Annotated in this window: 49 protein-coding genes (2 of these 49 only partly in view); 26 read left to right on the top strand and 23 right to left on the bottom strand. The window is 73.1% G+C overall.

Annotated features, from left to right (window positions below):
• The 3 genes from ACVW07_RS11830 to ACVW07_RS11820 form a co-directional block, all read left to right on the top strand.
• Positions 1-559, top strand: partial view of a PadR family transcriptional regulator gene (locus ACVW07_RS11830; protein ID WP_456819440.1) — the 3' portion only. It extends 122 nt beyond the left edge of the window; only the last 559 of its 681 coding nucleotides appear in the window; its start codon lies beyond the left edge, outside the window; the stop codon is at positions 557-559.
• Between the two features lie 157 nt (positions 560-716).
• Positions 717-1,766: an ATP-binding cassette domain-containing protein gene (locus ACVW07_RS11825; RefSeq protein ID WP_456819439.1), complete on the top strand. Its 1,050-nt coding sequence runs from the start codon at positions 717-719 to the stop codon at positions 1,764-1,766.
• Positions 1,763-2,566, top strand: coding sequence for an ABC transporter permease (locus tag ACVW07_RS11820; RefSeq protein ID WP_456819438.1), 804 nt, complete (start codon positions 1,763-1,765; stop codon positions 2,564-2,566). Before ACVW07_RS11825 ends, ACVW07_RS11820 begins: the two co-directional genes overlap by 4 nt.
• Before the next feature lie 118 nt (positions 2,567-2,684).
• Here ACVW07_RS11820 and map read toward each other — a convergent pair whose 3' ends face one another.
• The 3 genes from map to ACVW07_RS11805 form a co-directional block, all read right to left on the bottom strand.
• Positions 2,685-3,449 carry a type I methionyl aminopeptidase gene (gene map / locus ACVW07_RS11815; protein WP_456819437.1) on the bottom strand — a complete coding sequence of 255 codons (765 nt, stop codon included), beginning with the start codon at positions 3,447-3,449 and terminating at the stop codon, positions 2,685-2,687.
• A gap of 360 nt (positions 3,450-3,809) precedes the next feature.
• A complete protein-coding gene (locus tag ACVW07_RS11810; RefSeq protein WP_456819436.1) occupies positions 3,810-4,598 on the bottom strand; it encodes an SDR family oxidoreductase in 789 nt (262 codons plus the stop codon).
• Positions 4,599-4,709: 111 nt separating this feature from the next.
• The gene (locus ACVW07_RS11805; RefSeq protein WP_456819435.1) at positions 4,710-5,978 is read right to left on the bottom strand and encodes a hypothetical protein; all 1,269 of its coding nucleotides are present in this window, start codon (positions 5,976-5,978) and stop codon (positions 4,710-4,712) included.
• A 380-nt stretch (positions 5,979-6,358) separates the two neighbouring features.
• On the opposite strand from ACVW07_RS11805, the gene ACVW07_RS11800 reads away from it, so the two are divergent.
• Genes ACVW07_RS11800 through ACVW07_RS11790 form a run of 3 tightly spaced genes read left to right on the top strand, consistent with a single transcriptional unit; the run spans position 6,359 to position 8,815 of the window.
• Positions 6,359-6,688: a FeoA domain-containing protein gene (locus tag ACVW07_RS11800; RefSeq protein ID WP_456819434.1), complete on the top strand. Its 330-nt coding sequence runs from the start codon at positions 6,359-6,361 to the stop codon at positions 6,686-6,688.
• Entirely contained in the window at positions 6,685-8,577 is a 1,893-nt protein-coding gene (gene feoB / locus ACVW07_RS11795) for a ferrous iron transport protein B (RefSeq protein ID WP_456819433.1), read from the top strand. The genes ACVW07_RS11800 and feoB overlap by 4 nt, the downstream gene beginning before the upstream one ends.
• A 22-nt stretch (positions 8,578-8,599) precedes the next feature.
• Positions 8,600-8,815 (top strand): hypothetical protein, encoded by a 216-nt coding sequence (locus tag ACVW07_RS11790; RefSeq protein ID WP_456819432.1) that lies wholly within the window; start codon positions 8,600-8,602, stop codon positions 8,813-8,815.
• Positions 8,816-8,820: 5 nt separating this feature from the next.
• On the opposite strand, the gene ACVW07_RS11785 is transcribed toward ACVW07_RS11790, so the two are convergent.
• The 4 genes from ACVW07_RS11785 to ACVW07_RS11770 all read right to left on the bottom strand — a co-directional run bounded on the left by ACVW07_RS11785 (position 8,821) and on the right by ACVW07_RS11770 (position 14,982).
• Positions 8,821-9,483 carry a hypothetical protein gene (locus ACVW07_RS11785; protein WP_456819431.1) on the bottom strand — a complete coding sequence of 221 codons (663 nt, stop codon included), beginning with the start codon at positions 9,481-9,483 and terminating at the stop codon, positions 8,821-8,823.
• Positions 9,484-9,916: 433 nt separating this feature from the next.
• The gene (locus tag ACVW07_RS11780) at positions 9,917-10,411 is read right to left on the bottom strand and encodes a GNAT family N-acetyltransferase (RefSeq protein ID WP_456819430.1); all 495 of its coding nucleotides are present in this window, start codon (positions 10,409-10,411) and stop codon (positions 9,917-9,919) included.
• Between the two features lie 22 nt (positions 10,412-10,433).
• A complete protein-coding gene (locus ACVW07_RS11775; RefSeq protein WP_456819429.1) occupies positions 10,434-11,000 on the bottom strand; it encodes a hypothetical protein in 567 nt (188 codons plus the stop codon).
• Between the two features lie 76 nt (positions 11,001-11,076).
• Complete coding sequence (locus tag ACVW07_RS11770; protein WP_456819428.1) at positions 11,077-14,982, bottom strand: Ig-like domain-containing protein; 3,906 nt, start codon at positions 14,980-14,982, stop codon at positions 11,077-11,079.
• A gap of 296 nt (positions 14,983-15,278) precedes the next feature.
• Here ACVW07_RS11770 and ACVW07_RS11765 point away from each other — a divergent pair, with 296 nt between their 5' ends.
• The 4 genes from ACVW07_RS11765 to ACVW07_RS11750 all read left to right on the top strand — a co-directional run bounded on the left by ACVW07_RS11765 (position 15,279) and on the right by ACVW07_RS11750 (position 20,350).
• Entirely contained in the window at positions 15,279-15,836 is a 558-nt protein-coding gene (locus ACVW07_RS11765; protein ID WP_456819427.1) for a hypothetical protein, read from the top strand.
• 109 nt (positions 15,837-15,945) lie between these two features.
• The gene (locus tag ACVW07_RS11760; RefSeq protein WP_456819426.1) at positions 15,946-16,656 is read left to right on the top strand and encodes a LysE family translocator; all 711 of its coding nucleotides are present in this window, start codon (positions 15,946-15,948) and stop codon (positions 16,654-16,656) included.
• A 40-nt stretch (positions 16,657-16,696) separates the two neighbouring features.
• A complete protein-coding gene (locus ACVW07_RS11755) occupies positions 16,697-18,271 on the top strand; it encodes a class I SAM-dependent methyltransferase (RefSeq protein WP_456819425.1) in 1,575 nt (524 codons plus the stop codon).
• Positions 18,272-18,340: 69 nt separating this feature from the next.
• On the top strand, positions 18,341-20,350 hold the full coding sequence (locus ACVW07_RS11750) for a DHA2 family efflux MFS transporter permease subunit (RefSeq protein ID WP_456819424.1): 2,010 nt from the start codon (positions 18,341-18,343) through the stop codon (positions 20,348-20,350).
• Positions 20,351-20,353: 3 nt separating this feature from the next.
• Here the strand turns inward: ACVW07_RS11750 and ACVW07_RS11745 are convergent, their stop codons facing one another.
• Complete coding sequence (locus ACVW07_RS11745) at positions 20,354-20,752, bottom strand: DUF2510 domain-containing protein (RefSeq protein ID WP_456819423.1); 399 nt, start codon at positions 20,750-20,752, stop codon at positions 20,354-20,356.
• 115 nt (positions 20,753-20,867) lie between these two features.
• On the opposite strand from ACVW07_RS11745, the gene ACVW07_RS11740 reads away from it, so the two are divergent.
• Positions 20,868-21,467, top strand: a complete 600-nt coding sequence (locus ACVW07_RS11740; RefSeq protein WP_456819422.1) for a MarR family transcriptional regulator — start codon at positions 20,868-20,870, stop codon at positions 21,465-21,467.
• Between the two features lie 145 nt (positions 21,468-21,612).
• Here ACVW07_RS11740 and ACVW07_RS11735 read toward each other — a convergent pair whose 3' ends face one another.
• Complete coding sequence (locus tag ACVW07_RS11735) at positions 21,613-22,242, bottom strand: hypothetical protein (protein WP_456819421.1); 630 nt, start codon at positions 22,240-22,242, stop codon at positions 21,613-21,615.
• Positions 22,243-22,517: 275 nt separating this feature from the next.
• A complete protein-coding gene (locus ACVW07_RS11730) occupies positions 22,518-23,255 on the bottom strand; it encodes a hypothetical protein (RefSeq protein WP_456819420.1) in 738 nt (245 codons plus the stop codon).
• 238 nt (positions 23,256-23,493) lie between these two features.
• On the opposite strand from ACVW07_RS11730, the gene ACVW07_RS11725 reads away from it, so the two are divergent.
• The 4 genes from ACVW07_RS11725 to ACVW07_RS11710 all read left to right on the top strand — a co-directional run bounded on the left by ACVW07_RS11725 (position 23,494) and on the right by ACVW07_RS11710 (position 26,306).
• Positions 23,494-24,597, top strand: a complete 1,104-nt coding sequence (locus tag ACVW07_RS11725) for an alpha/beta hydrolase (RefSeq protein WP_456819419.1) — start codon at positions 23,494-23,496, stop codon at positions 24,595-24,597.
• Positions 24,598-24,837: 240 nt separating this feature from the next.
• Positions 24,838-25,425: a TetR/AcrR family transcriptional regulator gene (locus tag ACVW07_RS11720; protein WP_456819418.1), complete on the top strand. Its 588-nt coding sequence runs from the start codon at positions 24,838-24,840 to the stop codon at positions 25,423-25,425.
• Between the two features lie 2 nt (positions 25,426-25,427).
• Entirely contained in the window at positions 25,428-25,796 is a 369-nt protein-coding gene (locus ACVW07_RS11715; RefSeq protein ID WP_456819417.1) for a DoxX family protein, read from the top strand.
• An 81-nt stretch (positions 25,797-25,877) separates the two neighbouring features.
• On the top strand, positions 25,878-26,306 hold the full coding sequence (locus tag ACVW07_RS11710; protein ID WP_456819416.1) for a double zinc ribbon domain-containing protein: 429 nt from the start codon (positions 25,878-25,880) through the stop codon (positions 26,304-26,306).
• A gap of 46 nt (positions 26,307-26,352) precedes the next feature.
• Here ACVW07_RS11710 and ACVW07_RS11705 read toward each other — a convergent pair whose 3' ends face one another.
• The 13 genes from ACVW07_RS11705 to ACVW07_RS11645 all read right to left on the bottom strand — a co-directional run bounded on the left by ACVW07_RS11705 (position 26,353) and on the right by ACVW07_RS11645 (position 43,274).
• Complete coding sequence (locus ACVW07_RS11705) at positions 26,353-27,018, bottom strand: response regulator (RefSeq protein WP_456819415.1); 666 nt, start codon at positions 27,016-27,018, stop codon at positions 26,353-26,355.
• Positions 27,015-28,271, bottom strand: a complete 1,257-nt coding sequence (locus ACVW07_RS11700) for a sensor histidine kinase (protein ID WP_456819414.1) — start codon at positions 28,269-28,271, stop codon at positions 27,015-27,017. The genes ACVW07_RS11705 and ACVW07_RS11700 overlap by 4 nt, the downstream gene beginning before the upstream one ends.
• Before the next feature lie 26 nt (positions 28,272-28,297).
• A complete protein-coding gene (locus ACVW07_RS11695; protein WP_456819413.1) occupies positions 28,298-30,289 on the bottom strand; it encodes a serine hydrolase domain-containing protein in 1,992 nt (663 codons plus the stop codon).
• A 147-nt stretch (positions 30,290-30,436) separates the two neighbouring features.
• On the bottom strand, positions 30,437-31,117 hold the full coding sequence (locus ACVW07_RS11690) for an MFS transporter (RefSeq protein ID WP_456819412.1): 681 nt from the start codon (positions 31,115-31,117) through the stop codon (positions 30,437-30,439).
• The gene (locus ACVW07_RS11685) at positions 31,072-31,932 is read right to left on the bottom strand and encodes an MFS transporter (RefSeq protein ID WP_456819411.1); all 861 of its coding nucleotides are present in this window, start codon (positions 31,930-31,932) and stop codon (positions 31,072-31,074) included. The genes ACVW07_RS11690 and ACVW07_RS11685 overlap by 46 nt, the downstream gene beginning before the upstream one ends.
• A gap of 280 nt (positions 31,933-32,212) precedes the next feature.
• Positions 32,213-33,046, bottom strand: coding sequence for a hypothetical protein (locus tag ACVW07_RS11680; protein WP_456819410.1), 834 nt, complete (start codon positions 33,044-33,046; stop codon positions 32,213-32,215).
• Between the two features lie 88 nt (positions 33,047-33,134).
• Positions 33,135-35,402 carry an aminodeoxychorismate synthase component I gene (gene pabB / locus ACVW07_RS11675; protein ID WP_456819409.1) on the bottom strand — a complete coding sequence of 756 codons (2,268 nt, stop codon included), beginning with the start codon at positions 35,400-35,402 and terminating at the stop codon, positions 33,135-33,137.
• Complete coding sequence (locus tag ACVW07_RS11670; RefSeq protein WP_456819408.1) at positions 35,399-36,022, bottom strand: anthranilate synthase component II; 624 nt, start codon at positions 36,020-36,022, stop codon at positions 35,399-35,401. The genes pabB and ACVW07_RS11670 overlap by 4 nt, the downstream gene beginning before the upstream one ends.
• A gap of 43 nt (positions 36,023-36,065) precedes the next feature.
• The gene (locus ACVW07_RS11665) at positions 36,066-37,796 is read right to left on the bottom strand and encodes an SDR family oxidoreductase (RefSeq protein WP_456821070.1); all 1,731 of its coding nucleotides are present in this window, start codon (positions 37,794-37,796) and stop codon (positions 36,066-36,068) included.
• Positions 37,783-40,077 (bottom strand): non-ribosomal peptide synthetase, encoded by a 2,295-nt coding sequence (locus ACVW07_RS11660; RefSeq protein ID WP_456819407.1) that lies wholly within the window; start codon positions 40,075-40,077, stop codon positions 37,783-37,785. The genes ACVW07_RS11665 and ACVW07_RS11660 overlap by 14 nt, the downstream gene beginning before the upstream one ends.
• A gap of 775 nt (positions 40,078-40,852) precedes the next feature.
• Positions 40,853-41,545, bottom strand: a complete 693-nt coding sequence (locus tag ACVW07_RS11655) for a response regulator (protein ID WP_456819406.1) — start codon at positions 41,543-41,545, stop codon at positions 40,853-40,855.
• Positions 41,542-42,780, bottom strand: a complete 1,239-nt coding sequence (locus ACVW07_RS11650; RefSeq protein WP_456821069.1) for a sensor histidine kinase — start codon at positions 42,778-42,780, stop codon at positions 41,542-41,544. Before ACVW07_RS11650 ends, ACVW07_RS11655 begins: the two co-directional genes overlap by 4 nt.
• Positions 42,781-42,785: 5 nt before the next feature.
• Entirely contained in the window at positions 42,786-43,274 is a 489-nt protein-coding gene (locus ACVW07_RS11645; protein ID WP_456819405.1) for a hypothetical protein, read from the bottom strand.
• Between the two features lie 266 nt (positions 43,275-43,540).
• On the opposite strand from ACVW07_RS11645, the gene ACVW07_RS11640 reads away from it, so the two are divergent.
• The 11 genes from ACVW07_RS11640 to ACVW07_RS11590 form a co-directional block, all read left to right on the top strand.
• A complete protein-coding gene (locus ACVW07_RS11640; RefSeq protein WP_456819404.1) occupies positions 43,541-43,840 on the top strand; it encodes a hypothetical protein in 300 nt (99 codons plus the stop codon).
• An 85-nt stretch (positions 43,841-43,925) separates the two neighbouring features.
• Positions 43,926-49,577 carry a right-handed parallel beta-helix repeat-containing protein gene (locus ACVW07_RS11635; protein ID WP_456819403.1) on the top strand — a complete coding sequence of 1,884 codons (5,652 nt, stop codon included), beginning with the start codon at positions 43,926-43,928 and terminating at the stop codon, positions 49,575-49,577.
• Between the two features lie 93 nt (positions 49,578-49,670).
• The gene (locus tag ACVW07_RS11630; protein ID WP_456819402.1) at positions 49,671-50,429 is read left to right on the top strand and encodes a hypothetical protein; all 759 of its coding nucleotides are present in this window, start codon (positions 49,671-49,673) and stop codon (positions 50,427-50,429) included.
• Positions 50,430-50,587: 158 nt separating this feature from the next.
• The gene (locus ACVW07_RS11625) at positions 50,588-52,498 is read left to right on the top strand and encodes a hypothetical protein (RefSeq protein WP_456819401.1); all 1,911 of its coding nucleotides are present in this window, start codon (positions 50,588-50,590) and stop codon (positions 52,496-52,498) included.
• Positions 52,495-53,181 (top strand): DUF6789 family protein, encoded by a 687-nt coding sequence (locus ACVW07_RS11620; protein WP_456819400.1) that lies wholly within the window; start codon positions 52,495-52,497, stop codon positions 53,179-53,181. Before ACVW07_RS11625 ends, ACVW07_RS11620 begins: the two co-directional genes overlap by 4 nt.
• Positions 53,178-54,398: a hypothetical protein gene (locus ACVW07_RS11615; protein ID WP_456819399.1), complete on the top strand. Its 1,221-nt coding sequence runs from the start codon at positions 53,178-53,180 to the stop codon at positions 54,396-54,398. The genes ACVW07_RS11620 and ACVW07_RS11615 overlap by 4 nt, the downstream gene beginning before the upstream one ends.
• The gene (locus ACVW07_RS11610; RefSeq protein WP_456819398.1) at positions 54,395-55,477 is read left to right on the top strand and encodes a pre-toxin TG domain-containing protein; all 1,083 of its coding nucleotides are present in this window, start codon (positions 54,395-54,397) and stop codon (positions 55,475-55,477) included. The genes ACVW07_RS11615 and ACVW07_RS11610 overlap by 4 nt, the downstream gene beginning before the upstream one ends.
• Positions 55,474-56,232, top strand: coding sequence for a hypothetical protein (locus tag ACVW07_RS11605; RefSeq protein WP_456819397.1), 759 nt, complete (start codon positions 55,474-55,476; stop codon positions 56,230-56,232). Before ACVW07_RS11610 ends, ACVW07_RS11605 begins: the two co-directional genes overlap by 4 nt.
• A 1-nt stretch (position 56,233) precedes the next feature.
• The gene (locus tag ACVW07_RS11600) at positions 56,234-56,803 is read left to right on the top strand and encodes a hypothetical protein (RefSeq protein ID WP_456819396.1); all 570 of its coding nucleotides are present in this window, start codon (positions 56,234-56,236) and stop codon (positions 56,801-56,803) included.
• 382 nt (positions 56,804-57,185) lie between these two features.
• On the top strand, positions 57,186-57,596 hold the full coding sequence (locus tag ACVW07_RS11595) for a hypothetical protein (RefSeq protein WP_456819395.1): 411 nt from the start codon (positions 57,186-57,188) through the stop codon (positions 57,594-57,596).
• 3 nt (positions 57,597-57,599) lie between these two features.
• A protein-coding gene (locus ACVW07_RS11590) for a helix-turn-helix transcriptional regulator (protein WP_456819394.1) crosses the window boundary here: on the top strand, positions 57,600-57,671 show its start. Its footprint extends 135 nt past the window's final position; the window shows 72 of its 207 coding nt (coding positions 1-72); its start codon is at positions 57,600-57,602; its stop codon lies beyond the right edge, outside the window.

The raw sequence follows: 57,671 nt of genomic DNA, 5'->3' as shown, positions 1-57,671 counted from the left end.
GCGGCTCAACTTCGGGTCGCTGTACTCCGTCGTCGACTCCCTCGTGAAGCACGGGCTCATCGAGGCGGCGTCCACCGAACGCGAGGGCAACCGGCCCACCCGCACCGTCTACCGCCTCACCGACGCGGGCGGCACGGAGGCGATCGACTGGCTCAGCGACCTCGTGCGCACCCCCGTCAAGGAGTTCCCCCAGTTCGAGGCGGCGCTGTCGTTCCTGCCGATGCTCGGGCCCGACGACGTCGCGCGGCTGCTCCGGATGCGCATCACCACGCTGCAGCTCGACGTCGCGAACGTCGACGCCGCCCGCGAGCAGGCGCGCGCCCAGGGGCTGCCCGGCATCTTCGTGCTGGAGGCCGACTACGAGTCCGTGGTGCTGCACGCCGAGCTGGACTTCGTCGTGGGGCTGGAGGCGAGCATCACGGACGGGACGCTCGAGGGCGTCGCGATGTGGCGCGAGCTGCACGCACGGGCCGCCGACGGCCGGCTCGAGCCCGAGGAGCTCGCCGCAGCGATCGCGCCCTACTTCACGCAAGACGGGGAGCCGCCCCCGAGCGCGTGACCACCGACCCCCGGGGATTCCCCCGGGTACAGGTCGGCCCAGGTGCTGGCACACCCGGGCCGACCGACGACGAACCGATCGAGGCATGGCCTGTGCGATCCGCAGCAGATCAAGCATAGGCAGATCCTCGGCCGGTCCTACCGAGGAGACGATCACCATGCCATCCACACCAGCGGTCGAGGCGACCAGCCTCGTCAAGACCTATCCGGGCGGCCGCGGCCGACCCGACGTCCGGGCCCTGGACGGCCTCACGCTCACCGTCCCGGCCGGCACCGTGCACGGGCTGCTGGGGCCGAACGGCGCCGGGAAGTCGACGACCACGCGCGTGCTGACCACCCTGTCGCGGGCGTCGTCGGGCGAGGCTCGCGTGGCCGGGCACGACGTGGTCCGCCACGCCGACCGGGTCCGGCGCAGCATCGGCTACGTGTCCCAGGGGACCGGCGCGGACGTGCTGCTCACGCCACGCGAGAACCTGGCGATGACGTCCCGCCTGCGCGGCGCGTCGAGAAGCGTGTCGCTCGACAGGGCTGCCGCGCTGCTCGACCGGTTCGGGCTCCTCGACGCGGCCGACCGCCGCACCGGGGTCCTCTCCGGCGGCATGCGTCGCAAGCTCGACGTGGCGCTCGGCCTCGTCGCCGCCCCACAGGTGCTGTTCCTCGACGAGCCGACCACCGGGCTCGACCCCGAGGCACGCGCGTCGATGTGGCAGGAGATCCGGCGCCTCGCGGGCGAGGACTCGCTCACCGTCGTGCTCACCACGCACTACCTCGAGGAGGCCGACCGGCTCGCCGACGGGCTCTCGATCATCGACCGCGGCCGCGTCGTCGCGGCGGGCTCGCCCGCCGAGCTCAAGGCCGCCTTCGCCGGGGACACGCTCACCGTCGACCTCGTGGAGCCGGACGCCGTGCTCGTGCGGTCCGTCGCGTCGGGGATCGCGGGGCTGGGCGACGTCGTCGTCCACGTCGAGGGCCCCACCGGCCGGCTCGTGGCGCGCACGCCCGACGGGCCTGCCGTCGTCGGTCCGACCATCGCCGCGTTGCAGGCCGCGGGCGTGCGGCACGGGGCGGTCGGCGTCTCGCGTCCGACGCTCGACGACGTGTACCTGCGGCACGCCGGCCGGTCGTGGACCGCGGCGGAGTCCGTCAGCACGTCCGAGCCGGCCACAGCCACAGCCACGGCCACGGCCACCGCGGAGGTGGCCCGATGAGCGCGCTCACCGCGACCGGCGGCCGGGCGTCGTGGGCCGTCCAGACGGCCGAGGTGTGCCGCCGCTGGACGATCGACCTCGTGCGGCAGCCGTGGGGCCTCGGCGTCTCGGTGATCCAGCCCGTGATCTGGATCGTGCTGTTCGGCAACGTCTTCGAGTCCGTCGCGACCGTGCCGGGGTTCGGAGCGGGCGACTACCTGACGTTCCTCGTGCCGGGCATCCTCATGATGACCGTGCTCTACTCGGGCGCCTGGGCCGGCACGGGGTTCATCGAGGACATCCGCTCGGGCGTGATGGACCGGATGCTCAGCTCGCCGGTGTCCCGGTCGTCGCTGGTCGCCGGCCAGCTCGCCCAGCAGCTCCTCATGGCGACGGTCCAGGGTGTCATCGTGCTCGGGATCGGTCGGCTCGCCGGGGCCCGGTACGACGGCGGGGTGCTCGGGCTGGCCGTCGCGCTCGCCGCGTCGCTGCTGCTCGCGGCCGCGTTCTGCTCGATGTCGGCGGCGGTCGCGCTGCTCGCGCGGGACCAGACGGCGCTCATCGGCATCTCGACGGTCATCGTGCTGCCCGCGACGTTCCTGTCGACGGCACTCATGCCCGTCGCCCTGCTGCCCGGCTGGGTGGAGACGGTCGCCCGCTACAACCCGCTGACGTGGGCCACCGAGATCGGCCGGACGGCCATGTCGACGGACGTCGACTGGGGGCTCGTCGCTTCCCGCGGCGCCCTGCTGACGGTCCTCGCGGCACTCGTCGCCGCCTGGTCCGTGTCGGCCATGCGGACGTACCAGAAGTCCCTCTGACCTGCGCCTGCCCGGCTTCTTGGGTCCGCTCCGCTGACGACCTCGTCGCGCCCGCTGCGACGAGGTCTTCAGCGGGCGCCCGGGGGCCGGGCGGGCGTGCGGCCGGGATGGGCAGCTGTCAGTCGCGGGCCGTGAGGATCAGTGGGCCGTCCTGGGTGATCGCCACCGTGTGCTCCGCGTGCGCCGCGAGCGAGCCGTCGGCCGTCCGGATCGTCCAGCCGTCCTCGTCGATCACGTAGTCGTCACCACCGGCCATGAACCACGGCTCGATCGCGATGACCAGCCCGGCCTTGAGCTTCAGCCCGGTCCCCGCACGGCCGAGGTTCGCCACGTGCGGGTCCTCGTGCATGGTCCGGCCGACGCCGTGCCCGCCGAAGTCCCCGTTGATGCCGTACCCGGCGGCCCGCCCGACCGCGCCGATCGCCGCGGACACGTCGCCCATCCGGCCCCCCGGCTGCGCGGCGGCGATCCCGGCGGCGAGCGCCTGCTCGGTCGCGGCGATGAGCGCCTGCGCCTCGGGCGTCGTCGTCCCGACCTGGAACGTGACCGCGGAGTCGGCGACCCAGCCCTGCACCTGGGCAGCGAAGTCCACCGACAGCACGTCGCCGTCCTGCAGCACCCGGTCCGACGGCAGGCCGTGCAGGGCCGCGTCGTTCACCGAGGTGCACAGCACGCCGGGGTACGGGATCGCCCCGAACGACGGGTGGTACCCGAGGTACACCGAGTGCGCGCCCGCGGCGTCGATCATGCGGTGGGCGTGCGCGTCGAGGTCGTTCAGCGTCATGCCGACCCGGGCCACGTCACGCAGGGAGGACAGCACACCGGCGACGAACGTCCCGGCGGGGCGCATCTGGTCGATCTGGGCGGGGTTCTTGAGGGCCACCGGACCACCCTGCCACGCCTCACGGCTTCCCTACGCCCGACGACGCCTGCCACGCCACGGCTTCGCTACGCCCACGAGGGGACGTTCCCGGGCATGGAACAGCCCGTGGGCCGGGCCTCCGGAGAGGCCCTGCCGCGTAGGACGAGATCGCGGCATACCCACGGGCTGCGGTGACTGCCGGGATTCGCTCGCCGCCCTGCCGGATGGGCCGGCGGGCTCGCGGGCGGTTCGACAATCCGTCCGATGTTCCGGGCGACTAGCGGACAGTCACCTCACGCGTCCTGGAAGAAATCATGTTCCGGACCACCTCCTTCCCGTGTCCGAAAACCGTACGTCGCAGCCCGGCGGCTGCCAAGCCCTTTACGCCGCGGGAGAACCGGAGCGCTGCGCCCACTCGGCGAACGTGGTCCGGCCCACGGCGTGCTCCGGTGCGACGTGCCCGTTGTCGCGGTACGGCGTGGCGCGGAGCACCAGCGGCGCGGACCAGACCGGCCGGCGCCGACCGGTGGCCGCGAGGTAGGTGCGGGCGAGCTCGGCGGCGGTGAGCACCTGCGGGCCGGCGAGGTCCGGGACGCGCCCCTGCGGTGGGCGCACGGCAAGGTCGGCGAGCCGGCGGGCCACCTCGCGCACGTCCACCGGCTGGTCCAGGAGACCGCCCGGCACGACCACCACGGGGGCCTTCGCGAGGACCCGGAGCATCGCGGCCACGAGGTCGTGGAACTGGGTGGCGCGCAGGATCGTCCACGGGATCCCGGCGTTCTCGACGAGGTCCTCGACCTGCCGCTTGATCCGGTAGTACCCGACCGGTACCCGGTCCACGCCCACGATCGAGATGTAGACGAGGTGCGGCACCTGCTCGCGGCGGGCAGCGAGGAGCAGCTGGGCGGCGGCGTCCAGGTCCCGGTCGGGGTGCCTCGGGTCGCTGGCGCAGTGCACGACGGCGTCGACGCCCGAGACCGCCTCGCGGACGCCGTCACCGGTCAGGAGATCACCGATCACCCAGTCGACGGCGTGCGGGACGGCCGGTGTGGGAGGGCGGCGGCTGAGCACCCGGACGGCGCGGCCGTCGTCGAGCAGGGTGCGGACCAGGGCACGGCCCAGGGTGCCCGTGCCTCCGGTGACCAGGACGGGACGTGTGTGGTCGGACATCTGTCCATCCTGCCGTGTGCGGGGCGTGGCGCGAACCACCGTGCCGTGGACCCGGCGGACGTCCGGCCGGACGGTTCGCGGGCGGGCGGGCGGGCGGGCGTCGGGGGCCGATCAGCCGCCCGGTCTCAGCCCGCCGACGTGCCCGACGGGTCGAGCTGCGACTGCAGCGCCTCGAAGTCGGCACGGTGGGCGTCGATGCGGACACGCTCCGCGGTGCTGGCTGCCTCGGCCGCCGTGACGGCCGCCTCCCCGGGCGGGCAGCTCCACGTCGTCCCGGGCGAGCAGGTCGGCCGCCAGCCCCAGCGTCTCGTCGGCCGGCGCCATCGGCATGTCGGTGCCGTCCCACCACTGCCACGACAGCTCCAGCCGCTGGCGCCGGTCCGGCGACATGGCCGCGACCTCGGCGACCTTCGCCTGGTACTCGCTGCGGTAGTACTCCAGCGCGCCGGCGTCGGCGTCGTACTGGGCACGGGCCGTCGCGTTGGCCTCCTCGCTCGCGACGACCGCGGCGTACGCCGCCTCGATCTCGGCCCGCATCGCGTCGAGCGTCGCGAGAAACCCGGTGTGCACGGCGACGAGCGCGGCCCGGTCGGCCACGAACCGCGCGTACACGGCCTCCAGCCGGGGTGACAGGCCACCGTCCCGCCACACCTGCGTGCCGACGTACGCGAAGAGCTCGGTCGGGCGCGTCTCCGGATGGTCCCCGACCGATCCGGCGAGCTGCTCGTGCAGCGGGGCGCCGGCGTCGAGTGCGGCGACCTCGGCTTCGAGCAGCGGTGTCACCTCCGCCTGCTCCGCTGCCGTCAGCCGGGTCCACGCCGCGTGCAAGGTCTCGTGCGCGACGGTCTCGACGACGAACCCGCGCAGCCGCGGGTCCGCCGGGACGTAGGCGACGATCGTGTCGTCGCCTGGCTGGTAGCAGCCCACCGCACCGTCACCGCGGAGCCGACCGGCAGCGTGCGTCTCCTCGCACCGGCCCACGAAGCCGGCGGCGTCGAGGAGCTCCGGGCGGGCGCCGTACAGCAGCTCGCGCCCCTCGTCCGACAGGTGCGCCTCGTCGGCGAGCGCGACGACCTCCGCCGTCGGCGGCGGGACCTGTCGCAGGGCCGGCGGCACCTCGACGCCCGTCATGGAACCCACGGCGTTGACGAGGGCGCCGGGCAGCCGGGGCGTGCCGTCGTTCAGCCACCACGTGCACCCGAGCGCGACCGCGACGACGACCGCGACGGTGGGGGCGACGGACCGCCGCCGGGTGCGGGCGGGCGTGGGGGGCGGCTGCCACCCGGTCGTCCCGTCCTTGCGACGCGCGGCCTCGTCGACGACCCACGCCGGGACCCGACCGGAGGGCGGAGGTGGCAGGTCGTCAGGGGGAACGGGCACAGATGAAGCATCGGCCGGCACGAGTCTCCACTTCAGTCGTCGTCGCACGCCGGTTCGCTCCGACGCGCCGGTCACGGCATCGGCACCGGGCGGAGGTCCTGTCCGGTGACCTCGGGGTCGGCCGTTCCGCGGGCCCGACGGGAGCCCCCGAGCGCGTCGACCACGAGGAGGCGGACGGTGCACGACCCGACGTCCGGCCCCCGTCCGCACCAGGGCACGCTACGGCCTGAGGTGCCGGGTGCAAGGTGGCCGCTCCGTCCGTGGGACGAGCGCTCGTTCGCGGACAGCCTCGCCGGCACTCCCGGCCCGTCGCCGCCCACATGGCCGAGCGGGACCTTCGTCCCACGAGGTGAGGGTCACCTCACACCACGGTGTGCACTGTGAACCTCACCGAGTGCGACGCAGGAGCGCGGGTCACGATCGTCGGGCTCGAGGTGCCCGAACGAGCGGGCTTCCGGCTGCGCGAGCTGGGCCTGCGTCCCGGCGCGGTGGTCGAGGTGACGCACGACGCGGGCCCGATGGGTCGGGTGGTGGCCGTGGGGGCGGAGCGGTTCGCGCTGGACCTCCCGACGTGCTCGTCCGTCCGTGTCGAGGTCGACCGGACCGAGGCCGTCCGTGACGAGGCCGACCGGATCGAGGCGGACCGTGACGAGGCCGACCGGATCGAGGCGGACCGTGACGAGGCCGACCGGATCGAGGCCGTCCGGTGAGCTGTCACGACACGACCGCGCCGGAGGTGGCGGCCGGACTCGCCACGGTGGCGCTCGCCGGCAGCCCGAACGTCGGCAAGTCGACGCTCTTCAACTCGGTGACGGGCGCCCGCCAGCGGGTCGTGAACGCCCCCGGGACCACCGTCGAGCTCGCGTCAGGCGTGTGGCGCGGCGCCGGCGTGGCCTTGCTGGACCTGCCCGGGGCGTACTCGCTGCACGCCCAGACCCCCGACGAGGCCGTGACCGCGGACACCCTGGCGGGTCCGGGCGTCTCGCTCGTCGTCGTCCTGGTGGACGCGACGGCCGTCGCGCGCTCGCTCTACCTCGTCGGGCAGGTCGCGCGGACGGGCGTCCCGGCCGTCGTCGCGCTGACGATGCGGGACGTGGCGGCGACACGCGGGATCGTCGTCGAGCCGTCCGCGCTGTCCGAGGCGCTCGGGGTACCCGTCGTCGGCGTCGACCCGCGGACCGGTGACGGGGTGGGCGCGCTCACCGACACCGTCCGTGGGGCGCTCGCCCGGCCCGCGCACCTGCGTGGACCCGCGGTCCCGGACCAGGACCGCCTCGCAGAGGCGGAGGCGATGTTCGCCTGGGTGCAGCAGGTCATGGCGGCGGCGGGGCTCGACCGGGCGGCCGCGCCCACGGCCCGCACCTGGTCCGACCGCGTCGACGCGGTGCTGCTGCGGCCGTGGGTCGGGGTGCCGACGCTGCTGCTGGTCATGTGGGCGCTGTTCGAGCTCGTCACGGTCGCGGCGACCCCCTTGATGGAGGCCGTCGACACGGCCCTCAACGGCTGGCTCGGGGGTGGTGTCCGGGCCGCCCTCGGTTTCGCGCCGGACTGGGTGGGGTCGTTCGTCGTGGACGGGGTGCTGGCGGGCGTCGCGACTGTCCTGTCGTTCGTGCCGCTGATGGGGCTGATCTTCGTCGCGATCGCACTCCTCGAGGACTCCGGCTACCTGGCGCGCGCCGCGTTCGTCGCCGACCGGACCATGCGTGCCGTCGGGCTTGACGGGCGCGCGGTCATCCCCCTCGTCGTCGGCTTCGGCTGCAACCTGCCGGCGCTGTCCGCGACCCGGGTGCTCCCGCACGCACGCCAGCGCCTGCTGACCGGTCTGCTGGTGCCGCTCACGTCCTGCACCGCACGGCTCACGGTCTACCTGATGCTCGCGTCGGTGTTCTTCCCGCAGGACCCCGGCACGGTCGTCCTCGCCATGTACGTCGGGTCCACGCTGCTCGTGGTCGGGTTCGGGGCGCTCCTGCGGCGCACGTTCTTCCGCGACCTGGAGCGTGAGCCGTTCGTGCTCGCGCTCCCCGCCTACCAGCGGCCCCGGCTGCGGGCGATCGCCGCCTCCACCTGGGTCCGGGTGCTGTCCTTCACCACCAAGGCCGGGGCGATCATCGTCACCACCCTGTCCGTGGTGTGGGTGCTCATGGCCGTTCCCGCGGTCGCCGGTCACGCCGTGGCGGACGTGCCGGTCGAGGACAGCGTGTACGGGCGCGTCGCGGACGGGATCGCACCCGTGTTCGCCCCGGCGGGGTTCGCGGACTGGCACGCGTCGGCGGCGCTCATGACCGGGTTCGTCGCCAAGGAGGTGGTCGTCGGCTCGATGGCGCAGACCTACGCCGTCGCCGAGCCCGAGGACGCGGCCGCGCCCGGCGACCTGGGCAGCCGGCTCACCGCGACCTTCGAGCGGTCCTCCGGCGGTGCCCCTGCGGCGGCGGCGCTGGCGTTCATGGTGTTCGTCCTCGCGTACACGCCGTGCCTCGCCACGATGGCGGAGCAGGCCCGGCTCTTCGGGTGGCGGTGGACCGCGAGCGCTGTGGCCGCCCAGCTCGTGCTCGCCTGGCTGCTCGCCGTCGCGGTCTTCCAGGTCGGGCGGCTGCTGTGACGGCGCTCCTGACGGTGCTGCTGTGACGGTGCTCGCCGACGTGCTGCGGGAGACCGACCGCGGCCTCCTGCCGGCGCGGGTCGCGGAACGGCTCGGACTGCCCGTCGAGCTCGTCACGGCCGCCCTCGACCACGCGGTGACGCTCGGCCTGGTCACCCGACCCGCCGGTGGGTGCTCTGACTGCGCACCCGCGGACGAGCGGCCCCCGGCGTGCGCCGGGTGCATGTTCGCGACGTGACCCCCTCAGCGCAGGCGGAGCTCCAGCAGGGTCGCGCTGAAGGCGGGGAAGTCGGTGCGCCCGACGGCGGTGAAGCCGTAGCCCTCGTAGTAGTCCCGCAGTACCGAGTTCGTGGTGCGGCAGTCCAGCCGGAACAGACCGACGCCCGCGGCCCGGCCCTCCCGGCGAGCTGCTCGTGCAGCGGGTCGTCGGGGGCGAGCCCAGCGACCTCCGCCTCCAGCAGAGGGGTGACCTCCGCCTGCTCGGCGCTCGTCAGGCGGGTCCAGGCCGCGTGCAGGGTCTCGTGCGCGACGGCCTCGACGACGGACCCGCGCAGCCGCGCGTCCGTCGTCGACGTACACGACGATCGAGCCGTCGCCCGGCTGGTAGCAGCCGACCGCACCCTCGTGCTCGGGGGGACGGACGGCGTGCCCGCCGCCGCACCGGCCGGCGAACGCCGACGCCCCCAGCAGCTCCGGGCGGGCGCCGTAGAGCAGCTGCCGTCCCTCGTCGGTCAGATGGGCCTCGTCCGCGAGCGCGACGACCTCCGCCGTCGGGGGCGGGACGGGTCGCAGGGCCGGCGGCACGTCGACGCCCGCGACGGACTCGGCGGTGGCCACGAGCGCGGCGGGCAGCCTCGTGACGCCGTCGTCCAGCCACCATGCGCCCCCGAGCGCGACGGCGGCCACGACGGCGACGGTGGGTACGACGGGCCACCGCCTCGACCGCCGTGCGGGCACGGGCGCCGGGGGCGTGCGCCACCCGGCAGCGGCGACGTCACGACGCGCTGCCTCGTCGACGACCCACGCGGGGACGCGGCCGGAAGGCGACCGCGGGTGGTCGTCGGGGGGAAGGGGAACGGGGGGAACATCGGCCGGCACGGGCCCTCACTTCAGTTCTCGGCGACCCACGTTCGCCCGGACCGCGGGCTCCCGTGCCGGCGAAGCGGTCCAGGTACGGCGATCACATCACGACCGGGTCAGCGACGGTCGACGGTGCTCAGCCGTGCTCGGTGACGGCCGGCAACGGCCGGCAACGGCCGGCAACGGCCGGCGATGGTCGCCGACGGTCGGCGTTGCTGAGCGGTGGTGGGCGGTCGCGGTCGGTGGTGGTCGGCGGTCGTCAGTGCAAGGTCAGCTCGAGGAGCGTCGCGGAGAAGGTGGGAAAGTCGGCGCGCCCGACGACGGTGAACCCGTAGCGCTCGTAGTAGGCGCCCAGCACGGGGTTCGTGGTGCGGTGGTCCAACCGGAACAGGCCCACGCCCGCCGCCCGGCCCTGCGCCGCCGCCCAGTCGAGCAGGCCGGTCCCGAGTCCTCGGCCGGCGCACCGCCGGTCCACCATCAGGCCGTGCACGTACACCGCAGGGGGCTGCCCGGGACCCCAGAACGGCTCGTCGGACCACAGCAGCCGCAGGGCGCCGGCGATGCCCACCTCGGCGTCCCGCACCACGTGCCACTGCCCGTCCGCGATCTCGTCGACCACCTGGCGCAGAGGCATGCCACCCGGCGGCCACTGCTCCACCCCGCGTGCCACCATCCAGTCCTCGAGGGACCGTCGCAGCCGGTGGATGGCCTCGGCGTCCTCGGGGATGGCCTGCTCGACGGGCGCGGGGATCACGAGCGCGACCCTACGGCCGGTGTCAGGCGACCGATGCCGTCCGTGCCCGCCGGACGCCCTCGATCGCCGCTGCCAGCCCGATCCGCGGCGCGAGGCCGTCGACCTGGACCACGGCCGGCCCGCCGTGCGACCGGAACAGGTCGACGAGGTCGGCCAGCACGTGCGGCTCGGCGCGCGGCACGCCGACTTCGAGCAGCGTGGTCGGCCCGTCGTGCACCAGGTACGTCAGGTGGCCCATGAAGTCGTCGGCGGGCGTCACACGGAACCGCACCGTGCCGACCTGCGCCTCGACGGGCAGCGCCCGTCCGCCGACGTGCGACTGGTCGAGCAGGTCGCGGATCCGACGGGCGTCCTCGCCGCAGAGGCCTTCCGTCGCGTCGATCGCGTCGAGGTCGGCGAGGACGAAGCAGGCCTCGGTGGGCTCGACGTGCGCCGGGTGCCAGGAGCCGTCCAGCTCGACCGCCAGGAACCCGGCGTGCACCGAGAACGCCGAGCGGACGAGCGCGGCACGCTCGTCGACCGTCAGACCACGCAGCGGGTTGCGGCGGGTTGCGGACGCCGCACCGCAGGAGCAGGAGATCGTCACCATGGGCACCAGGGTGCCTCCGACCACTGACACGCACCCCACCGACGCGCGGACGGGCGGCCCGCGCGTCGGTGGCGGCTCAGACGGCGGTGCGGCGCCGGCGGAGGGCGACGAGCACCAGGCCCACCGAGACGAGCAGCAGGCCGAGGCCCATGGCGGGACCCGTGCCGGAGGCGCCCGTGGTCGCGAGCTGCTCGCCGGCGGCGGGGGTCGAGGCCGGCACCGCCGTCGCGCCGGGCCCGGGAGCAGCCGGCACCGGAGCGGTGGGCACGGGAGCGGCCGGCACCGGAGCAGTGGGCACCGGAGGCGTGGGCACGGGAGCAGTGGGCACGGGAGCGGCGGCCGCGACGTCGAGCGTCATGGTGGACGTGGTGAGGCCGCCCTGGCCGTCGACCACCGTGTAGGTGAAGGTCACCGGCCCGGACCAGCCCGGCTCCGGGGTGAACACGAGCTTGCCGTCCACGATCTCCACCGTGCCGTGCGCCGGCTGCGTGACGCCGAGGAGCGTGAGCGTGCCACCGTCGGGGTCCTGCTGGCCGGCGAGCACGTCGAGCACCGTCGGGCCCGTCGCCGCGACCTGCCGGTCGTCCGAGCGGGGTGCCACGGTGCCGTTCTGCACGGTGACCACGACGGTCACGTGCGTGGTCTCCAGACCGTCGGTCACGTCGTAGCCGAACGTCACGTCGCCCGAGAAGCCCGCGGGCGGCGTGTACGTCGCGACGCCGTCGACGACCGAGACGTGCCCGCGCGTCGTGCCGTTCGCGTCGACGGGGTCCGTGACGCTCCCCGGCACCACGCTCAGGGTGTCGGCGCCGTTCGCGTCGGACGCGTTCCCCAGCAGGTCCACGGTGATCGGGCGGCCGTAGGGCGTGGTCGTGAGCACCGGCGGCGCGAGCGGTGCGGCGTTCGTGACGGTCACCACGACGGTGCCCGTCACCGTCCCGCCGGCGCCGTCCGTGACGGTGTACGAGACGACGACGTCACCGGCGAAACCGTCGGCCGGGGTCACCGTGACCCGCCCGTCGGGGCCGACCGCCACGGTCGCGCCGTGGTCCGCGGTCGGGGTCCCGACGAGCGTGAGGACCTGGTCGGTGAGGCTGCCCACGTTCACGTCGGTGACGTTGGCGAGGACGTCGATGGTCACCGGCGTGCCGGTGGGGGTGGTGACGACGCCCGGGACCGCCACGGGGACGGCGTTCGCGACGGTCACCGTGACGGTCGCCTCGTCGGAGGCGTACCCGTCGGTGACCGTGTACGTGAACGTGTCCTGCCCGGCGTAGCCGGGGTCGGGCGTGTAGGTGACCTTGCCGTCCGGTCCGACGGACGTGGTCCCGTGGGTTCCGGGCGTGGCGCCCGTGACCGTCAGCGACGCGCTGCCCGGGTCGTTGCCGAGCACGTCGACGACCACGGCGGTGCCCGACGCGGTGGCCGAGGTGTCGTCGGCCGGCGCCACCGGGGCGTGGACGGTGATCGTCACCGTGACGGCCGGTGACGCGTCGGTCCCGTCGTGCGCCGAGTAGGTGAACGAGTCGGTCCCGAACCAGCCCGGGGCCGGCGTGTACGTGCCGGTGCCGGTGCTGTCCAGGCTCAGCGTGCCGTGCGACGGCCCGGAGACGACGTGGGCGGTGAGCGGGTCGTGCTCGGGGTCCGTGTCGTTGGCGAGCACCGACGGGAACGTCAGGGCGGTTCCCGTCGTGGTGTGCAGTGCCTCCGGCACGGCCACCGGGACGCCGTTGACCACGGTCACGGTCACGGTCGCGTCGTCGGACGCGCCGCGGCTGTCCTGGAGGACATAGGTGAAGGAGTCCGTGCCGTGGAAGTGCAGCGGCGGCGTGTAGCTCACCTTGCCCTGGTCGATCACCACGGTGCCGCCCTGCGCGGTGGGGCCGACGCTGCGGATCGTCCGCGTGTCGCCGTTGGCGTCGGAGTCGTTGGCCAGCACGTCGACCAGCGTCGTGGTGTCGCCGGGCGTGGTGGCGACGTCGTCCACCGCGACGGGGGCGGCGTTCACCACGTCGACCTGGACCAGCGCCGTCGACCGGTTGCCCGCCGCGTCCTCGATCGTGTAGGTGAACACGTCCCGGCCGGCGAAGTCGGGGCGGGGGGCGTAGGTGACGGTTCCGTCGGCGTGCGTCGTCAGCGTGCCGCCCGCGGCCTCCGTGACATCGATGAGGTCGACCGAGGGACCGGAGTAGGTGGCGTCCGCGAGCACGTCGATCGTGAGGTCGCGAGCGGTGTCGCTCGGGGAGAACGTCACGAGGTGCGGCGCGGCGACGGGCGGCTGGGCGCCGGCCACGACCGTCGCCTTGCGGACCACGCTGCGCACCGCATTGGTCGCCGACGCGTTGGCGGCCATGGTGCTGAAGCCCGTGTAGGAGAGGTGGGCCGCGTTGACGAGCTCCTGGTGGGTCGTGACGGTGTCGTCGACCTCGACGTCGAACGTCACGGTGACCGTGCGCTGCGTGGCCGACGTCCACACCGGGATCGTGCCGCCGCGCGTCGGCGTCGCGCCGTCGCCCAGGTTGATCGTCACGTACCCCTGCCCGTTGCCGTCCGCCGGCACGAACTCGCCGAGGTCGTCACCGGCGTCGTCGGACACGGCCACGTCGCGCCCGTCCACGGAGTCCGTCACGTGCAACGAGTCCGGCACGTACGTGGTGCCGGTGGGGATCGCGTCGAAGAACACGCTGTTCGCGGCGGCGTCCAGACCGATGTTCTGGACCGGGACCGTGTACCGGAGCCGGTGCTTCTGGTCCACGTCCAGGTCGGCGCCGCCGCCCGCGGGCACGGCGGCCGGGTCGAGGTCCTCGACGGTCTTGGTGCCGAGCAGCTTGGGGTCGTAGAGCTCGGTCGCGAACGACACGAGCACCGGGAAGTACTGGTCGCTGGTCGTGGTGAGCGCGATCCGCGCGCTCGTCGCACCGTTGTCGAGCGCTCCGTCGACCGTGAACTGGTCCGCGTCGAACCCGAACTGGTTCGCGTAGCTGGGGTTCCTCGTCGTCCCGGCGCTGCCACGGCTCGTGATGGAGGAGTTGAACGGGTTCGTCTTCGGGTTGAGCGAGTCGGCGACCTGCGTCGCAGGGCGCGTCGACCCGATCGACGTGAGCGACATCCCGTCGCCGGTCCGGCCTAGGTCGCCCTCGAACGTCACGGCGCCGAGCGTGGTGTGGACGTCACCGGCCGGGGGCGTCAGGAACCCGCTCACGTCGATGGTGGACGACGTGTGGCTGGTGGTGTTCACGTCGTCGAAGCCCGAGAACACGGTGAGGTTGCGCATGGGTGCCATCGGGTCGGACACGGCCACCACGAGCGCCCAGCCGCCGTACTGGTTCGCGGCCGTCGAGGTCGGCACGTTCCCTACCGTGTACGTGTGGGTGCCGGTGTGCGCCACGAGCGCGGTGACGTCGGCGTAGCCCTCGTAGGCGACGCCGATGCTCTCGGCGGCGGAGCGGTTGTCGTTCAGCTCGTCGGCCTTCACCGGCTGCCACGCGGTGGTGCTGTCCACGGCGAGCTGGACGGTGCGGCGCGGGTCCGCCGACGCGGGGCCGTTCCCGACGGACGCCGGGTTGCGGCCGCCCCACACGAGCGCGGCGAACAGGACGGAGCCGCCGTCCGGCACCTTGACGGCGGCCGAGGACGAGTTGTAGGTCGTGGCGCCGTCGCTCACGACGTCCACGAACGTGAGGTCCGTGTGCTCGTTGTTGTCGAGGTTCCCCGAGATCCCCTGCCGCGCACCGGGGCAGGTCGTCACGTTGCTGCACGTGATCAGCGTGTTGGCCGCCATGAGCACGTCGCCGTTGGTGTTCACGGAGAACCGCTTGGTGAACGGCGACGCGGCTGCCTGCGCGGGCGCGGTGGCGGCGAACGCGACGAACGGCGCGACGACCAGGGCCAGCACGGTCGCGAGCGCGGCCGTGCGGCGCCGGCTGCGCGTGCGCAGCGGACGGCCCGTCGACGGGTCGGAGGTGCCTCGGGCCAGAGCCATGTCGATGTCCCTTTCGCAGACAGCAGTGATGCCGCCCCGAGAAGGTTCGGACGGCGGCATCTGCCCTCACCATCGGCTCGGTCTGCGTCGAATGTCGTACTTGGGCGGAGTGACACGTGTCACGTCGCCCGACCAAGGCGATCCGGGACGAGTAGCGCGGCGGGCGTACCGCCGAAACGGGTGACGACGAGTCCGGCCACAGTGGGACGCCCCGGCACGCGGTCCGCCCGATCCGGTAATTTCCGCAGATCCTGGGGTCCTCCGGCTCGTGCTCGGTCATCGGATGGGGTTCACACATGCGGCGCACCCTGCGCGTCGGCGCCACGCTCGTCGTGGTCGTCGTGACCGCCGCCTGCGGCAGCGACGGCCCGGGCACCGCCGCCGCCGCGACGTCCGCCTCGCAGCCCCCGACCGTCGACCCGTCCGCCGCCCGGCAGAACGACGTCGACGACGCGACAGCCGCCCTGCTCGCGTTCAACGCCGCCGACAACCAGGTGGGCACCGGCGGCTACGCCGACCGGTCCCCGTTGGACAGGTACCTGTCCGGTGACCTCCGGCCGGCGGTCATCAGCGAGTACGAGTCCTACGCCGCGAGCGGGGTCCACCAGGTCGGGGACGTGACGATCCCCACCACGGCGCTCGTCGAGTACCAGGACAGCGTGCCAGGGCACGAGGTCGTGGTGCTCGACGCGTGCGTCGACACGTCACAGGCCGACTTCCTCGCCGCCGACGGCAGCTCGATCGCCGCGCCCGACCAGCACGCGCGCCATCTGGTCACCTACCGGATGGTCCACGAGGACGACGGCCGGTGGACCGTCGCCGGGCTCGACCCTGGCGGCGGGCGTTCCTGCTGAGGCGCCCCGGGAGCGCGCGTCGCGGGCCCGGACCGCGACGCTGGTCACGAGCCCGGACCTGGCCCTGGGGCGAGACCTGGGCGACCGGGCGCTCCGCGATGATGTGACGGTGTTCGTCCCCGAGCCCGACGTCCTCCTCGCCTTCGTCCTCGCCGCCCTCGCGCTCAACGTCACTCCCGGTGCCGACATGGTGTTCGTGCTCGGCACGTCGCTCCAGCACCGCACCCGAGCGGGGGTGCTGGCGGCGCTCGGGATCGCGGCCGGGTCGCTGTGCCACGCGGTCCTGGCGGCGGCGGGCCTGTCGGCTCTCGTCGCGGCGTCCCCGACGGCGATGGCCGTCGTCACGTCCGCGGGTGCGGCGTACCTCGTGTGGGTCGGGGTCCGGATGGTGCGCGACGACAGCCCGCTCGTCGTCCCCGCCGGGCACGCCCCCGCAGAGCCGGCCGCCCTGTCAGCAGCGGCGTCAGGCCCGTCGCACCCGGCACCGCTCGACCGCCCCGCACCACCCGGTGCGCTCCGGCTCGTCGGCCGGGGCGCCACGGTCAACCTCCTCAACGTCAAGGTCGTCCTGTTCTTCCTCTCGTTCATCCCCCTCTTCGTCCGGCCCGGCGACGGGCCGGTGTGGCAGCAGGTCCTGCTGTTCGGGCTCCTGTTCGACGTGCTCGGCACGATCGTGCTCGTGGGGGTCGCGGTGGCCGCGGGGGGCGCGTCCCGGACGCTCGCGGACCGGCCGGGCGTCGTGGTGACCGTCCGTCGCGCGTGCGGGGCGCTGCTCGTCGTCCTCGCCGTGGTGCTGGTCGTGACCCGGCTGCCGGCCTGAGCAGCGTCCCGGCGCGGGCGGATGGGTAGCCTGTGCCGCCGTGAGCACTCCGTTGACCTCCGTCCTGTTCCCCGGGCGCCACCACCTCGTCACCCGGTTCCAGGCCGACTACCTGCGGTCCCTGCTGAGCGGGCGGGAGTCCGACACAACGGGGGCGCCGCTGGTCCTCGGTCCGGACGCGGAGGTCGTCTGGGCGGTGACGTCCGCGACCCACACGGGGACCCGCCGCAACCCGCTGCCCGCCCACCGGCGCGAGGCGCTGGTCGAGCGGGTCGCGCTCGACGCCGGCCTGCCCTCCGTCGTCGCCCCGGTGTCGGACGTCCCGCCCTCGGACCGCTTCGCGACGACGGTCCTCGCCAGCGTGCAGATGTCGACCGGCCGCACGCTCACGCCCGACGACACGGTGGTCGCCTGCTCGACGCCTGCCGTCGCCGCCCTGTACGCGGCCCTCGGGTTCCGGGTCGCGGCCGTCGAGGAGTCGCGCGACCCGTCGCCGCTGCGCCCGTGGGACGTGCTCGAGCTCATGGTCGCCGGGGACCCGTCGTGGCGGGACCTCGCCCACCCGCAGACCGTCGAGCTCTACGACCGTTACCGGCTCGACGACGCCGTCCGGCTGATCCACACGGACCCCACGGTCGGCAGCGAGGGCGACCTCACCGAGACCCGCGACTACCGCACGTACACGGCGGCGTTCGACGACGCGTCCGACCGCAAGTGGGAGCAGGTCGCGCCGCACGTCGTGCCCGGGAAGATCGTGGACCTCGGCTGCGCGGCGGGCGGACTCCTGGAACGCGCCGCCCGCGACCCGCGCCTGGCCGAGTGCGACCTGTACGGCGTCGACGTGTCGCGGCACCTGGTCGCCGAGGCGGAGCACCGCCGCGCGCAGGGCGTCTTCGCGAACCCGAACGTCTTCTTCGCCCAGCGGAACCTGCTGCGCTCCTCGGTGTTCCCGCCCGCCTCGATCAACACCACGATCACCGTCGCGCTCACCCACGAGATCGCCTCGTACGGGCAGGGCCGCGCCGACCTGGAGCTGCTCGCCCGCCGCATCCACACGCACACGGCCCCCGGCGGCGTATGGGTCAACTCCGACGTGCTGGGGCCGGACGGCGGGGACGAGCCGGTGGTCCTGCGGCTCGACGGGCCGGTCGCCGCCGACCGCGCCCACGCCGCCGAGCTGACCGGACGGACCCGCCAGGAGGTGCACGACCACGTCGCCGCCCTCACCCCCGCCGAACGGTTCGTGCAGTTCGCCGCCGACTTCCCGGTGCTCGCGCACACGGACCTGCACGCCGGCCCCCTGACCCCGGTCGACCGCGACGCGCACGAGGTCACCCTCCCGCTGCGTTCCGCGATGGAGTTCCTCACCACCCGCGACTACACCGACAGCTGGCTCTCCGAGTGCCACGAGCGCTTCTGCGACATGACCTGGGACGACTGGCGCGCGCTGCTCACCGACGTCGGGTTCGAGATCGGCGTGGGCTCCGGCCCGTGGACCAACCGGTGGCTCGTCGAGAACCGGCTGTCCGTCGGGGCGTCGCTGCGGTCCGTCGACGGGGCACCGGTGGCGTGGCCGAGCACGCACCTGCTGATGGTGGCGCGCAAGCCGCACTGAGCGCGTGCCGTTCGTGTTGCGATCCCGGCGAGCGCGGGTCGACGATGCGAAGGACGCCGAGGGGGGCTCATGACGAAGCAGGAGTCGACGGAGGCGCCCGCCGTCCCGGAGCTCGACAAGCGCGCCGTCTGGGCGGTGTTCGGCGGGCTGATGCTCGCGATGCTGCTGGCGGCCCTCGACCAGACGATCGTCGCGACCGCCCTGCCGACCATCGTCCGCGACCTCGGCGGCGCCGAGCACCTGTCGTGGGTGGTCACCGCGTACATGCTCGCGTCGACCGCGACCACGCCGCTGTGGGGCAAGCTCGGCGACCTGTACGGCCGCAAGACCGTGTTCCTGGTGTGCATCGTCATCTTCCTCGCCGGCTCCGCGCTCGCCGGCACGTCGCAGACGATGGCGCAGCTCATCGCCTGGCGTGCGCTGCAAGGGGTCGGCGGCGGTGGCCTGATGGTGCTCGCCCAGGCGATCGTCGGCGACGTGGTCCCGCCCCGCGACCGTGGCCGGTACCAGGGGGCGTTCGGTGCGGTGTTCGGGCTGTCGAGCGTGGCCGGGCCGCTGCTCGGCGGCTGGTTCGTGGACCACCTGACGTGGCGGTGGGTGTTCTACGTGAACCTGCCGATCGGTCTGCTCGCACTCGTCGTCGTGTCCGCCGTGCTGCCGTCCACGAGGTCGCACCGGTCCCCGACGATCGACTACCTCGGCATCACGCTGCTCGCGACGGTCGCGACGTGCATCGTGCTCGTCACCAGCCTGGGCGGCTCGACGTGGGACTGGGGATCGCCGCAGGTCGTCGGGCTCGCGCTGCTCGCCGTCGTCTCGCTCGTCGCCTTCGGGTTCGTCGAGGCGCGCGTGCCGGAACCGGTCATGCCGCTGCGGCTGTTCCGCAACCGGGTCTTCTCGACGACGGCCGTGGTGGGGTTCGTCGTCGGCTTCGCGATGTTCGGGTCCATCACCTACCTGCCGCTGTACCTGCAGCAGGTCCAGGGCGCCAGCCCCACCGGGTCCGGCCTCCAGATGATCCCCATGATGATCGGCCTGCTGCTCACGTCGATCGGGAGCGGCCAGATCATCAGCCGCACCGGCCGGTACAAGGTGTTCCCGGTGGTCGGCTCGGCCGTCTTCACCATCGGCCTGTACCTGCTGTCCCTGATGGGCCGGGACACGGAGGCGTGGCAGTCGGGGCTGTCGATGTTCGTGCTCGGCGCCGGGCTCGGCATGGTGATGCAGGTGCTGGTCCTCGCCGTGCAGAACGCCGTCGAGTACCGGGACCTCGGGGTCGGCACCAGCGGCGCGACGTTCTTCCGGACCATCGGCAGCTGCGTCGGGGTCGCGGTGCTCGGCACGGTGTTCACGTCGAAGCTCACCGGCGTCCTCACCGCCACGGCGCCGCTCGACGCCGTCGGCCCCTGCTCCGCCGAGACGCTCACCGCGACGTCCGCCACGCTCGCGGCCTGCTCGACGACCGTGCAGGACTGGTTCCTCGACGGGTACTCCGAGGCGATCCACACGATCTTCCTGTACGCCGTCCCCGTCGGGATCCTGGCGTTCGCGCTGTCGTGGCTGATCCCCGAGGTCAGGCTCCGCACCGCCGCGCACGTCCCCGAGCAGGGCGAGGTGTACGCCCTGCCGGCGAGCCGCACGTCCTACGAGGAGCTGCGGCTGCTGCTCTGGCGGGAGGTCGGCCACCAGGACCCGCTGCGCGCGTACGCGGCCATCGTGCGGGACCTCGACGTCGACCTGACGCCGGGCCAGTGCTGGATGCTCGCCCGCGTGACGGCGACCGGGTCGCGGACCCTCGACGCGATGGTGGCCTCGTCGCACGTGGCGCCGGACCGGGTGCTCGCGACCGCCGAGGCGCTGCGGGTGCGCGGGCTGGTGCAGGTCGACGGCGGCGTGGTCAGCCCGACACCCGCCGGCCTCGCCCTCGCGGACCGCGTCCGCGCCCACGAGCGCGAGCTCCTGCGGCGCATGGTCGACGAGTGGGAGGGCAGCGACGAGCCCGCCCTCGACACGCTCGTGGAGCAGGTCACCGAGGGGCTGTGGCGCGACGACCCGTCGCCGGCGGGGCTGCGGACCTGAGCCTCAGAGCCTGTTGACCAGGAACACGAGCCCGGCCACGCACGCCAACCCTCCGGCGACCAGCGCGAACACCGCCCGGCCCGAGCCGTGACCGCCCTGCTTCGCCTTCTGGAGGGCCAGGACCCCGAACAGGACCGCCACGGGACCGACCGCCCAGAAGAACAGCGCCACGATGCCGACGTACCCGGCGACCACCGACTGCCACGACCGGCCCACAGGGACCAGCCAGTGCAGGGCGTCGCTCGGCGAGGTGCCCATGCCCGACGGCGCCGGTGCCACCTGCCACGGAGCCGCGGGCGGCGGCGACGGTGCCGTGTGCGCGGTCCAGGCACTCCCGTCGAACCATCGCACCACGCCCGGTGTGGCGCGGTCGTCGTACCAGCCGGGCGGTGTCGTCGTCATGCCGGTGCATCGGCATCCGAGGCCCTGACCTGGAGCAGCATGTGCCGACCGGTCTGCCATCCGAGGTGACTGAGGACCCTCCATGGCTCATATGCCGAGTGATATCGTGCGTCATGTGAGAACTCAGGCGCCCGCGCTCGTGCCGATCTTCCGCTCCGCACTGCAGGCCCGCCTGCTCCTGCACGTCCTGACGGCAGACAAGCCGGTCACCGCCGCGGACCTGGCCCGCCTCCTCGACGCACCGGAGCCGACCGTCTCACGCGAGGCGCGCCGGCTGCTCGACGCGGGCCTGCTCGTCGGTGAACGCATCGGCCGGGCAGTCCAGCTCCGGCCCGCGCAGGACAACCCCGCGATCGCGCCCCTGCGCCAGCTGCTCGTCGTCACCTACGGGCCCGCCCAGCTCATCGAACGGGCCCTGGCCGGCATCGACGGCATCGAGCAGGCGTACGTGCACGGATCCTGGGCAGCCAGATACCACGGTGAACCCGGCGGCCCCCCGGGCGACGTCGACGTCCTGGTCGTCGGGACCCCCTCACGGCGGCACGTCGACGCCGCCCTCGACAACCTCGAAGCGACTCTCGCACGCGAGATCAACGTCACCTACGTCACCGGGCAACGGTGGCAGGACGCGACCGACCCCTTCCTCGCGACGATCCGCTCCCGACCGCTCGTCGCACTGCACGTCGGCCGCCACGAGCAGGCTGCCGCCTCATGAGCCCGTGGGGGCAAGGCAGAGCCGCCGTCGACCGGCTCCTTGCGACCGGTGCGCCACGGTGCACGTCCAGCTCAGGTTCGCCAGAGACCGCCGTGCACCATGACGGACCGGACGCGTGCCACGCCTCGGAGGGTGCCGCCCGGGGTCAGCCGGCTCGGCGGCGCGCCCGCACGGCCAGGGGCACGCCGACCGCGAGGCCGGCGACGACGAGCCCGGCCAGCCACCACACCCAGTCCGGGGTACCGCCCGCCTCCGTGCCGGACGCGCCGCCGGCCGACGTGGAGGACGACGGCACCGGCGATGCCGAGGTGGCTGACGGGGTCGGCGCCGGGGCGGAGGTCGGCGGCACCGGCGCCGCAGTGGTCGTCTCGGTCGGGGTGTCGGACGGCTCAGGTGCAGGTTCGGGCGGCCGTACGACCGTCGGCTCGACGGTCGGCAGCGCCGTGGGCACCGGCTCGGGCGTCACGACCGGCGGCTCGCTCGGCTCCACCGGCGGCGTGAGGGTGGGCGCGGGGATCGTCAGGCTGGGCGCGGGGACCGTGACGGTCGGCGCCGGCACCGTGAGGGTCGGCGCAGGGATCGTGAGGGTGGGCGCCGGGAGCGTGACGGTCGGCGACGGCAGGGTGGCGGTCGGTGTCGGGACGGTGCGGGTGGGTGACACGAGCGGCCGGTCGATCCCGTCGCACGACGTCAGGAGCGCCGCGACGGCGAGCAGGGCCAGCAGCACACCGGCCGGTCGGGACGCCCGTCGGACGAACTTGCGCGACGCCGTCACGCCACACCTCCGGCCCGCCACGCGGTGACGCCAGGTCGTCGGAGGAACTCGGCGGGCGAGTGTCCGGCGTCGTCCTCGTGCGGTGCGGGCATGGCCCATCTTGGCGGTCCTCGCCCGGCCGGGTCCAGATCGTCGCAGGTGAGCCTGCAGATCGTGCCCGACGTCGACGGCGGCGGGACAGCCCATGGCGCGCCGTAGCGCTCGCCGTCCGCTCGACGACCAGGAGCGTCCCGACGAGCCGAACGCCGACCCCGCCGGCATCGTGAGCAGGCCGGTCAGGCCACGTCATCCGCCGCGGCGCGCTCGACGCGCGACGTGAGCGCTCGCAGTCCCGAGTCGTTCGCCAACAGGCCGAGGACCACACCGCCGACGAACGGCGCCACTGCCAGCGGCACCAGGAGCTGCTCCAGCACCCCGAAGGCATCAAGACTCGCGGCGATGATCCCGGCCCCGACCAGGCAGATGAACGCCGGGCAGATGAACCTCACGAGCGAGTTGCCCATGACGAGCATCTGCGCGACCTGGAACGCTTCCTCGGTTCCGAGATGTTCGACCACGTAGGTCAGCCTCCGGACGGCGCGCAGGCTCCACGGCCGGTGGAACGCGCGCCAGGTGAACACCGTAAAGGTGATGTAGACGCCGAACTGGCCCAGGTAGATGGTCGCCATCGCGGCCGTCTCCGTCCGGTGTCCCCCGAACGCGTTCAGCGTGAGCCAGGTCCCGTACGCCATCGCAGCGACGAGGATCAGCAGGAGGACGAGGTCCACGCCCGTGAACGGTGGGAACCGGTTGGCCGCGACCAGTAGCAGGGTCCGGCGCCGCACGTCGGCGCGGAGCTCCGCCCGGGCCGCCCCGGGCGGCAGCCGGTCGAGCATCTCGGACTCGTCCCGCAGCTCCGACCGCAGCCGCCGGGATGTCACGAACGCCGACGCGACCACCGCGCCGACCGCGCCGACCGCCAGCGGGATCAGGTACGGAAGGCCGGAGACGATGCCCGCCGATGCCCTGACCACGCTGTCGAACGTAGCGGCGGCCCGCCCTGGGACCGGAGGAGCCGCGCCGCACGGTCCCGCCGCGTCCCGTCGGTGCACGCGTCCGCGGACGGGACGCGTGCACCAGGTTGGCGAGCGCGTTGCGAAACGGTCACGAAAGTCACGCAGCCCGACGGGGGCCCCGCGCCGCCACTAGTTTCCGGTGGTGCCTACCGGCACGAATGCCCCAGGTCCCCGACGGTCGCGTCGAGCCGTCGCCGTGGCGCTGCTGGTCGTCGGCCTGGGCGCCTGCTGGTCGGGTCCCTCCGGCCCACCTGCTGCCACGCCGGCCACCCCCGAGCCGACGGAGGTCGCCGTCCGCCCGCTCAACCTGCGCGACGTCCCGGCCCCGTCGCTGGAGGGCAACCTGCTCGGCGACCCGGCCGAGCGCGAGGTGCTCGTCTACCTGCCCCCGCAGTACTTCGAGTCCGACGACGCGCTGCCTGTCGTGTACTACCTGCCCGGGTTCACCGAGGAGTGGATCACCGGCGTGCAGATGCCCGACGACCTGGACACGGCGTTCGCGACCGTCGACCCGATGATCGTGGCGGTGGTGTCCGGGGTGACCTCCGTGGGCGGGAGCTTCTTCGTGGACTCACCGGCCAACGGGGACTGGGAGACGTTCGTCACCGAGGACGTCGTCGACTACGTGGACGAGAACTTCCGCACGCTGGCGGCCGCGGAGACGCGCGGGATCACGGGCTACGGGATGGGCGGCTTCGGCGCGCTCAACCTCGGCATGCGTCACCCCGACGTGTTCGGCGCCGTGTACGCGACGACGCCCGGGCTGCTGGACGCCGACGGCGTCGCCGACATGGGCTTCTTCGACTCGGAGGCGCACGTCGCCGAGATGGTGGACACCCTGGAGCACACCGGCACCCTGGACGGTGCTGAGGTGGGCGAGACGCTGGGAGACCTGCCGTACCTCTCCCAGCTCGAGCTGGCCTACGGGCTCGCCTTCTCGCCGGCCACCGACTCGCCCTACCTCGCCTTCCCCTACGCACGGACGGGCGGCGTCGTCACCAAGGACGACGCCGTGTGGAGCGCCTGGGACGCCGGCTTCGGTGACTGGGACCAGAAGGTCCCCGAGTTCCGGGACAACCTCGCGAGCCTGTCGGGCATCGGGTTCGACTGCCCCAGCAACGACGAGTTCACGTGGATCCCGCAGGGGTGCGCCTACCTCGACGCCCAGCTCACGACGGCCGGGATCGACCACCAGTACACGGTCACGACCGGTGGCCACGAGGACGCCTCCGGGAGGCGGATCACCGAGGGCCTGCTGCCGTTCATGGCCGCTCACGTCGCCGCAGAGCCGGCCAGCTAGGGCTGGGGCGCCGGTCCGGACACGAGATCGCCGGGCTCCAGGCTGACGCACCCTGTGAGCTGCTCGGCCCGGCTCGGGCTCGTCGCGGTGCGAACCGGGCCGGGTCAGTCGGGTCTCGTCTCGACCACGGTTGACCTGACGGCGGTTTGACCCTCGCACGACAGATGGCTACTGTCCGGTTCGCCGATGAACACGTTCGGTGAACGTGTTCAGTCGACGGGGATCGGGGAGAGCCAGCCGATGACGACTCGGGACGACCTCCGGCGGAGAACTCAGGACAAGGTGCTGCGCGCCGCCGAGGAGCTCTTCGCCGCCCGTGGGTTCAAGGGCACCACGATCCGGGACATCGCTGAGCGGACCGGCCTGAGCGTCGGCGCGGTCATGTCCGTCGGCGACAAGCGCGCCCTCCTCGCGGCGAGCTTCGACCGGAGGATCGCCGCGATCCACGCCGACCGGCGCGCCCACCCGACGGCGACGGACGACACGCAGGACCACGTCGCCCGGATCATCGACCTCGTCCTGCCGTTCGTGGAGGTGTTCACCGAGCACCCCGACCTCTCCCGCGAGTACGGCGCCGTCCTCATGGGCGGCACGCACCAGTCAGCGGTGTTCGAAAACCTCGTGGACCACCTGCTCCTCGAGCTTGAGACCGCCGTCGTCGCGGCCGGTGTCGCGGGCTCCGAGGCGGCCGTCTGCGCACGAACGATCTACCTCAGCTACCTCGGGCTCATCTTCATGTGGGCCGGGCGCGGGGCCGTCGACGACGACAGCTTCGCGACGCACCTTCATGCCGTCGTGAGCTTCGCCATCCAGAGCAAGGAAAAGTAACCATGCCCTCCCACGTGTACCTCCCCGATCCGGCGTGGGCCGTCGTCGCCCTCGCCGCGCTCCTGCTCCTCGACGTAGCGCTGTCGATCAGGCCGCCGGCGTTCATCGTGGACTGCTTCGACGGCGTCCACTTTCCACGGGAGTGGTGGTGGGCGCTGATCGTCGCCAAGCTTCTCGCCATCACGGGCCTGATCGTGGGCCTCTGGGTCCCTGGCATCGCGCTGGCCGCGACCACCGGCGTCGTCGTCTACTTCCTGTGCGCCGTCGTGGCTCATGTGCGTGCGAGGTTCTTGACGCAGGCGTTCTGGGTCAACTGCCTCGGCTTCCTGAGCTCGGCCGTCCTGGTCCTCGTCGTCGCCTTCGTCGTCTGAGGGCGGGAACCGGACCACAGGACCGGACAATTCCTCTTCGGCGGCCCGCTGCGCGACCTGGGGAACGCCGCCGACGAGCTGATGCTCAACCGCGGCACCAACTCGTCCGCCAAGGACAGCGCGCTGGCGTCGGCGGTCGACGAGATCGCGGACCGGTTCACGCAGTGCCGCGGCTGCGGCGACTGGATGTGCCGCGACATCTGCTGGAACGAGGAGGTCGGCCAGTGCGCCCGGTGCGCGCCCCGGCTGCAGGACGAGATCGCCGGGCTCCAGGCCCAGGCCCGCCGGACCCAGGCGAGCGAGCGGCTCTCCACGGTGGACCTGCTCTCGGGGGTCGACGTCGCAGCGGCACCCGTGGCGAGCTGCCCGTCGTGCGGCGCCCGCGCCGGCGGCGGCAAGTTCTGCACCGACTGCGGCGGGTCGCTCAGCCCGTCGACGACGTGCCCGGGCTGCTCCGCCGAGGTGGCCGCCGGTGCGAGGTTCTGCGCGGACTGCGGCGTACGGGTCTGAGCCGTCCGGCCCGGCTCGGGCTCGTCGTCGTGCGAACCGGGCCGGGTCAGTCGGGGGCGGCCAACCCCGTGCGGTAGGCCCAGACCACCGTCTGCAGGCGGTCGCGCGTGCCGAGCTTGGTCATCGCGCGGCCCAGGTGCGACTTCACGGTCGACTGCTCGACGAACAGCGCCTGCGCGATCTCGGCGTTCGACATGCCGCGTGCGAGCAGCCGCACGATGTCCGTCTCGCGCGCGGTGAGCACCTCGGTCTCGGCGCTCGGCACGAGGACGGGCCGGCGGCGTGCGAACTCCGCGATGACCCGGCGGGTCACCGACTGGTCGAGGGTGCCGTCGCCGCGCGCGAGGCGGCGGATCGCCTCGGCGAGGTCCGCCGGGTCGCAGTCCTTGAGGACGAACCCGTCGGCACCCGCCTCCAGGGCGCCGAACACGTACTCGTCCAGGTCGAACGTCGTGACCACGAGCACGGCGGGCAGCGACGGCCGGCCGGCGTCCCGCTCCGCCACGATCTGCCGGGTCGCGGTCAGCCCGTCGCCGCCGGGCATGCGCACGTCCATGCACACGACGTCGGGCCGGGTGCGGCGCACCACCGCGACGGCCTCCGGCCCGCTGGCCGCCTCCCCGACGATCTCGAGGTCCTCCGCGTCCTCCAGCAGCACCCGGAAGCCCGCCCGCACCACCGCCTGGTCGTCGACCAGCACCACCCGGATCACGCGTCCACCGTCCCGTCGTCGTCCACCGGCACCTGCAACCGCACGCGCCACCCGCCGTCGTCCGTCGGCCCCGCGTGGAGCGTGCCGCCGACCAGCGCGGCGCGCTCCCGCATCACGGCCAGCCCGGCCCCGCCGCCTCTGCCGGGCGGTGGCGAGGCGACCCGTCCGGCCGGCCCGTTGACCACCTCGAGCAGGACCGCGCCCGGGACGCGCTCGACGCGCACCCGCACCGGGGCACCCGCGGCGTGCTGCCGCGCGTTCGTCAGGCTCTGCTGCGCGACGCGGTACAACGACACGTCCGCGAGCGGCGGCAACGGGGTGCCCGTGCCGACCTCGGCCAGCTCGACGGTGTCACCGAGGTCCCGCGCACCGCTGACCAGCGCCTCCAGGGCTGCGACCCCCGGCACCGGTGCCGTGCCGTCGGTCGCCTCGTCGCGGCGCAGCAGCCCGACCACCTGCCGCAGGTTGTCGAGCGTCTCGCGGCCCTGGTCCCGCAGCCACACGGCGCCCGCTCGCGCGGCGTCCGGGTCGCGCCCGACGAGCCGCTCGACCGCCGCCGCCTGCACGACCATGCCCGACAGGTGGTGCGCGGCCACGTCGTGCAGCTCCCGCGCCAGCCGCGCCCGCTCGTCCGCGACCGCCGACCGCACCCGGGCGTCACGTTCCCGCTCGAGCTGCTCGGCGCGCTCCCGGACGAGCCGCAGGTGGTCGCGCCGCGTCGCGAGGTACAGCCCCACCAGCACCGACGAGCCCCACACGAACAGCGCGGACGCGCCGTGCTGCAGCACCACGTCGAACCCGGCACCCCGGGCGGTCGTGACGACGGAGGCGGCCGCCGCCTCGCCGAGCGCCGCGGCCGCGGCCAGCCGCAGCGCACGCCCGGCAGGGCGGCTGGTGCCGATGGTCGCGCCGACGACGAACGGCGCGACGGTCCGCACCGACACCTCGGGGAGCAGCGCGACCAGGGCGACCTGCGTCACCACCGTCACCGTGACGCACAGGCCGAGCCGCAGGCGGCGCACCGCGAGCGCGAGGCACTGGACCGCGACGACCACCACCACCTCCGGGAGCACCGCGGACGCCCCCGGTACCTCCCCGGACGCGGCCACGACGGTCGCGACCGTAGCCACCACCATCAGGACGGTCACCGCGACGGCGAGCAGCACGTCGCGGGCGACGGGCCCCCGCACCCCGAGCCGGGACAGGCGCGCGTCCCACCACGGCTCGGGGGCGAGGGCCCCGGGGTTCTCCATGCCGGACATCCTCCCGTGCCGCCCGGTCAGAACGTGATGTCGGGCGAGGTCAGGAGCAGCTGGTTGGCCGCCCAGGACACCGCGACGAACGCGGCGACCAGGGCACCGGCCCCGGCGACCCGGTGCCAGGCGGCACGGCCCCGGACCTCGGCGACGAGCCGCCACACGGCGGCCCCCAGACCGAGGACGGCGACGCCGGTCAGCACCTGGACCGCCCGGACGAGCGCGGTGGGGACGTCCGCGAGCTGCAGGATCGTCGTCATCACGTACACCCAGCCGACGAGCGCGAGCACGGCGGCGCCCGACGCGACGCGGGTCAGGGTGCGGGGCAGGCGGGCGCCGTCGGGCGCAGTGCGCGACGGTGCGGGTGCCGTGGTCCCGCGCGTCGAGCGGTGCCGGATCCTGCGGACGAGGGCACCGACGGGCCAGGCGAGCAGGCCGAGCGCGAGGACGGCGACACCGGCCACCAGGGTCGGGACGGCGGCGGCGCGCGACGCGCTGACCGGCGTGATCGACATGGCGGCGTCGTGGCCGATGAGCCGCACGTGCCCGGCGTCGTCGGTCTGCACCGCGAGGACGCGGTCCCCGTCGACCTGCCGGTAGACCCACGGCTCGACCTCCTCGTACACGGCCGGGCCCATCTGCCCGGGGCCGGGCGTGAAGAGCACGTGGTCGCCGTCGACGACCTGCGCCCGGGTCGGCTTGAGCGGGCCCAGCGCGGTGAGGAAGGTCGAGTGGAAGCCGCGCGTGCTCTCGTAGGAGCCCGCGAGCTCGTGGGCGTGCGCGGCGCGGGTCTCGTCGTCGACGGTGCTCGCCGGGGCGGGCGCGTCGGCGGGGAAGTACCGGTCGGCGAACGCGTCGAGCACCTCGTCGCGCAGCAGGTACGCCGCGCCCCCGCTCCCGGTGCTGTTGAACGACAGGAACAGCCCGGTGTCGTCGTCGGGCCACAGCTGCAGGTGCGAGTGGAACGCCGTCGTGTCACCGCCGTGGCCGACCACGCGGTGCCCGTGGCGCGACTCGTCGAACCAGCCCAGGCCCATGCGCGGCCCCGCCGCGAGCGCCCCGAGCGTGCTCGCGTCGAGCGCGGGCCGCTGCATGAGCGCGCGGGTCGGCGCGGACAGGACGCCCTCGCCGGCCGGCTCACCGAGGTGCGCGAGCGCGAAGCGCGCCATGTCGGTCGCGGTCGCGCTCAGCGCGCCGGCCGGCGGCTGCCCGACGACCTCGAACGGGGTGGGCGGCCCGTCGGACGTCGCATAGCCCTGGGACACGCGACCGGCGAGGCCGGCCGGCAGGGGCTGCGCGAACGACGAGGACGTCATCCCCGCAGGCGCCAGGACGTGCTCCGCGACGTACTCCTCGAACGGCTCGCCGCTGACCGCCTGGACCACGTACCCGGCGAGCGCGTTCCCGTAGTTCGAGTACGCGGGCGTCGTGCCGGGCAGGTACGGCTGCGCCGGCGGGTCGGTCACGAGGCTCGCCCGCAGGTCGACCGTCGAGCCAGGCCCGCCGATGAGTCCCGTGATCCGCTCCTCGAACCCGGGGGTGTGGGTGAGCAGGTTCCGCAGCGTCACGGGATGCTGCAGGCCGAGCCCGAGGTGCGTGTACTGCTCGACGTCCGTGTCGAGGTCGACCCGGCCCTCCTCGACGAGCTGCATGACGGCCGTCGCGGTGAACATCTTCGAGACGGACCCGACGCGGAACAGGGTGCGGTCCGGGTCCACGGGCGTGCCGGCGGCCACGTCGGCCTTGCCGAACCCGCGGGCCGTGACGATCTCGCCGCCGTGCACGACGGCGACCGTCGCCCCGGCGATGTGGCCCTTCTCGATCGCGGCGGGGATCGTCGCGTCGAGCCATGCGTCCACGTCGGCCGTGGTCAGACCCGCGGTCGACGCGGGCTCGGGCGCCCGTGGCTCCGGGGCTTCGGCGGCGCCGCCGCACGCGGTGAGCGTGGCGACGAGCGCCACCCCCGCGAGCGTCAGCGCGGCCAGGCGGGCGGGGTGCCGGTGTGTCGTCCCCATCTGGACCTCCTGCGTCGCGGGCGTCCGGACCTGTTCCGGAGCTCGGGCTCGCGACCTGTGTCCATGCTGGTCAGCGTGGGGTTCGCCGGTCTTGGGGCGCGGTGCTGAACCTCGCTTGCGACCTTTGGGGGAGATGGCCCGCCGTTCTCAGCGGATGTTGTCGCTCGCCCCCGTGGCTCGAACGGCGCCCCGGCGGCGGGTGGACGTGAGGGGATCGGCGACGTCCTCCAGGGACTTGCGCTCGGCGTCGACGCCGATGAACCACGCCACCAGGCCGCCGGCCAGCATGAAGGCGGCGCCCAGGGCGTACCCCGCGGCGAGCGGGCCCCGGGACTCCCCCTCGCCGACGAGCGCGGCGTACAGCGACGCGGCGACGGCTCCCGAGAGCTGCGCGATGCAGAAGAAGAACGCGATCGCCTGCCCGCGCAGCTCCAGCGGGAAGATCTCGCTGACGGTCAGGTACGCCGACGACGCCCCGGCCGAGGCGAAGAAGAAGCAGACGCACCACAGGACGGTCTGGGTCACGGCGGTGAGGAGCCCCGCGTTGAACAGCACCGCCGCCACGGCCAGCACGATCGCCGCCAACCCGTAGGTCAGCAGGATCATCCTGCGCCGCCCCCACACGTCGAACAGGTGGCCCAGGCACAGCGGGCCCAGGAGGTTCCCGAACGCGAACGGGATGAAGTACAGCGGCACGCGCCCGCTCGGGACGTCGAAGAAGTTGCTCAGCACCAGGGCGTAGCTGAAGAAGATCGCGTTGTAGAGGAACGACTGCGTGATCATCATCGTGCCGCCCAGGACCGCGCGGCGGCGGTACTCGGTGAACATGATCCTGCCGACGCGCAGGATCGGGATCGACCTCTCGGGCACCACCTCGATGGACCTGCTCTCGTCCACCGGAGCCAGCTCGACGCCCTGCCGCGGACGGTCTCCTCGATGCCGTCGATCGTCGCCTCGGCCTCCTGTGCGTACCCGTGCGTGAGCTGCCAGCGAGGGCTCTCGGGGATGTGGCGGCGGATGTAGATGATGACCAGGCCGAGCACGGGCCCGATGAAGAAGCAGATCCGCCAGCCCCAGAAGATGGGCACGAGGTCGGGGTTCAGCAGCACCAGCGCACCCAGCGACCCGATCAGCGCGCCGGCCCAGTAGGTCCCGTTGACCGCGATGTCGACCCGGCCGCGGAAGTGCGCGGGGATGAGCTCGTCGATCGCGGAGTTGATGGCCGTGTACTCGCCGCCGATGCCGAGGCCCGCGACGAACCGGAACACCAGGAGCGAGCCGAGGCTCCACGACAGGCCGCCGAGCCCGCTGCCCGCCAGGTAGATGACGAGCGTGAGGATGAACAGGCGCCGCCGGCCCAGCCGGTCCGTCATCCGCCCGAACACCAGGGCGCCGACCACCTGGCCGATCAGGTACACGGAGGCCAGGAGGCCCACCTGCGCCGGCTCGATCCCCAGCCCGCTCTCCGGCTCGGTCAGCACCGAGCCGACGTTGGCCACCAGCTGGATCTCGAGGCCGTCGAGGATCCACGACACCCCGAGCCCGACGACGACCATCCAGTGGAACCTCGTCCACGGCAGCCGGTCCAGCCGTGCCGGGATCAGGCTCCGCACCGCCTGCGGCGGCGCCGTGGGTGCGCTCATCTCAGTCCCCTCTCTCACTGGCCGGCCGGGCCCGCCGGCACTGCTGCCGCTCCGTCCTCGCACGCGGAGCCGCGCCGTCCCGCTCGCGCTCGCGGTGGGCCGGCAGGGTGTCGCCGAAGGGGTTCGCAGCCATGCCGGGTCCTCTCCGTGGAGGCTTCGCACGGGGCCGGCTGCTGCGGTCGTCTCTTCGCCAGACCGTGTCACCCCGACCGCGAGGGCGCATCCCGAGCAGCGCGGCGAGCGGTCAGGCGGGCGCGAGCCCGAGCAGCGCGGCGAGCGGTCAGGCGGGCGCGAGCCCGAGCAGCCTGGCTCCGTCGGCGTCGAACGGTGTCGACGCCCGGAACCCCGTGGCCTCGACCGCGGCCAGCACGGCACGGGCCACCTGCCGGAACCTGTCGCCGTCGACGTGCTCCGGCCGGACCTCGACGGACCAGAACACGATCGACCGCCAGAAGCAGACGGCCATGTGGCCCTCTCCCACGTCGACCACGAGCTGGTCGTACAGGACGGCATTCCCGTCCGCGTCCTCGCCCTCGTCCTGGCGCTCACGGACGCCGACCCCGAGCTCCCCGAGCCGCGCGGCCACCCGGACGAGCCGAGCCCGGGCCTCCGGGGTGGTCGTGGCGTCGATCGGGGCGGAGTCGTCGACCGGGACGCCGTCCGCGGTGAGGTCGACCTGCCAGCGCGCGCCGCCCCACTCCGGTCGCACCGTCTTCTGGGTCAGCCACGCCGGGGTGGCCTCCGGCGCGCGCGGGAACCGGCCCGCGTCGACGGCCCACGAGTCAGGTGCGAACCGGGACTGCGGTTCGTGGTCGTGGTCGAAGTCGACGGTCGTCCCGCCCGTGGCGTGGGCCACGACCGTCGCCGTGTACCAGGTGCCCGCGCCGGGCCGGTACATGCGGGCCCGCAGCTCCGACAGCAGACGCCTCGCGTCCCGGTCGAACCGGTCGGTGGCGCGCGCCGGCCCGGTCGCGGTGCTCGCCGTGACACCGTGCGTGGCTTCGTCCCCGACCTCCTCGTACACGAGCGTCATCGACTCCCACCCGGGAGGGGCGATCCCTGCCAGGGCACGCCCGAGCTGGTCGGACTCGTCGGCGGTCGGGCGCTGGGTCATCACACCATCGTCGCGGACAGAGTCGACTCGACCGGCGACGTGTCCATGGGTGGCAGCGTGGGCGTCGACGGCTCCGCCGCAGGACCGTTCACGCCTCGCCGAACACGGCCGCCGTGAGCCTCCGGGCGAGCGCGCCGCCGTCCCCGAGGGCCGTCCCGTCGAGGCTGACGGCGGGGACCGCGCCCATCACGGAGTTCAGCACCAGCACCTGGTCGGCGGTCTGCAGCTCCTCGACGGTGACACGCCGGTCCTCGACCACGAAGCCCCAGGCCCCGAGGAGCCGCCGGGCCTCGGCCGCCATGGTGCCGGGCAGGGCGTGCGCGGACGTGGGGAAGCGGACGGTGTCGCCGAACACGCCGCAGACGGTCGCGGTGCTGGTCTCCGACACGGAGCCGTCGACGTCGAGGAGCACCGCCTCGTCCGCGCCGTGACGCCTGGCCCAGTCCCCCGCCCGCTTGCAGTGCAGGTAGTTCAGCGTCTTGTGCTCGGCGAGGTAGGTGTGCCGGGCGTGCGGGTAGGTGCGCAACCGCAGCCCGCCCCTCGCGGCCAGGGCCTCGCGCGGCGCGTAGGGCTTGGCGGTCGCGAACAGCACCGGGGACAGCGGCGCGCCGCTCGGGTTGCCCGCGGCCGCGACGAGCTTGACCACGGCGGCCGTCCCCGCGAGCCCGTTCCGCTCGACCAGCCGGGCGATGACGTCCGCCCACGTGACGTCCGGCGGCGACCCCTCGAAGAGCTCGGTCCAGGCGCGCTCGAAGCGCTGCACGTGCGCGTCGAGCAGGATCGGCCGGCCGGCCTGCACGCGCAGCGTCTCGAAGAACCCGAGGCCGTACGACAGACCTTCGGAGTCGAGCGGGATCGTCGCGGCCGAGCGCGGCTGGAAGGTCCCGTCCTGCCACACCGTGGGCTCGTCGCGGCTGTCGCCGCTCGCCGTGTGCAGGGCGTCCATGAGCGTCCGGCCCTTGTGCAGCGTCTCCTCGAACTCGCTGGCCGGGTCCGAGTCGAACACGATGCCGCCACCGACCGAGAACACGGCCTTCGTTCCGGTGAACGTCGCCGTGCGGATCGCGATGGACAGGTCCATCGTGCCGTCGAACCCCACGTACCCGATGCTGCCCGTGTAGACGTGCCGGCGGACCGGCTCGAGCTCGTCGATGACCTCCATCGCCCGGATCTTGGGGCAGCCGGTGATCGAGCCGCCGGGGAACGTCGCCCGCAGCAGGTCGACGGCGTCCATGCCGGGGTCGAGCTCCCCGGTCACCGTGGACACGAGGTGGTGGACGTTGCGGTAGGACTCGAGGCGCTTGTGCTCGACGACGTTCACCGAGCCCGCGCGGCAGACCTTGCCGATGTCGTTGCGGAGCAGGTCGACGATCATCGACAGCTCGGCGTCCTCCTTCGGGCTCTCGCGCAGCTCGGCGCGCAGTGCCTGATCCTCCGCCGGGGTGCTCCCGCGGGGCCGGGTGCCCTTGATCGGCCGGGTCTCGACCTGGCCGTCCCGGAGCTCGACGAACCGCTCCGGCGAGGTCGAGACGATCTGGTGGTCGCCGGCGTTGACGTAGGAGAAGAACGGCGCCGGGTTGGCCGCGAACATGTCCGCGAAGCAGTCGAACGGGTTCCCGGTGAACGGCGCCTGGAAGCGCTGCGACATGTTCACCTGGTACACGTCGCCGTCCACGATGTACTGGCGGATCGCCTCGACGGCCGCGAGGTAGCCGGCCCGGGAGAAGGCGGACGTGCACGGACCTGTCGCGTCAGCGTCCACCTCGCTCGGCTCCACCGGTGCACGCAGCGTGTCCCTGAACCGCTCGACCTGTCGCCGCGTCGCCGCCGGGTCGTCACCGTCCACCTGCATCGCGAGGAGCGTCGTGGCCTCGGTCGCCCGGTCGTGGACCACGAGGACGCGGGGCGCGACGAGGTGCATGAGCGGCAGGCCCAGGTCGTCGACGCTCGTCCGGGGCAGGTCCTCCAGGCAGTCCTTGAGGTCGTAGGCGAGGTAGCCGAGCAGCCCGCTGGTGAGCGGCAGCGGCGGCGCCGACCCCTCGAGCTGCGGCGCGCCGACGTGCCGCAGCACCCGGCGCAGCGCCGTGAACGGGTCCTCGTCGAGCTCGACCTGGTGGTCGCCGTCGGTGAGCGTGGTCCGCGTGCGGTGCCCGCTCAGCGTGAGCCACGGGTCGACGCCGAGCACGTGGTAACGCGCGCAGTCCTGGTCGCCGCCGCTGAGCAGCGCGACCGTGCCCGGGAGACGCGCGAAACGGCGCACCACGTCGACGAACGGCTCCTTCAGGTGGAGGGGCTCGCAGTGGACCCCGGTGACCGTCCGCAGCGAGGACAGCCGGTCCTGCGTCGCCGTGCTCATGCTCGGGCTCCTTCGAGGGGACGGACGCGCGTGAGGTCCTCGAGGTCGAGCGGACCCGTGCGCAGGAAGTTCTCGATCAGCATGAACCCGTGCTCGGTCAGGAAGCTCTCGGGGTGGAACTGGACGCCGGACAGCGGGTGGCGCACGTGCTGGACACCCATGGGCACACCGTCCGCGGAGCGCGCGTTGACCCGGAGCTCGCCGCTGATCCCCGTCGTGGCCAGCGAGTGGTAGCGCGCGACGGTGAACGGGTCGGGAACGCCCGCGAACAGACCCGTGCCGTCGTGGTGCACGGCGCTGCGCTTGCCGTGCATCGGGACGGGCGCGTGCACGGTGCTGCCGCCGAACGCCTCGACGAGGCACTGCATCCCCAGGCACACGCCCAGGATCGGGAAGGTGCCATGGCACCGCCGGATGAGCTCGGTCGAGATCCCGGCGTCCCGTGGGCTCCCGGGGCCGGGGCTCACGAGCACGTAGTCGGGTCGCTGCGCGAGGACGTCGTCCACGGACAGAGCGTCGGCGCGGTGCACGGAGATGTCCAGGTCGTAGCGCCGGAACATCTGGACGAGGTTGAAGGTGAAGGAGTCGTAGTTGTCGACGACGAGAAGAGTGGCAGTCATCCGGTGGGACCGATCGTCGGTGGGTGTGCGGGCCGTGCGGGGGCTACAACGTGGTGAAGCCGCCGTCGACGGGCAGGTACGTGCCGGTCATGAAGCGGGACAGGTCGCTCGCCAGGTACACGATCGGGCCGGCCATGTCCTCGGGGAGCCCGTTGCGGCGCATCGGGCACTGCGCCGCGATCGACTCCTTGACGTGCGGCGCCATCGGCATCGCGGCGTCGGTCAGCGTGAGCCCGGGCGCCACCGTGTTGGCGCGCACGCCGTGCGGTCCGAGCTCGGCCGCGAGCGTCCGGACGTAGGCGTCGACGGCTGCCTTGGCGGTGCTCTGCGCGAGGAAGCCGGGGTTGCTGCGCTTCGACAGGGTGCTCGAGACCGCGATGATGCTGCCGTTGCCGCGCCGGATCATCTCCGGGGCGACCGCCTGGCTCGCGTGGAACACCGCCTTGAGCTCGTCGCCCACCTTGCGTTCCAGGTCTGCCCAGTCGTAACCGAGCACGGGCGCGTGACGGAAGTGCATGTGCGCGTTCGTGACCAGGACGTCGATGCGCTCGAAGCGGTCGTGCACCGCTGTGACCATCTCGGCGACCTGGTCCGCGCGCGTGACGTCGGCCCCGAAGACCTCGGCCGTGCCGCCCTCCGCCTCGATGAGGCCCTGGACGTGCCGGGCCTGCGCCTCGCTGTCGCGGTAGTTGACGGCGACCGTCGCGCCCTGCTCGGCGAGCAGGAGCGCCGTGGCGAGCCCGATGCCGCGGCTGCCGCCGGTGACCAGCACCACCTTGTCGTGCAGCAGACCGGAGCCCGCGGCCCGCGCCGCACGGGACGACGAACGACGCCCGGTCGCGGCCAGTCCGGCGCGCTTGCCGTCGACCGCGGCGGCGAGCGAGGCCAGGCGCGGCGCGTCGAACAGCTCCGAGAGGCCGAGCTCGACCCCGAACGCGTCCTTGGTGCGGGCGAGGACCCGCATGGCCGCGAGCGAGTGCCCGCCGATGTCGAAGAAGTGCGACTGGCGGCCGATCCGCGCGGCGGGCAGGTTCACGACGAGCCCCCAGATGCCGGCGAGCGTGCGCTCCGTCGCCGTGGCCGGGGCCTCGTACGCGGCGCTCTGCTGCAGCTCACCGTCGGTCTCGACGAGCGCGCGGCGGTCGAGCTTGCCGTTGGGCAGCTGCGGCATCGCGTCGAGCAGCACGAACGCGTCGGGCACGAGGTAGGCGGGGAGCCGGTCCTGCAGGAACGTCCGCAGCTCCCCGACGGGCACCGCGTGGCCGGGCCGGCTGGTGTAGAACGCCACCAGCCGGTCGCCGCGACCGACGACCGCGCGGGCCCGGACGCCCTCGAAGCCGCTCATCACCTCCTCGACCTGGCGCACGTCGATACGGGCGCCCCGCACCTTCACCTGGAGGTCCCAGCGGCCGAGGAAGTCGAGCGTCCCGTCGGGCAGGTGCCGCACGACGTCGCCGGTGTTGTAGAGCCGGCCGCCCGGCTCGGCACCGAACGGGTCGGGCACGAACCGCTCGGCGGTCAGGGCGTCGAGGCCGTGGTAGCCGTCGGGGAGGCCGACGGACGAGACGTGCAGCTCCCCGGGGACGCCGTCGGGCACGAGCCGGCCGTGGCGGTCGAGCACGTGGACGCGGGTGTTGGCGATCGGGCTGCCGATCGGGACGAACTCCGCCTGCCCGTCGAAGCCCGCCGTGTCGTAGTAGGTGACGTCGTTGAGCTCCGTGCACCCGTAGTTGTTCAGCAGGCGCGTGCCCGGCAGCACCTCACGGAACGCCAGGACCAGCGCCCGCGGCAGCGGCTCGCCGGCGGTGATGCAGACCCGGAGCGCGGGGCAGCCGCGTCCCGGTGTCCTTGACGTGCTCGACGACCGCGGCCAGGTGCGACGGGACGAGGTTGAGGCGGCTGACGCGGTGCTCGGCCAGCGCGTCGACGAAGGCGGCCGTGTCCCGGACCGCGGCGTCGTCGACGAACACCTGCGGGCACCCGTTCAGCAGGCCCGCGAACAGCTCCTTGACCGCCACCGCGAAGGCGAACGGCGTCTTCTGCGCCACGACCTCGCCCGGCTCGAACGGCAGCCTCGCGTCGAGCGCACCGAGCCAGTTGTCGAGCTGGCCGTGCGGCACCCGGACGCCCTTGGGCGTGCCCGTCGACCCGGACGTGTACATGACGTAGGCGAGTTCGTCGGGTCCTGCGGCCCGCTCCGGCCCTGCGCCCTCGGTACTCGCGAGGTCGTCGAGCCGCACGCACCGGGAGTCCTCGACCCCGAGCAGGGCCTGGTGCCGTGCGTCGCAGACGACGGCGCGGGGGCTCGAGTCGTCGAGGATCTGCTGCAGGTAGGCCGCCGGGTAGGACGGGTCGAGCGGCACGTACGCCGCCCCCGCCTTCCAGACGCCGAGCAGCGTCGCGAGCAGCTCCCCACCACGCGGCAGGCACACCGCGACGAGCTCCCCTGGTGCGGTGCCGCGCGCCCCGACTGCGTGCGCCACCTGGCTCGCACGCCGGCTCAGGTCTCGGTAGCTCCACGCAGGTCCGCTGTCCCAGCACGCGACCGCGTCCGGGGTGCGGGCCACCTGCGCGTCGAACCGCTCCACGAAGGACCACGCGGGGGCCTCGGTCGCCGGCACCCGGTCGTTGCGGGCCACCAGCTCGGCCACGTCGGAGTCGCGCAGCAACGGCAGGTCGACCACCCGCCGGCCCGCCTCCGCGAACATGCCTTCCAGCACGCGCTGGTGGTGGGCCAGCAGCCGCTCGACCGACGCCCGGTCGTACAGGTCCGAGGCGTAGACGACCTCGACCTCGAGCCCGTCCCCACCGCCCGCGTAGGACAGCTCGATCTCGCACCGCGCCGGCACGTGCTCCTGCGCGACGAGCGTCAGCACCGCGTCGTCCGGCTCCTCGCGCCCGGGGTAGGACCGGAAGGTCACGTCGCCCGGCAGGGCGGTGCCGAGCGCGGCCTCCGGGAAGTTCTGGTGCCGCATGACGACGGGGACGAGCGGGTTCGCGCTCCCCCGCCGCGCCGCGTCGGTCACCTGGAGCACCTGCTCGAACGGCACCGGGTGCTCGAACGCGCCGAGCACCCGCGAGCGCACCGCCTCGAGCAGCTCGGCGACGCTGCTGTTCTCGTCGACGCGCAGGCGCAGCGGCACGATGTTGACGAAGAACCCGATCAACGGCTCGAGCGCGACGTCCGGCCGGTCGGACGCCGTGGTGCCGATGCACAGGTCGTCCCTGCCGGTGTACCGGCTCAGGGTCACGCCGAGGCCCGCGAGCAGGGACATGAAGATGGTGCCGCCGTGCCGGCGCGAGAAGCGCTCCAGCTCCCGGGAGAACTCCTCGGGGTACCGGTGCACGAACGTCCCACGCGTGGCACCGGGGTGCCGGCCGCGCGGCCGGACCGTCGGCAGCTCGAGCGTGTCCTCGTAGCCGTCGAGCTCGTCGCGCCAGTAGTCCAGGTCGGCGGTCAGGTCCGAGGTCCGCTGCACCCGCGCGAAGTCCGTGTACTGGAGCGTCAGCGGCGGCAGGTCCGGCTCCTGCGCGCGGGCGAACGCCGCGTAGGCGCCCTGCAGCTCGGCCAGGAAGATCGCCTTGAGCGACCACGCGTCCGCCGCGATGTGGTGCACGTTGAACAGCAGCAGGTGCCGGTCGCCCGACAGCCGCAGCAGCCGCGCGATGAACACGTGGCCCTGGTGCAGGTCGAAGCGGTGCTCGAGGAACCGTTCGAGCTGCTCCAGCAGCCCGGCGCGGTCGACCGGGACGACCGGCAGGTGCACGGGCTCGGCCGGCGCGACCCGCTGGACCGGCACACCCCCGTCCGTCTCGCCGTACGAGGTGCGCAGGCTCTCGTGCCGGGCGACCACGAGGCTGAGGCTCTGCTCGAGCGCCGGCACGTCGAGGTCGCCCTCGACGAGCAGCATCAGCGGGAGGCTGTAGCTCGTGCTCTCGGGGCTGCGCTGGTGGTGGACCCACATGCGCTCCTGGAACCACGACAGCGGGCTGCCGGCGGCGTCCGGCGCGTGGAGCGTCTGGGGTGCGGGGCCCGAGGCCAGCTGGTTCGTCATAGGGCAGGCACAATCCTTCACGGCTGTATGCGTCATGGCGCGGTTCTGTGCACCGCACGACCACTTCTGAATTCCGAACATCGGGTAAACAATGGATGCCGGAGTGGGGTCAGGGCCCGCGGCTTCCGCAGGCACGACGGCCACTGTAGCCGTCAGGAGATGTGCTTCCAAACGCGTTCCGCGTCTCGGTCGAGGCATATTAGTCCGACGGCGGAGCGGGCGTTTCTCGCTCGGCGACGGCCCTCGGCGGCGTGGAGACCCGGATCCGAACGGCGCGGTGCGACGGCGCGCGGTGCGCTGCACGACCGCCGTGAGGGCGCGCGCGGTGGAGGGAAGCACCTGCCGCTCACCGACGGCACGGTCCGACGCCTGGCGGCGTGCCGAGAGGCCGGGAGGTCGCCTGGGTTCGTGGTGAACCCGCTGCTCACGGCCTCGGTGCAGGTGTGTTCGACCACACCGGCGGTGCGGGCGGCGCGGACCGGCAGCCGGCGGAGCGAGGCGCCGTGGGCGACCGGGAGGGTGCTGCGGGACGGCCCCCATGACGACCGCAGGTGCTCGACGAGACGTTGCTCACATGCAGCATCTCTGCGCGCACCGCTCCCGCAGAAACACGCGCCCCGCCCTTGTCGGACCGCAATTCATCGTCGATTCGTCGGCGCTCGACCGAGATGTTTTCGCGTGTACCCGTCCGACAGCGAGCGGCACTTCCGCCAAAGGTCTCACCATAGCCGCGTCTCTCGCCGATCGCGTCGGTCGTCGACGACATTGGTCTCAGTCAGCTCGGTCGGGGTCGCGAGGCGGGAGGTACGACGACGAGCCCGGACTGGTACGCGAGCACCACTGCCTGAGCCCGGTCGTGCGAGTCGGTCTTCATCAGGATCCGGGAGACGTGGGTCTTCACGGTGGCCTCGCTCAGCACCAGGCTTCTCGCGATCTCGCCGTTCGACATGCCCTGGGCCACGAGGAACAGCACCTCCCGTTCCCTGGGGGTGAGCCGCGCGACGGCTTCGTCGGAGGACTGACCGGCGCCGGGCGCGGTCCCGAGTGCCGCGATGACCGTGCCGGCGACCGCCTGGTCGATCCACCAGCCGCCGCCGCCCACCTCGCGGACCGCGGCGATGAGCGTCTCGGGCGCGGCGTGCTTCAGCAGGAACCCGCTGGCGCCCGCGCACAGCGCCCCGTGGACGACCTCGCCGTCGCTGAAGGTGGTCAGCACGAGCACCTTGGTGAGCCGATCCGGGTCCTGCCCGACCTCGGTGAGCAGTCGGGTCGCCGTGATCCCGTCCATGCCGGGCATCCGGACGTCCATCAGCACGACGTCCGGCAGGAGCGCCTGGGCGAGGGCCACGGCTTCCGCCCCGTCCGAGGCCTCCCCGACCACCTCCAGCTCGGGTTCGGCCCGCAGGAGCATCGCGATCCCGGCGCGGATCAGCGGCTGGTCGTCGGCCAGCAGGATCGACACGGTCATGTGCGGCCCCGGCTCTGGGAGCTGGTGACCGGCGGTTCGGACGCCGCGGTGACGGGGAGCTCCGCCCGCACCAGGAAGCCGCCGTCCACCGCCCCCGCGTCGAGCGTTCCTCCTTCGAGCTTGACGCGCTCGGCGAGCCCCACGAGGCCGTACCCCGAGGAGGGCACGGGGTGGTCCGCTGCGGTCGGCAGTCCGCGCGCGTCCCGGACGGTGATGGTGAGCACCCCGTCACCCCAGGACACCCGCACCCGTGCTTCGGCGCCGCGACCCGCATGCTTGGCCGTGTTGGTCAGCGCTTCCTGGACCACGCGGTAGGCGGCCGCGTCGATGCTGCGGTCCAGGCTGACGGGCGTCCCGTCGACGGCCGTCTCGACGCTCATATGCCCTTTCCTCTTCTGCGCGACGAGGACGTCGAGGTCGTTGCTGAGCGTCGGTGGCTGGACGAAGTCGTCGCCGGAGCCGGGGTCCGCAGCGCGGAGCAGCCCCAGCATGCGCTGCAGCTCGTCGATCGTCCGCACACCCGTGGCCTGGATGAGCGCCAACGACTCACGGACACGCTCGTCGTCCGCTCCGACCAGGGTGCGCGCACCGGCGGCCTGGAGGTGCATGGCCGTGACCCCGTCGGCGACGATGTCGTGCAGCTCGCGAGCGAGGCGCAGCCGCTCCTCCCGGACCGCCAGCTGGGCCTGGGCGCGCTGCTCGCGGACGGCACGGTCGGCATCCTCGACCAGCGCGTGCTCGCGGTCCTCGCTACGCCGCTGAGCCTCACGCGCATGACGCGCGAACCCCCAGACGGTGACCGCCAGCAGGGCGTAGATGAGGAGCTGGACCGTGAAGCTGACCCAGAAGCTCGTCTCGGTGTTGATCCGGTCCGCGGCCCCGGACGCGCAGTCGATCCCGAACGGCACCGCACACGCCACGAGCGCGAGCCGCGCGGTGCGCCGGGACGTGCAGCGGGCGACGGCGTGCAGCGCGACCAGCAGTCCGGCGAACGGCGCATAGCCCGGCACCGCGAGGCCGGCGAGCGCGTACAGCCACTGGACCGCGAAGACGCCGACCGGTCGCCGCCAGCGGGCCAGCAGGGACGCGAAGACCAGTGCGCTGACGAGCGGGATGACCAGGACGGGCAGGACCGCACCGCCGCGCAGCTCGCGGGCACCGCTCCAGAACAGGAGGTCCACGGCCAGCGCGAGCACGACGACGGCGATGTCGCGGGCTCTCAGGCGCCCGAGCATCGCGCTCACCCGACTCGTCCGGCCCGAGCCCGGCTTATGTCGCCGCGGTCGGGTCGCCCACGTGGCACACACCAGGGTGGTGGGTTCCACCGGCAGCCGAAGGTGATGAACGTGGTCCCTGCGATCAGCCCGTCACCGGGGTGGGCGTCCGGGGCGCCCGGAGGGTCGATCGGGGGGGTGCTGTCCGTCACACCGTCGTCCACCACCGGGCGACCCGTGGGCCGCGGGAGGGACAGGGCCACGAAGTCTCCGTCCTCCTCGCCGTCGGTCACGTGCACGGCGACCGCCTCGACGATGTCGACCGTCCCGTCCGACCCGGACGAAGGGATCTCGACCCGGAGCTGGAGCCCGGAGCGGTCCTGGCGCGCCAGCTCCGCTCCGGCCGGCTCCTCCAGTCGGACGACGAGCGGATGTATCAGCGACCCGGCGCCGATATACCGCCCGGTCCCGCCGGTGGCGTCCACCTCATAGACAGATACCTCCGCGCGCTCCATCCAGACAGTGTGTCGACGCCCGGCGGCGGTGTCATCAGCCCGGCGCGGTAGGACGTGACCCGCGCGTACAGCGAGGTGTGTACAGCGAGGTTGACGCCACCGGCTGACGAATTCGCCACCCGCTGCGGCCAGGCTGCACCACACGTCGGCCTCTCGGCTTCTTTCCACGCTCGACGAAGCGGTCCGGCCGGGGACAACAGCATCCATTGATGACCGGTGTCGGTGAGATCAGTCCGCCCCGGTCCGAGAAAACAGGAGACACAGCCATGGCATCGAAGACATTCCGTACCGTCGCCGGTGGGCTTCTCGCCGCCGCCCTCGTCACCGGAGCCGGTATGGCGACGGCAGGTCCGGCCGCCGCGGCAGGACCCGCCGTCGCGACACGTCCCGCGACCGCCGGCGCACTTCCGGCCGGCGCCGTCACGACGCTCGCGATCGCGACCGCCCCCAGGACCCGGGGGATCTTCCCCGACCCCATCTCGTGCCTCGTCGCCGGCGCGCTCAGCGGTCAGGCGTACGAGTGCAACTGGTGGTTCTTCCTCGGCTTCTGGGAGCTCAAGTACTGAGGCGCGGGACCACCCCGAAGCACGGCCCGAAGGACCCGACACGGATCCCGTGAGTCCGCGACGAGGCTGTCGAAGGAGTGACGTCATGGCAGGCAGGCGGTTCGTGGTCGTGACGCTGCTGTTGCTCGCCTCCACGCTCACGGGGACGGGCGCTTCGGGGCTTGCCGCGGCGCCGCAGGCCGGCCCGGAGCACCAGGTGAACGATCCCGGGGATGCCGACTCTGGGCACGCATGCACGCCGCAGGCGGCGATCTGCACCCTGCGAGCAGCGATCGAGCTCGCCAACAAGGCGCCGGACCGCGACGTGATCACGTTTCGGACGCCGATGACGATCCGCCCCACGTCGGTGCTGCCTGTCGTCGTGCATCCCATCGTGATCGACGGCCTCGACGCACCGGGGAGCCTGAGTCCTCGAGTGGAGATCACGGGGTCGCTGCTGCCGCGAGGTCAGGCGGGCTCGGCAGGTCTCGTGATCGCCGGCGGTGACAGCGTGGTCAGGGGCCTCGTGGTCAACGACTTCCCTGGTAGCGGCATCGTGCTCCGAGGGCCACAGGGGCTGAACGCCGTCGAGTCCTGCTACATCGGCACAGACCTGACCGGCGAGGCGATGCGCCCCAACGGGACACGCTCGACCGTGGCGGACGAGAACCTGGCGTCGGGGATCAGCATCGAGGGGTCACCGGGCAACACGGTGGGCGGTACGCGACCGGCGGCGCGCAACGTGATCTCAGGAAACGTCGGCTTCGGCGTCGGGGTACTGGGATGGAACGCCGTCGACAACGTCATCAAGGGCAACGTGATCGGGACATCGGCGAGCGGGGTGCGCGCGTTGCCGAACGAGGTCGGCGTTGCGCTGACCACCCCGTACCTGGACACCCGGCGTGAGCTTGCGGCGAGCCGTACCACCGTGGGTGGCCTGACGGCCGCAGAACAGAACGTGATCTCCGGCAATCTCGGGTTCGGAGTCATGGTCCGCGACGGTGTGGACAACCAGCTGCTCGGAAACCTTGTCGGCGTGGGCAGGGACGGCACCACCAGCGTGCCGAACGGCGGCGGCGTCCTGGTGACGGCCGGTGCGCTGCGCACGATCGTCGGTGACTCCCGGATCGGGGCAGGAAACGTCGTCTCCGCGAATCTCGGGTCGGGGATCCGCATCCTCGGCGGAGCATCCGAGACGAGCGTCGTGGGGAACCGGGTCGGGCTCGACGCCGCCGACGCTCCGCGAGGAAACGCGCAGTCGGGCATCGATGTCGAACAGGCATCCCTGACGACGATCCGCGACAACGTGATCGCGTCGAACGGTCTGGCCGGGGTCCTCGTCGCAGGATCTGACGATCCTGTGCTTGCGCCCAGGAACACGGTTCTCGAGACGAACGTCATCGGCACCGACAGGACCGGCCTGCGCGACCTGGGAAATGCTGGTCCAGGGGTGTGGCTGCAGGGCGCTGTCGACACCCGGATCGGCGCAGCGGCGGCAGGACTCGGCAACCGCATCTCCGGAAACGACCAACAGGGTGTACGCGTGGCCGGTGCGTCACGCAACACGGTGATCGCCGGCAATGAGATCGGTTCCGGTCGGAGGACCGGCCCGGCAGGGCCACGGAACGAGTACGCGGGGGTCGCGATCAGCGAAGGGAGCACCGACACGACGGTCGGGGCACCCAAGGACGTGAAGCCGCCGCCGGGCTGCTCCGTGGCGTGCAACCTGATCGTGGGAAACGGGACGAGCGGCGTGGTCGTGGCGGACGCCACGACGGCGCGAGCGACCGTGCGGGCCAACGTCATCGCCGGCAACGCGGCACTGGGCATCGACCTGCGCTCCCCGGACGCCACCGCGGCACAGGTCACGCCCAACGATCCGAGAGATGCCGACAGCGGGCCGAACGGCCTGCTGAACTTCCCGGTGGCGGTGCTCGCGTACCGCAACCCGGACAGTTTCGAGTACGGACAGCAGTTCGGCGTCCGGGGCGCGGTCGAGGTCACCGGAGTGCTGACCACAGGCCCGATCGGCACCCCACGCGTGGACGTCTACGGCCTGCCTGCGGACCAGGTGGTCCGTGATGACACGTCACCGGCGCGTGTCATGGGCACCAGCTATGGGCAAGGCCCGGAGTATCTCGGCGAGGCGTTGGTGCTCAGCGACGGCACGTTCCGCCTGTGGGTGACGAGCGCGCAGGCCGCGGCGTTCGTGACCTACAGCGCGACCGTGACGGACGGCGACGGCAACACGTCGGAGTTCTCGGCCGTGTGCACACCACTGAAGGGCTCGCGCCCTGACCGGGATCGGGACGCGCTGTGCGACGAGTGGGAGACCCAGCCGCTGGACATCGACGGGGACGCCTCGCCGGACCTCGACCTGCGCAAGCTCGGGGCGAGCGCCGTGCGCCCCAACGTGTTCCTCGAGGTCGATGCGGTCCTCCCTGCGTGGATGCCTGGTCGCGGCCCGCTGCTCGACGTGCAGGCGGCCTTCCGCGCCGCTCCCCGGCAGGGTATCGATCTGTGCTTCGTCGGAGGCTGCGGGGCCGTCGGCGGTGCGTCCGGCCTGACCGACGAGCTGACGTCCGTGCGGCCCGGGTCCCCGGGTGACATCACCGTCAGCACGGGGCTCCTGACCGGCGCCGGCTACGCCGATCTTCGCGACGGGCTTCCCGAGGACCCCGCCGATCCGGAGACGTTCTGCGACGGGAACTTCGGCACGGCTGCCGACAGAGCACATCCACCGGGAGACATTCACGCGTGCTGGGCGCGGCTCCTGGCGAAGCGAGTGACCTTCCGATACGCCCTGTTCGCCGACGAGCAGGCTGACCAGAGGTTCCGAGGCAGCGGAGGCGTCGGCGAGTTCGGTGGCCACGACCTCGCGGTGACACTCGGTCCGTTCAAGGCGCTGCCGTCGGCAGGCGCCCCCGGTCAGCTCACCATCCACGATGTCGCGGGTGTGCCTCCGTGCGCACATCAGGCGTGCTTCGAGCGGCTCCAGGCGGACACGCTCATGCACGAGCTCGGCCACACGCTCGGACTGCTCCATGGTGGCGACGACTCCCGTGCTTTCAAGCCCAACTACCTGAGCGTCATGAACTACCTGTTCGAGCATCAGCTCTACCTGCCAGGGCGGCCGCTGGACTACTCCCGGCGACGCCTGACCACCCTCGACGAAGGAGCACTGAACGAGCCCGACGGAGTTCTCGGCCCGACACTCGCCGCGCACGACCCGGCCGTCGGCCGGTGGCCGGGCACCGTCAGCACGGTCCGCATCTCGAACCCTCTCCGCACCGACTTCGACCAATGTCTCTGGCAGCACCAGCCGCTGAAGCCCGTCGACTGGAACCAGGACGGCAGCAACACCCAGACCGGCATCGGGTGGGGCATCAACGATCCCGACCTCCTCCCTGACCCCGTCGGACCCGAGCTCTGCGAGAACCCGGTCCGCGAGGTGATCGACTCCTACGACGACTGGCGCAACCTGGACTTCAACCACCGGGTGATCGATCGGCGGGAGTCGGGGCAGCAGAACACTCTCGCTGCGGTGCTGCGAGGTTCTGCCCCGAGCCTGGAGGTGCCGATCTCCCTGGCGGAGCAACGACGGCTCACCGCCGAGATCGACACGGACGGCGACCTCGTCCCGAACAGCCGCGACAACTGTGTGACGGTCGCCGACGCGGACCAGCTCGACAGCGACGACGACGGCATCGGTGACGCGTGCGTGTCCTTGGTCCGGGACCGTGACCTGAGCCTGGCGATGGCCGCCGACCCCGAGACGGTGACGGCCGGTGGCGACGTCACCGTGACGCTGCGGCTCCGCAACGACGCACCGCTGGAGGCCACCGACGTCGTCGTGCGCACGCGGCTGTCGCCGAACCTGAAGGTGTTGTCCGCCGCTGCGTCGCTCGGGACCGTCCGCACCACCGGACGCATCCGATGGGTGGTGCCGGCCATCGCCGGCCAGACGACGGCGACGCTCACCATCAGGGCGCGTGCCGTCGGGGCGGAGTCGACGAGCACGGCGGAGATCATCTCGGCCGGCCAGCCGGACCCCGACTCGAAACCCGGGAACGGCAGCCCCGTCGAGGACGACCTCGCGACGATCCGCCTCACGGACACCTTGCCGCCGTCGGACCTGTACCTCACCTCGACGCTCGAGCCGAGCACCGTGATCCTGCGTGAGCCCTCGACGGCGACCCTCCTGCTGGTCAACATGTCGTCGGTGCCCGTCCGGGACGTGCGGATCCGGCTGTCACACCCGGCGACGGTCACGCTCGCAGCCCTCTCGACGAGCGCGGGGTCCTACGACGCGACCACCCGGGAGTGGACGGTGCCCGTCATCGCGGGCCAGGACTCGGCGACGCTGAGGCTCGACACGTCCGCTGCCACCGTGGGCGAGTTCCCCCTGTCGGCCGAGGTCGTCGCCGCAGACCGCCCCGACGTGGACTCGACACCCGGCAACTCGGACCCGGGCGAGGACGACTCGACCGTCACCACGCTCACGGTCCGCGCCGGTCCCGACGGAGCGGGCAGTGCTGACGAAGCGTTCGGCGACGGCGGGTTCGTGCGCCTCCCGTCGCCCACGTCCATCGCGTTCGACGCGACGCAGGCGCCCGACGGAACGGTGATCGCGGTCGGACGGAGCCAAGCCATCTCCGGTCGGCACAAGATGTGGGTCGCCAAGCTCGCGCCCGACGGCCGGCTCGACACCACGTTCGACGGCGACGGGATCCGGACGTACGACTTCACCGGTGTCATCGGCAGAACAGTCGAGTACCCGGACTCCACCGCGTTCGATGTCGACGTGCAGCCTGACGGTCGCATCCTCATCAGCGGACAGGCCTTCGAGAAGGGCAGCCCGCTGCCGGTCGGGGTGCTGATGCGACTGCACCCCGACGGAACACCGGACGCCTCGCTGACCACGAAGGGCCCGCAGTTCCACGCCGGCAGCCCCGGAGTCGTCCTCAGTGACTGGATCGGTCGGATCTCGCGGGTGGACGTCCAGGCCGACGGGCGCCTGGTTCTCCTCGGAGATGCCGGAGACGGCCACGCCATGCTGGTGGCACGCCTCGAGCCGGACGGTGCCGTCGACCGCTCCTTCGGAGCCGGCGGGCTCACGACTCTCCCGTACGTCGTCAACGGCCGGCCGGAGACGTTCGACGGCGGTCCCGACCTCGACGCGCTTCCTGACGGTGGCTTCGTGGCGCTGCGTACGGGCCATCTTCTGGCACGGCTGGACCGCAACGGCAACGTGCTCTGGCGTGCGGACCTCGGCGGGTCCCGAATCGAGAGTGCCGTCACCGATGTTCCTCCGCCACCGTGCCCGACGCCGCCGTGCCCCGGCCCGTGGCTCGCCGTCGCCGGCGGCACCGTTGACCAGAACGCCGAAGGTCTCCTGTTCCGGCAACTGCGGTACGGCCTGGACGGCGCATTCATCGGCCCCTCGTCCTCGCCGTTCTCCACGCGCAGGGGCCAGGTGGGCAACGACATGACCGTCGCCCCTGACGGCAGCGTCATCGTCGTCGGGCACGTCAGTGCGGTCGAGCACCCGGAGGGAGGCCTGCGGTATCCGGTCAGTCCCGCGATCGCCCGTTTCGTCGGACCAGATGTCGCGGGCACCGGCTTCGGCGCGAGCATCGCCGGCTTCGACGGAAATCTGCGCTCCGTGATGATCGACGCCCAAGGCAGGGCCCTGGTGGCGGGAGACTGGGAGAAAGGCGCTCTGGTCGGCCGGTACCTCCTGGACGGCTCCTCGTGACCGCGCTGCTCCGCGTCCCTCTCGAGCGGGTGTGGCCCGGCACCCGACCAGGCGTCAGGACGCCTGCGAGACAACCTTCCTGGAGCCGCCACCGTGACACGCCCGTACGCACACCGCCCCGACGCCGAGTGGGCCGCCGACCGCTACACGCACACGTCCGAAATGGTCGAGTTGGCCGGCCAGACGCTCGTGAGGCTGCAGGACCGGGCGCGCCCGATCGTCGTCAACTCCGGGGTGGACGCGGCGTGGGAGTCCACGGCGCTGGGCTGGTACCTCGAGGTCCCCCTCGACGAGCTCCGAACCCACGTGGTGCGCGGCGCGGGCTTGGTCCGGCACGGACTCGAACTCTCCGAGACGCTCGGGTTCGGGCTCCCGAGCATCCAGCGCTGGTCGGCGTTCGCGCTGCTCGCTGGTGACACCGAGGCGGCGGCCGAGGTCGGACGGCGCCTGCCCGCGTCGCCACCGGTCTACCAGCCGAGCGACGAGTACCCCGAGCTGCTGGCCGCCCTGTGCACCGGCGAGGACGCAGCGGCCGCCCGCCTCGCCGCGGCCCTACGCACGGCCCTGGACGACCCCGGTACCCCACCCGTCACGGTGCGCGGGTTCGCCCACCTGGACGAGATCGCCACCGCGGTCGCCGCACGCGACCAGGACACCTTCGCCAGCGCTCTGCACGCCCGGGACGCTGCCGTCGCCCGCGACTACTCCCGCAGCATCGAGCGCCGCCGCTCGTGGTTTGCTCTGCTCGACGACCGGGCCGTGGCGCTCGCCCGGCTCGGAGAGATCCGAGGGCTCCAGATCCCCGACGACGTCGCGAGCGTGCCGCGCGAGCTCCTCCTGGCGGTGCGCTGACACGAGCTGCGCGCCCGACGTCGTGGTCATCTTCACCGTGCCTACTCCGCCCTCCTGAGCGGCAGAGAGACCTGTTCGGCCCGTCGGCCCTCCTGATACGGTCCGGGACGATCCTGACGGGGTGACCCGCGCTGGCCAACGCGAGGAGATGCCGACCGGTGCCCGACCCCGATGCGCGGCACGCCGACGTTCACGTCGATGACCTGACACCCGACCTGCTCGGCGAGCGGGCGCCTGAGCGGGTCGTCGCGCTCCCGCCGCATCCTGAGCCCGCCACCGGCGATGCCCCGAGGGTCCGGCGCATCGGCCGGGTGCAGCTCGTCGCGTCGATCGTCGTCCTCGCGCTGCTCGCCGGCTGGGGGGCGTGGGCCGGCTGGCGCCACTGGCGCGGCGCGCCGGCCTCGCTCGAGGTCGACGGCGTCCCGATCAGCAACGCCGAAGCGGTGCTGGCCGGCGCCGAGCAGGCGTTCGGCGGCCTGGTCGAGACGGACGGCGGGACCGTGCCGGACGGCGCCGGGTGCTGGTTCGCGCCGAGAGCGGACGACTCCGCCACGGACGCTCCCCGGGTCGCGTGCGGACCTGTCCTGGTGGGTATTGCCGGAGACACGGAGCGCTGGGTCGTCGGCACCCCGAGCTTCGGTGCGGCACCGGACGTCGGCTCCGGGCCTCGCGTCACGGGGACGTTCGACGGGTTCCGCGGGACCGCCGACCTGCGGCCCGGGCTCCTGCGCCGGCCCGACGGTGCGCGACCGCCCACCGGGCAGCCGACCCTCGGCACGGAGGTGGTCCGTGACCAGCAGGGCCGCGTCGTCTCCGGGCTCGGGCCTCTGATCGACTCGGCGGATCTGCGCCTCTCCGCCGCGACCACCGCCGCGGGTGCCGCCGTGACGGACAGCACGCGCTGCTACGTCGGTGTCCGCGAGGTGCGCCGCGCCAAGGTCGTGACGCGGGTGTCCGACAGCATGCTCCTGTGCGGGCCGGTGCTGCTGACCAGCTCGGCGCCCGGGGCGCTCTGGGTGTCCGTCCCGTTCTCGACGACGGCCGGGGACACGATCGTCGAGGCCGACGTCACCGACGTGACGCTCACCGCCGTCACGTCGACCGCCCTGCTCCCGGAGGGCGTCAGCCTGTACCGCCCCGACGGTGCCGAACCCCCGGCGGACGCCGACGAGCTGGAACCGCCCGACGCGGAGCCGGTCGATCCGGGCACCGTCACCGTTCTCCCGCGGCTGCCCGAGGTGCCCGACGGCGTGGACCTGGTGCCGCCGCCGGACGACACCAACGCGCGGCTGATCACCCCCGCACTCGCCGTCGAGCTCACTGGGCTTGCACGGGTCCCGCAGCTCGGAAAGGGACGCGAGGCCGTCGTCGCACCACCGGGCGAGGAGCTCGTCGTCGCCCGCCTCGGGCTGCGGACGCTCGACGAGGACGCGCCGGGTCGCGGGACGGCGACCGTGGTCGTCGACGGTGCACGGCTGCCGGTGCGGGACTGGAACGACGCTGCCGACGGCGGCGCGCTCGTGGTCTCCGTCCCCGTCGGCGCGCAAGCGGTCGGGCTCGAGGTGCTGTGGCAGGAGCGCACGCAGGCGGTCTCGCTGCTCACCGGCGTGCGTGCCCCCGGCTTCCCTGCCGCGCTGTACCGCGCCCGGACGTCCGCAGGTGTCGGCGCGCCCGCGTCGGTCACCCTGCCGCTCCCGGTGGGGAAGCCCGCACGTGCCGGTGGCGCCGTCGCGGAGATCAGCCTGGACGCGTGGAGCTCCGCGGACGGCTGGGCGCCCGTGGGGCAGGCGTTCCTGTCCGTGGCGGTCGACGACTGGGCCGTCGACAGCCCGTGCTGCGAGATGCGGGACCTCAAGCTCACGTCGCGGTGGGTCGTGGTCCTGCCTGACGGCACGACCCTCCCGGCCGACTCGGGTCCGTCGGCGCGCCCGGAGAGCCTGCGCTTCACCGTCCCGGAGACCATCTCCGCCGCGACGCTGCGGCTCGAGGCGGAGGCAACCTGGAGCACGGACGCCGGCCCCGCGGCGGCCTCCGGGGTGGCCGACGTGCCGATCGAGGCGCCACAGTGACCGGGGGCCCGGACGTCGAGCAGCAGACCGAACACGCCTCGCGGCCGCGCACGGTCCTCGGGCTGGTCGTCTCGGGTGCGGTGTTCCTGTCGAGCGGCGCCGCACTCGTCGTGTACATCCTCACGGGCGCGCCGCTCGCGCTCGTCCTCGCGCTCCTGGTGGTCGGCGGCGGCGCGGTCCTCGCCGCGACCTTGTGGGGCGACCCGGAGGCCCGCAGACGCTGGCTGACACGTGTGCGGGTCGGCGTCCCGGTCGGGCTCGTCGCGACGCTCTGCTACGACCTGAGCCGGTGGGCGCTCGTCGAGGTCGCCGGCTTCTCCGCGTCGCCGTTCGTCGCTTTCCCGCTGTTCGGGCAGGCGCTCATCGGCTCAGGCGACACGGCCGGCCGCACCCTCGTCGGTGTCGGTTTCCACCTGCTCAACGGCATCGCGTTCGGCGTCGCCTACACCGTGTGGTTCGGCCGCCGGCCGTTCTGGGCGGGGATCGTGTTCGCGCTCGGCCTCGAGGCGTTCATGCTCGCGATCTACCCCGGTTGGCTCGACCTGCGCACCCTGCGGGAGTTCACGCAGATCTCGCTGCTCGGGCACATCGTCTACGGCTCGGTGCTCGGGCTGGGGGCGAACCGGCTCCTGCGCCGGTGGGAGCCTGCGCCGACCGGCGCGCGTTCGCGGGACGCCGGATGAACGGCCTGATCCGCTGGGCAGACCGGCAGTGGCTGGTCTGGCCTCGGCGCCTGATGGCCCGCTGGCCCGCGTCGCGGGGCTTCGCGGGGGACGGTCACGTCGTCGTGACGGTCCCCGCGCTCGCCGCCGTGCTCCCCGGCGCCATCACCGTCGTCGGACTCGTCGCGGGCCTGCTCCGCCTCGGGTACGAGGACGTCTACACCGAGTCGGTGGTGCTGCTCGCGCTGATGATCGGGATCGGCGCGTTCTCGAGCCAGCTCGGGGTGCTCGTCGTCGTGGGCTTCTGCGTGGGCGACCTCATCTCGGCCGAGATGCCCGCTCCCACCCCGTACTCCACCTCGCCGTGGTTCTCGGGCGTGCTCGGCGAGGGACCGCTCGCCGTGTTGGTGCACGGCTTCCTGCCGCTCCTGATCACGTACCTGCTCCTGACCGCGGGGGTGGTCCTGCTGCCGCGGGCGGCACGAGCGGTCGTGCTGTCCGTCGGACGGGGACGGGTGGTGCCCCCCGTGCTGTCATGGCTGCTGGTGAGCGCGCTGCTGCTGGTCATCGTGTGGCTCGGCACCGACGCGTGGGTCGCGGGAGCGCCGACGCTCGTGCGCCCGCTGTTCACGTGGGCGCAGCCCAACGGGGCCCCGACGGTCGAGGCCATGAACGCGTTGCAGGGCTCGGGCGGCGTCGTCGTGGCGGCCGCCGTCGGCGCGACGCTCGTGCGCCAGCTCTGGCTCGGCGCGACGATGCTGCCCGGCCTCCTGCAGGACCGTCTCCGGGCCGCCGAGGACAGCGCCGACCCGGGCGACCCCGCGGTCCCGACGCGTCGGACACCTGGCGTGGTCCGCCGGGTGACCGCAGCCGTCGCGACCTCGTTGCTCGCCACGCTCGCACTGGCCGGGATCCTCGAGCGGGTGTGGCTGTGGTTCGCGGCGTTCGGGGTCCTGCTCGCCGTTCGACTCCTGCGCACGGACGAGTGGAGCCTCCCGTGGCTCGACCGCTGGCGGCGGGTCGCGAGCCGGCTGCCGGCGTGGGCCCGGCTGCTCGCACTGTGGCTGATGTCGCGCGCGGTCCTGCAGGGCGTGTCCAACGACCTCATCGGCAGCTACACGGCGCTCGCGGTGTTCGTCCTCGTCAGCATCGTCGTGGTCTTCGTGGTGTTCCCCGGCGAGCCGCGCGCCGCGAGCGAGCCCACCGCGGAGCGTGTCCCCGTCGGCGGTGCCTCGTGAGGAACCCCCGACGTCCGGGCGCCCGCACCTCCCGGAACGTGCGCCGGGCGCTGCGCGTCGCCCAGCTGGCGTGTGGCGTGTGGACGACCACCGCGGTCGTCTCGCTGCTCACGGCAGCCCCCGCCGCAGCCGACAACTGCTCAGCCTTCACGGACTGCTTCGGGGTGGCCAACTCCGCGGTCGAGGCGGCGTTCGGCCTCTCGCTGCTCGCGGTGCTGTCGATGGTGCTCGACTTCGTGCCGTTCGTCGGGACCGGCAAGGGCGCGATCGAGGCCGTGACGGGGCGCGACCTGCTGACCGGGCAGGAGCTCGCGCCGTGGGAGCGGGCGCTCGGCATCGTGCCGTTCCTCGCGTCCGCAGGGGTCGTCGCCGGGCTCGCGAGGCACCTCGACGACCTGCCGCACGCCCCGCGCGTCCCGGACGCCCCGCATGCGGCCGACGTGCCGCACCACACACCGCCGGCGCCGCCGCGGCTCGCCCAACCGCCGCCTGTGGGTCGGACCTACGCCCACCCGCCCGAGATGCCGCGGCTCGTCACCGACTACGGCACAGCGACCCGCAGGTCCGAGCGGGCGCGGATATCCGAACAGCTCGGCGAGCTCGGCGCCCGCCAGTACCTGCGTGACGTCTCCGGCGATCCGAACCTCGCGCTGCTGCGTCCCACGTCCCCCGCGGACGTGGCCGACCTCGTCCGGCAGTTCGGCGACGGCGAGCCGTGGGACGTCGCCGTGGCGTTCTCTGGGAAGAACGTCACGAACGTGGTCCACTTCGACGGCTCGACCCTGCACGTCGTGGAGGCCAAGGGCGGGGGCTCGGGGTACGCGGACCGGCAGTCCGTCTTCGTCGACAGGACGCGTCGCATCGACCAGACCGACCCGCTGTACCCGCGCGACGTCGCGGACAGCATGCAAGGATCAGCGATCGCCGACGGGCGCCAAGAGATCGGCAGCCTGATCGAGGAGGCCTACAGCGATCTGCAGGTCCGCTACGTCGGGGTACGGACCGGTCCCTACGCTGAGCTGCTCGCGGGCAACCCTACGATCACCGTCGAGAAGATCTTCCTGGAGCCGCCACCGTGACACGTCCGTACGCGCACCGCCCCGACGCCGAGTGGGCCGCCGAGAGCTACACGCACAAGTGCCAGATGATCGACAGAGCCGGCCAGACACTCGAGCGGGTCCAGGACCGGGCGCCCACGTACCTCGTCGACAGCGCGGTGGACGCGGCCTGGGCGTCCACCGCGCTGGGCTGGTACCTCGAGGTGCCCCTCGACGAGCTCCGGATCCATGTGGTGCGTGGCGCGGGGTTCGTGCGGCGCGGGCTCGGGCTCCCCGGGACGCACGAGCTTCAGTTCCGGAGCATCGATCGCTGGTCGGCTTTCGCTTTGCTCGCCGGGCAGATTGAGTCGGCGGGCGAGGTCGCGCGGCGCCTGCCGGTGTCATCGTCGGCCCCCCAACCGGCGGACGACTACTCCGCGCTGCTGGCTGCGCTGTGCACCGGCGACGACGCAGCGGCCTCCCGCCTGTCTGCGGCGCTGCGCACGACCCTGGACGACCCGGGTACCCCACCGGCCGCGGCGCGCGGGCTCGCGCACCTGGACGAGATCGCCACCGCGGTCGCCGCACGGGACCAAGACGCCTTCACCAGTGCGCTGCGCACTCGGGACGCTGCCGTCGCCCGCGACCACTCCCGCAGCATCGAGCGCCGCCGCTCGTGGTTTGCTCTGCTCGACGACCGGGCCGTGGCGCTCGCCCGGCTCGGTGAGATCCGAGGGCTCGAGATCCCCGAGGACGTCGCGAGCGTGCCGCGCGAGCTCCTCGTGGCGGTGCGCTGAGATGGGCTACACCTGGGAGCTGCGCGTCACCGCCCTCGACGAGGTCCTCGACGAGCTGCGCCACCCCACGCTGCGACCTGACGCGCTCTCCGAGCTCGACGCGCTGAACCTCGGTGCCGAGGCGATCGGACGCTGGGACGAGCTCGCACGCACCGTCGCCCAGGCGATCGGCTCCGGCGGCGGCGAGCTCACCTGGCCGCTGTCCGGGTACGTGCACGCGGTGCTGCGGCACCGCAGCCGGTGGTACGGCGCGGTGGGGCACTCCTCCTCGGGCGGGGACGACTTCCGCACCGGGTTCCTCGCCGGCACCGCCGCGACCACCCTGGGGCCCGAGCTCGTGGGCGCACTGGCGAACCGTCCGATCGCCGGCCTCTCGACCGACGGCTACCCGATGTTCGGCTGGGCCAGCAACGCCGAGCTCCGGTCGGCCGTCGCCGCAGGTCTGACCGTCCCGGACGACCTCGAGGACGACCCGGCGACGGCCGACGACGTCGAGTCGCTGTGGACGGTCGTGGACGTCATCGAACGCGCCGCCGCGACCGGCCAGGACCTTGTGACGCTGTACGCCTGACCGTCGCACCGTGCGACTCTGCCCACGCCGACGTGACGTTCACCCTGGCCGGGCGCCGGACCGCGCCCGCCGGAGACGAGGAATCCGGCACCGAGGCCGGCGACCACGAGACCGAGCACGTGGTCGATCCCGGGCTCACGAGCGACGTCGCGCACGCCTGGCGCTTTGTCCGGGACGTGACCGCCCGGATCGAGGGGGCTCTGGCTGAGCATGGAGTCCCGGAGCGCCGCGGCAGGTCCGGCTGCCTCGCGACATCTGGACGCTGTCGGCGGATGCCGAGCCCGCACGCTCCGCGCAAGATGTCTGGAATGTTTGACACCTCTCCATGGCGCGTCGTAGCGTGGCGATGTCAACGATTCTTTACATCTCCCGGGGAGCTGCCGTGTCGTACGAAGAGAAGGGGGTGTGGGTCGCACTCGTCGTCAACCTGGCAGTGACCTGCGGTTACATCGCCGTGATGATCGGCGGGGTCGGCGGTGCGGACGGCCCGTGGGTCGTGACGATGCTGTGGGCCATCGGTATCGCGATCGTCGCGACGATCGTCGTGCGCATCGGCGTCGAGATCGTCCGCCCCAGCGACTCCTACCAGTCGGACGACCGTGACAAGGACGTCAACCGCCGCGGTGAGTACGTCGCCGGCCTCGTCCTCGGCATCGCCATGACGGTGCCGCTCGCGCTCACGCTCGCCGAGGCCTCGCACTTCTGGATCGGCAACGCGATGTACGCGGCGTTCGTGCTCTCCGCCGCGGTCGGGGCGACCATCAAGCTCGTCGGCTACCGGCGCGGGGTGTGAGCGTTGGTCAAGCCCACCGCCGTCACCAACTCGCTGCGCGCGCTGCGCGGTGACCTCACCCAGGCCCAGCTCGCG

Source organism: Cellulomonas sp. URHB0016, assembly GCF_054057935.1.
Note: the sequence above shows the minus strand (reverse complement) of the source record. Positions and strands in the feature narration are given on the sequence as shown.

What these genes read in the sequence shown, in the direction of transcription:
- ACVW07_RS11825 (WP_456819439.1), top strand. Translation starts at nt 717, where the DNA reads ATGCCATCCACACCAGCGGTCGAGGCGACCAGCCTCGTCAAGACCTAT.
- ACVW07_RS11820 (WP_456819438.1), top strand. Translation starts at nt 1,763, where the DNA reads ATGAGCGCGCTCACCGCGACCGGCGGCCGGGCGTCGTGGGCCGTCCAG.
- ACVW07_RS11810 (WP_456819436.1), bottom strand. Translation starts at nt 4,598, where the DNA reads ATGTCCGACCACACACGTCCCGTCCTGGTCACCGGAGGCACGGGCACC.
- ACVW07_RS11775 (WP_456819429.1), bottom strand. Translation starts at nt 11,000, where the DNA reads ATGGTGACGATCTCCTGCTCCTGCGGTGCGGCGTCCGCAACCCGCCGC.
- ACVW07_RS11770 (WP_456819428.1), bottom strand. Translation starts at nt 14,982, where the DNA reads ATGGCTCTGGCCCGAGGCACCTCCGACCCGTCGACGGGCCGTCCGCTG.
- ACVW07_RS11765 (WP_456819427.1), top strand. Translation starts at nt 15,279, where the DNA reads ATGCGGCGCACCCTGCGCGTCGGCGCCACGCTCGTCGTGGTCGTCGTG.
- ACVW07_RS11750 (WP_456819424.1), top strand. Translation starts at nt 18,341, where the DNA reads ATGACGAAGCAGGAGTCGACGGAGGCGCCCGCCGTCCCGGAGCTCGAC.
- ACVW07_RS11745 (WP_456819423.1), bottom strand. Translation starts at nt 20,752, where the DNA reads ATGACGACGACACCGCCCGGCTGGTACGACGACCGCGCCACACCGGGC.
- ACVW07_RS11720 (WP_456819418.1), top strand. Translation starts at nt 24,838, where the DNA reads ATGACGACTCGGGACGACCTCCGGCGGAGAACTCAGGACAAGGTGCTG.
- ACVW07_RS11715 (WP_456819417.1), top strand. Translation starts at nt 25,428, where the DNA reads ATGCCCTCCCACGTGTACCTCCCCGATCCGGCGTGGGCCGTCGTCGCC.
- ACVW07_RS11710 (WP_456819416.1), top strand. Translation starts at nt 25,878, where the DNA reads ATGCTCAACCGCGGCACCAACTCGTCCGCCAAGGACAGCGCGCTGGCG.
- ACVW07_RS11700 (WP_456819414.1), bottom strand. Translation starts at nt 28,271, where the DNA reads ATGGAGAACCCCGGGGCCCTCGCCCCCGAGCCGTGGTGGGACGCGCGC.
- ACVW07_RS11695 (WP_456819413.1), bottom strand. Translation starts at nt 30,289, where the DNA reads ATGGGGACGACACACCGGCACCCCGCCCGCCTGGCCGCGCTGACGCTC.
- ACVW07_RS11690 (WP_456819412.1), bottom strand. Translation starts at nt 31,117, where the DNA reads ATGTTCACCGAGTACCGCCGCCGCGCGGTCCTGGGCGGCACGATGATG.
- ACVW07_RS11685 (WP_456819411.1), bottom strand. Translation starts at nt 31,932, where the DNA reads ATGAGCGCACCCACGGCGCCGCCGCAGGCGGTGCGGAGCCTGATCCCG.
- ACVW07_RS11680 (WP_456819410.1), bottom strand. Translation starts at nt 33,046, where the DNA reads ATGACCCAGCGCCCGACCGCCGACGAGTCCGACCAGCTCGGGCGTGCC.
- pabB (WP_456819409.1), bottom strand. Translation starts at nt 35,402, where the DNA reads ATGAGCACGGCGACGCAGGACCGGCTGTCCTCGCTGCGGACGGTCACC.
- ACVW07_RS11670 (WP_456819408.1), bottom strand. Translation starts at nt 36,022, where the DNA reads ATGACTGCCACTCTTCTCGTCGTCGACAACTACGACTCCTTCACCTTC.
- ACVW07_RS11660 (WP_456819407.1), bottom strand. Translation starts at nt 40,077, where the DNA reads ATGACGAACCAGCTGGCCTCGGGCCCCGCACCCCAGACGCTCCACGCG.
- ACVW07_RS11655 (WP_456819406.1), bottom strand. Translation starts at nt 41,545, where the DNA reads ATGACCGTGTCGATCCTGCTGGCCGACGACCAGCCGCTGATCCGCGCC.
- ACVW07_RS11650 (WP_456821069.1), bottom strand. Translation starts at nt 42,780, where the DNA reads ATGCTCGGGCGCCTGAGAGCCCGCGACATCGCCGTCGTCGTGCTCGCG.
- ACVW07_RS11645 (WP_456819405.1), bottom strand. Translation starts at nt 43,274, where the DNA reads ATGGAGCGCGCGGAGGTATCTGTCTATGAGGTGGACGCCACCGGCGGG.
- ACVW07_RS11640 (WP_456819404.1), top strand. Translation starts at nt 43,541, where the DNA reads ATGGCATCGAAGACATTCCGTACCGTCGCCGGTGGGCTTCTCGCCGCC.
- ACVW07_RS11635 (WP_456819403.1), top strand. Translation starts at nt 43,926, where the DNA reads ATGGCAGGCAGGCGGTTCGTGGTCGTGACGCTGCTGTTGCTCGCCTCC.
- ACVW07_RS11615 (WP_456819399.1), top strand. Translation starts at nt 53,178, where the DNA reads ATGAACGGCCTGATCCGCTGGGCAGACCGGCAGTGGCTGGTCTGGCCT.
- ACVW07_RS11600 (WP_456819396.1), top strand. Translation starts at nt 56,234, where the DNA reads ATGGGCTACACCTGGGAGCTGCGCGTCACCGCCCTCGACGAGGTCCTC.